Raw genomic sequence first — 57671 nt, 5'->3', positions numbered from 1 at the left:
CGTTCAGACGATTGCCATTCGAATCCATCATCGGCACCATATTACCTTCGAAGATCACTTCCTCGTTTAATTTACCATCTTGTTCAAATATATGGCGGGGTAAGTCTACCAATGCATCATCGTCGTATTCACCGTACGCCTCGTCCGGAGTAAGTACGAAGTCGAACGAATCGCCTTCTGCCAATCCGTCGAGGTTCTTTTCAAAAGCCTCGAGCATCGAGTTTGTTCCGTAGATAAATTCAAGTGGAGTCTCAGCTGTAGCTCTTTCCATTAGTTCACGTTCTTCACCTTCACCTACATTAAGATCATAAGATAAAGAAACAAACTTATTTGTTGAAATTTTCATTTTTAAGTATTTGTTTGTTTAATTAATAACCAAAGTCTGTTGAGACTCTTTTGTTTATTCTTTGATGCAACAATCGTGCCTGATTTTGCTTTAAAACAACTTTCTTAATCAATTTGTTTCGAATCCACTGCCTTTTTAAGATTATCCAACGCTTTCCGGATATTTGACAAAGGCGTACCTACATTAAGGCGCATGTATCCTTCTCCTCCTTGCCCGAACATGGTACCATCGTTAAGTGCCAATTTGGCATCCTTCACGAATAGCGAAACCAATTCTTTTTGCCGGAGGCCGAGTTCTTTACAATCGAGCCAAACGAGGAAAGATGCCTGCGGCAACATAACCTTTATTTGAGGAATGTTCTCTTTCAGGTATTCATCTACAAAAGTAATGTTTTTCCAGATATACTCCTTTGCTTCGGCAAGCCACTCATCCCCGTGTTCATAAACAGCCTGCGCGGCAAGGTAGGCAAAAATATGTCCTTCTTCCAGTTCGCTGCTCGAAAGATAAGCATTAAACCGATCCCTCAGTTCTTTGTTAGGGATAACAGAGTAGGAACTTACTATACCCGCTATATTAAATGTCTTGCTCGGTGCCATAAATGTTATGCTGTTTTGAGCAGCTTTCTCCGACACACAGGCAAAAGGAATATGTTTATGCGGCGTAAATGCAAGGTCGGAATGAATTTCGTCCGAGATAACAAGTATATTATTATCATAACAGATTTCGGCTATATCCGCCAGTTCCTGCCGTGTCCACACCCGTCCCCCCGGATTGTGAGGATTGCAAAGGATAAGTACCTTGCATGACGAATCTATCATCTTTTTCAATCCGGCCAAATCCATCCTGTATTGCCCGGCTTCCAATATCAACGGATTATCTGCCACAGGCCGGTGATGTAATGTAGGTATAATACGAAAAGGATGATAAACCGGCGGCTGGATAATTACTTTATCCTCTTTGGTTGTAAAACAGTCGATAACAAAAGCGATTCCCTTAACGATACCGGGAATAAATGTCAGCCACTCCTGCTCTATTTTCCAGCCGTGTTTCTTGTCCACCCAGTTCATTATGGCATCATAATATGCCTGCGACGGACAGGTATATCCGAATATACCATGTTTTGCCCGTTCTACAATGGCCTCGGTAACGGCCGGAGGTGACAAAAAGTCCATATCGGCCACCCACAACGGAATAAGGTCAGGGTTGCCGTATCGTGGCTCTAAAGCATCTGTTTTAAGGGCATTTGTTCCTCTTCGGTCGATTATCTGGTCGAAATTATATTTCACAATTCGGTTAAATTTGATTAGCAACGGCAAAGGTACGGAATAGTTGGCAGAATAAAGTCTTAATAAAAGATAGAAATTATTTATTTGAGGGAAATTCCGGAATAATGGTGATCTATAATGAAAATCTTTATCTATATATAGCTTTTAGCTGATAGTTCTTTGAAATTTTGATTAGCAGATTAGCGGATTAGCAGATTAGCAGATGACTGAAAAAGCTGTTACTTTTGTTACCTTTTGAAGAAATTTACTCCCGCTGGCGCGGACTTCCAGTCCGTGTCTTGTTGACAGGGTAAAAATGTTTGCTACGCAACACACAGACGGGACGTCTGCGCGAGCGAGGGAAATCTTTTTGCTTTTTAGGTAAGATACGGTTTATAAAACCGTGCCAGTATGAGAAATAGGTTATTACATATATAGGGCTAATTATTCAAGATATGATGCTTCAGATAAATACATTTTTATATATTTGTAATGAAATGACCCTTAAACTCTTATAGCCCTATCAAAAGGTTCTTCTTTCTATCAATTGTCTTAAGTTTTTAATCCTCTAAATCTTACTGAAATGAAAAAGATTTTTTATTATTTTATTCTTATTATGATACCGTTATGTATCATAAATTGCTCTGAAGATAAAGAACAAGAGCAATTTTTGTTTTCTATCGAAAATAAAGAGTTCTTGCTTTTCAAAAATCGTTCCGACGCAATAAATAATAGTGGAAAAATGAATTATTTATATATTGAGAATAATTATTTAATTATCGATTATGCATATTCAGATAGTGATAATGGAGTCCTTGGATATTCAGGAAAAGTTCATGATTTTTCTAAAAAAATATTGGACACTCAAATACCTGAAACCGGGCTGAAAGTTATTATAAGTGGAACCTTTATTAAATCAAACGAATCTTATTCGGCTGTTCCTGAAATCATCTCCGTTGAATTTTATACTTCATCTTCTATATTACCAGAACTATAATATACGGATTTATGAAAAAAATCTCATTTCTTCTTGCTTTTATTATCATTAGTACCCCGCTGGCGCGGACTTCCAGTCCGTGTCTTGTTGACAGGGTAAAAATGTTTGCTACGCAACACACAGACGGGACGTCTGCGCGAGCGAGGGAAGTATTGAAGGAGCCCCCTAAATTGGCTCCGCCGAACGTTGTTTCCCCAGGGGGGACTTACAGAGAGGGAAAAAAGTGACAGATAGAAAATAATGGAAAAAGTGTAACTTTTGTAACTTTTTTGATATAGTTACGAGTTACTGCGCCCTTCGGGCAATTACGGGTTACGAGTAGACAAGATACCAGATACGAGTTGTTTACTGTTTACTGTTTACTGAAATAAGTGTTACCTTTTAACTAAATACAATTAAAAGATGTAAACAAAAGAGGGTGTGTCAAAAGTAATTTTTACTTTCATTTTGTCATGTTGAACGGAGTGAAACATCTCGTGCCTGAAGGTTCGGGATTCTTCATTGCATTCAGAAACAACGTTCGGCAGAGCGAAGCGGAGCCAATGACAAAGAGGGTAATAATTTGATAGTGCAATTTGGCTTTTGACACACCCTCTTCAGAACTAAATTAACCTAAAAATATTCCACTAAGGTCTCAGACCTATTTATTAGTTATGTATCTGCAGCAACAATAGTCAGTTATGCTTGAAATATGTTGCATTAATACATTCTATCGCTTATATAAGATTTATCCTTAATGTTTGTGTGATAAGTAATCCGAAATCCCCTCTTGTGTTGCCTTTAGTGCTTTATCACCTTTCTTCCAGTTGGCAGGGCAAACTTCACCATATTCCTCAGTAAACTGAAGAGCATCGATTACGCGAAGAATTTCATCCACGCTACGGCCCAACGGCATGTCATTTACTACCTGGTGACGAACAACGCCATCTTTATCGATAAGGAAAAGACCACGGTAAGCCTGAGGCGCACCATTAAATACGTCTTCCCCTTCATCGTTATAATCGAAAGCGCCGGCCAACACATCATATGCAGAAGATATCATCAATGTCTGGTCTGCGACCAATGGGTATTTAACACCTTTGATACCTCCATCGTTTTGTTCTGTTTGCAGCCATTTCCAATGCGAAAAAGCCGAATCGGTCGAAGCACCTACAACTGCGACATTACGGGATTCGAATTCTGCTATTTTTTCCTGGAAAGCGATAATTTCGGTTGGGCAGACAAATGTAAAGTCGGCAGGATAGAAAAAGAATACAACATATTTCTTTCCTATGAATTGCTCCAAAGAAAAACCTTCTACTATTTCATTACCGTTCACCACTGCATTAGCCTTGAATACAGGCGCTTTTTTTCCTACTAATACTGACATAATCTATTGTTTTTTTGAGTTAGTTATTTTCAATTCTGAGACAAATATAAGCCCTTATTTCTAATCAGTCAAATAGATAATTATTATGTTAATATTGACACTGTTTATACGGTTTGGTAGACCGGAGAATCCAAAGATATTCACTAATTTTGCAGGTATTAAGTTATAGAGAGAATTTAGTGATTTGCTTGAATGCGATAACGTCTTCTCTTTGTATTATTTACTTGAAAATAAATAGGTCTGCGACCTTAAACTAATTGCGAATGATCCTTTTCTTCAATCCCGGGCATGAAACAGCTGTAAAAAACAGTTCGCCATATTATACAGCACCGGCAAATATCGTATCGATGCAAAAAGAACTGTCCTTTCTTCCGGCATGGTATGGCACAGCCTGTGATTTAGTACTGACTGGCGAAAAAAATGACACTGAATTCCATAGTTTTCTATCAGACAATTTTCCTTCTTTACCAAAAGGCATAGCAGAGGAAAGCCTATATCGCTACCCGGAGATGGAGGTATCATTATGGGGGATATCTCCACAGGCCATATATTATTTTAAGGAACTGAACAAAAAATATGATACAAGCCTTATATTAACGGAATGGAATGATATATACACTTATCTCAACAGCAGACAGGCCGCGGGCGACTGTTTAAGAGACATTGCCGCGAATATACCCGAAGTATCAAAGAGTATAGTCCCCTGTTTTTGCAACAAGCTCGAAGATATTGAGGAGGTGGTAAACAACTCTGCGTCAAAATTATTAGCGAAAGCGCCTTATTCATCGTCAGGCCGGGGTTTGCTATGGCTTCCGGAGACAGGGCTTACGCGTACAGAGCGTCAAATATTACATGGCATACTAAAGAAGCAAGCTAGTGTATCTATCGAGAGGGTTTTGGATAAGCGGGTTGATTTTGCCATGGAATTTATTTGCGATGGACAGGGTGGTGTCGACTTCGCCGGATATTCTCTCTTCTATACGACTGATAAGGGTGCTTATCAGGGAAATTATCTGGGCCCGCAGGAGAATATCGTAAATGAGCTTACAAAGAATATTGCTCTATCCCTTCTGGACAAGGTAAGGTTAGCGTTAATCGCTATTCTTAAAGAGAAATATTCACCTGTTTACAAAGGCTGTATTGGCGTGGATATGCTTATATATAAAGAAGAGGATGAATATAAAATACATCCTTGCCTGGAGATAAATATGCGCTATAATATGGGATACCTGGCAATTCGCTTATACGAGAATTATATATCTCCTTTGTCGGATGGCAGATATTATATGGACTTTTGCTCCAGAGAAGGTGAAATATACAACCGTCACAAACTTATGGAAGAACAGTATCCGGTTGTATTTAAAGATAACAGGCTTGCAGAAGGCTATCTTCCGCTCTGTCCTGTAAATTACAATAGCAGATATTGGGCTTATATAATTGTTAAGTTAGTATAGAATCAGTCGTTGGATTGGCAATATTAATCGGATTTAGGGTATATACTGTTTACCTACAGCCAGTTTGTCCCCGGTTATATCCACTTCGAACAAATGGGGTACACGGTGATAGCGGCCATCCTGCATTTGTTTGTGACTGTGAACAGACATCAGCAGTTTGCCATCGAGTGTACGGAAGAGCATACCATGCCCGAAATTGGGAGGTGTGACCGGTTCCGGCTCATGTATCCACGGGCCATCGAGGGTTCCGCTTTCTGAGTAAACGATCCCCTGCGTATATACATCATATATCCAGCTCGTCCAGATCATGCCCAAACGTCCGGTACCTGTTTCAAACAGGTAAGGGCCATCGGTCACTCTATTGGGCCGGTCGTTCCCATCCTTATCTTTCTCCCTGCTCCAGGGCGAATCGCTGGCGCGGAAAAGCAATTTGCCTTCACCGACAGAGCCGCTTAAATCGGGTTTTAACTCTATTTTCTCTATTGTTCCGTTCAGGTTTTGCAGCCATTCGTAACAATATACCATATATGGCTTACCATCTTTGTCTACCCAGAAGGTACCGTCCAATGTAGGCATGTGTGCCGGCAGGTATGTTTCATCCTGCATCGGGACATAAGGGCCGCCGGGTTTGTCGCTGACTAATATATGCGATGCCCTGCGCTCGATTATATTACCTGCTACAGTGTCTATTTTTACGGCACGGTTGGTAAAGGTGGCAAAATAATAGAACTTATCTTTATAGGCATGGATTTCCGCCGCCCATATCATAGGCCGGGGACCCATCCATGAGTCCGGATCGGTTTGTGCTACCGTGTAAGGACCATCCCAGAGCCTCAGATCTTTGCTTTTCCAAAGCTTTCCTCCGGTTCCGGTCATATAATACATGGCTGTGGCCGGATCGGCTAAAATACACGGATCGCTCAATACAATCGAGTCTAAAGGAATATTTGTCCGGTTCCCCTCCTGACTATAAGAAGTCATCATATACGAAGAGAGAAAGAAGTGTACTAAAAGAATCAGGCCTGTTCTATTCATAATATATTCTTTTGAGGATAAATGTAAGGATTTAAGCAGGAACAAAAGTCGAATAATCATTCAATTTTAGTTGTTTATTATTCAGCAACGAAAAGTTAAACATTAAAATACGACAATAAAACTATTCATGGAATAATCTATTTCAGTTTAAACCGTACTTTCAGCAATACTTCCGCAGGACGTAAATCATAAGAATAATAGTATCTGCTTACGTCATTGTATGATGTGGATATATACTGCCTGGAATTGAAGATATTGGTGTAATCAAGGATTATCTCAGCTTTTTCCCATTTATATTTTGCCCCGATATCACCGAATGACATAGACCTGCTGCCCGAAGTGATTGTATTATTATAGAAGTTTTCATACCTCAGGTTTATAACCAATCCTTTCAACGGGAAAATATTCAGTTGCGCATTTTGCGATGTCGTACGTATGGGGTCGAAGTTCCTGCCACTATCCTTTATTTTACCTTGGCTTTGTGTATACCGTATTGAGTATTCAAAGCTTATACTCGAACCAAACTTCGTCAGAAAGCGTGGTGACACCGAAAAACTTTGATTGGAGTAGTCGATAAGTTCTCCCTGATTTATTTGTGCTGACCGGCTATTGTTGTAGCTGCCGCCTATAAAAACAGTTGTGTTTATAGCTTCAATTTCTTTGCTGCCGTGTACACTTGCATTTATCCCGCTTGCTGTATTCGGCATATCTATGGTCGATTGCAGTTTTAATATGCCGCTATAATAATAATCGTAAAGCAGATTGACCTTATTCCGGTAATACGATATGCTGGCCATCCCAAACAGGGTTGTTATCGGATTCCTGTAATTTAGCACAAGGCTGTAATTCCGGGATTGCTGTCTGAATAATTTCCCGTCGTTACGCAGTAAGTTCCGATACGAGGACATGATATATCCTGTGTACATATTATTAAGGCTTCCGGTCGAGTTGCTATAACCGGCATTCAGATAGCTATCCCAATAAGCCGATAATTTGTAACTGGCAAACAAAAATGGATTGAAGAACAAATATCCCTTATTTTCTTTTTTATCCGATACATTGTTGTCTGTGTCCAATATTGTATAACTGAGCGGCAGTGACAACGATACATTCAGTTTATAACCTTTTGAATATGTGTAATTCGGCAAGAATTTCCACTCGAATTTACCCTGCTTTATATCATTTCTCAGAGAGTCGGACAAACTACCTAATCCACTTTTTGTATCGGCCTGCAATGCCGACTTGAGCTGTTGCAGGTCCGTGTTAAAGCCTAACGTATAATTTTGCTTTACAGCACCCTTGCCTAGTCCCCATGTAATTCTGCTGTATGAAGCGAAGTCGTTCCGTTCGGCGTCTTGCACCATGGCTTCCGGCGAAGGTGCAGGATCGAATAATTGTCCATACAATACGGGTTGTACACGCAGTGTCTGGGATGAAGCGTTGTACCCGTTGAATGAATAGAAAGTCCATGTATGTTTTCCGTTTGTCTTCACCAAGTTGAATGTATTACTAATGCCATAGTCCGGCTTCTTTAAATGCTGGTAAACGCTGTCCTGGGAAATGGCATCGCCCCGCTCCCGGTGCCATACTCCTTCGAGCTTCAGCAGGTTGTTGAAGTAATACTTGTCTTTGTTGGCGTTCAATTGTATATCAGTACCCAGTTTTTCCTTTCTCAATCTGGAATTTAACAATTCTTCTATCTTTATGGTTTCGTCGTTCGGCAGGTAGTTTTCGGTATATGCATAACTGCTTCTTTGCTGATAGTCGTTCAGGTAGTTGATGTTTGCAGTCAGTTGGTAATCCGTTTTAAGACTCCACAGATTATTAAATGAAACCATATTCGCCTGATTATCCAGATACCGCTTTTCACTGATCGACGGGGAAGACGGGGTCTGTACATTCAGCAGACCGTTACTTTTCATTCGTGAAGCATCGCCCGAATAGAATGAATTCAGCTCTCGGCCGGGATCATCACCGGAATTGTTTCCTTTATAGGTGGTTATATTCTGTAGTTTTTTGGCAATATACATTCCTGTCAGTTCATTGTTCCACAGCAGAGGTGCGGCACCCATACCTGCTTGTGCATTTGCGATAAGAGTACCTTTGGCCGAATCTTTCAATTTCAGATTTATAGCGGCGTCTTCCGAAAATTCGCGGTCTTTCAGCGCCTTCACCGGTTGGTGGTTTTCCATTACCTGTACAGTAGATACATCTTTGGCTTCTATATTATTTGTCGCTATGCCATAACGGCCCTGCAATAAATCCACATTTTCTATATAAAATTTATTTATAGGCCTGTCCTGATAAAGTATTGCTCCATCGTCTTTAACCTGTATACCGGGCATTTTTTTCAATACATCACCTATTGTACGGTCATTGCCATCGCTGAAACTTTCCACCATATAGTTCAGTGTATCTCCTGCCTGCCTTATCTTAGGAGGTTTTATCTTCACTTCCTTCAGAACAATGGACTCCTGTACTATGGAGAAGTTTACGTCCTGACTCCGGTTACCGACTGTTTTCGATTGTTTGCCAACATTAAAGCCCGAAACAATGACAACAATGCTGTCACTCTTGCCCTTATACTCTATCTTATATTTTCCGGCATCATCAGTCAATACATAACCGAGCATCAGGGAGCGTCCCTTTTCCTGTAAAGTGACATTGATATCCGGTACAGGCTTATTGTCTCCGGTGAGCACAATCCCTTTAATGATGGTTTGCGCATGTGTAAAGCAGGATATAAGGATAAAGAGGGTCAGAAGATATCTTTTCATTATTTCTATTTATAGACCTGGGCTTTATTCGGTTTCTAAAGACAGATACTCATTATTATTCTTTTTCTGTATCATTATTACATTGCCTCCGTTAACATTTATGGCAGTGCCTCCCGATTGTTTTTTCTTTAATTTATCGAGGTCTTTTATACTGGCCTTCAAATAATCTTCCTGTGCCATTGTTATATCGACCGGATTATCAAGATTCTCCAACCCTATGATCTCAAATGAGAATAGATTTTCTGAATCTGAAACTTTCATTATCAATCCCGGTAATCCGTGGAACTTCCAGGGACCTTCATTTACGGGAATATCGGGACTGAACCATGCTTCGTAATCCCGTCCGCGAAATTCCGTAGTCGCTTTCTGGCATATATAGCCCAGTACGGTCAGTGTATCGGTAGATATATCCCATTGTTGCGCAGGAATTGTTTCCGTGCATTTGTATTTCTGAGGATCACTTTCCGCTCTGTCAATTGTAATTATTTCTCCTGCCGGGCGTTTTTTGAATAACTGAGCCGTCTCCCCTTTTGTCGTAGAATCGAACATTGCCCCGCCTTTGTTATCCAGCACGGACATATCCGCGTCTTTCATTATGGATATGCTCTGTATTGTAGACGGGTTTAGCTTATTGCGCATGAAGTCGGTAAATAGTGAGTCCCGCTTGATACGTGCAGCATCGTAATACCGGGAAACTTTCTGCCCGATATCCAGAGTCATCGTATCTGATTGCCGATGTATTTGCTTATCAACTGTTACCGGCTGGGTGAATTTGTAGTAACACCGGACTGTGGCGACATCGAGCTTTTCTTGTTGAATATCTCCTTTATCTATTTTACGGACAGACACCGCCTGTTGTGAACACACAGTTGCTGAAAGAGCAGATAGTGCCAATAGTAAGATTGTCTTTTTCATATTGCGATATTAATTAGTTACCCCGCAAATTTAGTCTAAAAAACTAGACGACAAAACAAATTGTCTATTTTTTTAGACATAAAAATGAAGATAAAAGCGAAGGAAATGGATTCGATTTCGTTTCCTTCTCTGAATCAGTTGGATATCTCATTCTTTCTCGATCATATTTTGCAGGCATATTCCGGCACAGGTCAATCCTCCACCGAAGCCAATCAACAGCAAGTTGTCACCTGGCTTTACTTTACCCGATTCTATGCCATTATACCAGGCTATAGGAATGGATGCGGCGGAAGTATTACCATAGTTTCTGATGCTCTCCAGACACTTGTCCATCGGGACATTCAGCCCTGAACATACCGATTCGAGGATGCGGATATTTGCACTGTGTGGTATGAACCAGTCTATATCGCCCGGTTTCAGATGATTCTTGGATATCAGTTCCTGTATTTTATCAATCAAGGTGCTTACCGCCCATTTGAAAACAACCTTGCCATTTTGGTGCAAATTGCGGTCAGGGATTACAGGTTCTCCGTTTATCGGGACATTCTGGTGCGCCAGATACAGGTCTTTCCCATGCGAGCCATCCGTCCCGGTCAGCGCATCAAATATATGGTTTTCGTCACAGGCTTCCACTACAACGGCTCCTGCACCATCTCCGAACAATATACAGGAGGTACGGTCGGTAAAATCCGTGATTTTCGAAAGTGTTTCCGCCCCTATCACCAGCACTTTTTTATGCGTGCCGGCAGCTATCAGCCCTTTGGCCAGGATAATACCATACACGAATCCTGCACAGGCAGCATAGACGTCTATACATCCCGCGTTCGGTATGTTCAGCCGCGTTTGCACCTGACTTGCCATGCTGGGCATGACCTGTTCGCCACTGGTGGTGGCTACAATGATAAAATCTACATCCGACAAATCCTTATTGTACCTAACCGAAAGGTTTTGCGCAGCTTTTACACAGAGGTCGCCGGTATATTCGTTCCCGGCTGCATAAAACCGCTGGCTGATACCTGTACGGGTGGTTATCCATTCGTCACTTGTATCTACTATACTTTCAAAATAATGGTTGTCTATCCGTTTTTCAGGGACATAAATCCCTATTGAATTAATTATTGCATTCATTTGTTATACGTTAATTGTAATAGTTAAAAAAAAGTTACACTTCTGACACTTTTTACGTATTTTTTGTCTCTCTTTTTATTTTCTTTGAGATGATCTTCTTTGTGTACTTAGTGTACCGCATGGAAAACAATACTTTATACAAAAGACTCTATATAAAAGGTAACAAAGGTAACACTTATTTCAGTTAACAGTGAACAGTAAACAGTAAACAGTATTTCATGCAGAGATGCTAAGACGCAAAAGGTAACAAAGGTAACAGTCTTTTTAGCCTTTGTGCCCTTTGTGATTTCCTTCGTGTACTTAGTGGTTAAATCTCTTTACCACAAGGGGCACAAAGATTTACACAAAGAGCACTATACAAAAAGTAACAAAGGTAACAGATATATCAGTTAACAGTAAACAGTTAACAGTAAACAGTGAACAACTCGTATCTGGTATCTTGTCTACTCGTAACCCGTAACTGCCCGAAGGGCGCAGTAACTCGTAACTATATCAAAAAAGTTACAAAAGTTACACTTTTTCCATTATTTTCTATCTGTCACTTTTTTCCCTCTCTGTAAGTCCCCCCTGGGGAAACAACGTTCGGCGGAGCCAATTTAGGGGGCTTCTTCAATATTTCAAAGAGCTATCAGCCAAAGGCTATCGATTCCGACTATATAGATAAAGTTTTTTTAGTTATCCGCATATTTCCTTTTAATAAAACGGAAAAGTAATCAGAGTCATGAGCTGGATTTTAATATCCGATTCTTTTCTACTACGCGCAATCGAAGATTGCTTGTATTCCTTTTGGCCAATGCCAAAAGGAACATCCTGACGGAACGAAGTGGAGCTGAAAACAATCCGGCATTAAAACTCAGCTACTGATTCGCATAACTTATAACTTTTCCGTACCTTTGTACGACTAAAAAATAATAGAACTAACCCAGGGCCTGTTTAAATTTGAGCGAAAATTTTTCTTAAGGCTTTTTAAAATAAAGATATCATGTTTTCAGGTATAGTAGAAGAAGCGGCAACAGTAGTTTCGTTGCGTAAAGAAGCAGAAAATCTGCATATAACAATGGAGTGTACCTTCACCCATGAGTTGAAAATAGACCAGAGTGTTTCACACAACGGAGTATGTCTTACAGTAGTGAATATAGATGATAACAAATATACGGTCACTGCTATCAAGGAGACGCTGGAGTGTTCCAACCTCGGTTTATTGCAGGTAGGCGATAAGGTCAACCTCGAACGCAGTATGCTGATGAACGGCCGCCTCGACGGACATATTGTCCAGGGACATGTAGACCAGACAGCCAAGTGTGTCGAAATAAGGGAAGCCGATGGCAGCTGGTATTTCAAATTCGAATATGAGTTTGACCGTGAAATGGCCAAGAAAGGTTATCTGACGGTAGATAAAGGCTCTGTAACCGTAAACGGTGTCAGCCTGACTGTAGTTGACCCTACCAATAATACATTCGAAGTAGCTATAATTCCATACACATACGAACATACCAATTTCCATCAATTTAAAGTAGGTAGTGTGGTAAATCTGGAATTTGATATTATAGGTAAATATATCAGTCGTATTACACAATTGTAATATGGATAAAGATTTTTTTTACAATCTTGTAAAACAACGCCAGAGCACCCGTGCTTATGATACTACACGCACGGTTGACCGTGAGATCATAGCCCGCATACTGGAAGCTGCACGTCTGGCGCCTTCAGCCTGTAACGCGCAGCCGTGGCATTTTATCGTGGTGGATGAACCCGGACTGAAAAACAAGGTGGCAGATGCGGCGTCAGCCCGGTTGCTGGGCATGAACCATTTTACCAAACAAGCACCTGTACATATTATAATAGTAGAGGAAAAGGTGAATATAAGTTCAGGTATTGGCGGTATTGTGAAAGATAAGCATTTCGCCTTTCTTGATATCGGTATTGCAGCCTCTCATATCTGCCTTGCGGCTGAAGCCGAAGGACTGGGTAGTTGCATACTCGGTTGGTTTACCGAATCAAAAATGAAGAAACTGCTGAATATCCCTGATAACAGACGTGTGGTACTCGATATAGTTATCGGTTATCCCGCACAGCCGTTGAGGGAAAAGAGGCGTAAACCAACAGAGGAAGTTATTTCTTATAATACTTACAAATAACAAACTACATACGCTCAATGGAAAAGAAACACTGGATATTTCTTGTCATATTCCTTATAGCAGGCGTCTGGTCGGGCATCAACCCTTACGAAACGGGTTTGTGGTTCATGGAAGCAGGAATGTGCATCGCCGGTGTGGCAATACTTGCCTTCACTTTTAAGCGGTTCCGGTTTATGGATATGGCTTATGTCTTTATCCTTATCCATTTTATTATCCTTTTTGTTGGCGCGCACTATTCCTATGCGAAAGTTCCTTTGTTCGACTGGATAAAAGAAGTATTTGACCAAAGCCGCAACAATTATGATAAAGTAGGGCATTTTGCGCAAGGCTTTATTCCGGCTATGATTGCCCGTGAATTGCTTATCCGCCTCGATGTGCTAAAAAAACGTTCCTGGTTGCCATTTATAGTTGTCAGTATCTGCCTTGCCATCAGTGCCTTTTACGAACTGACAGAATGGTGGGTAGGCGCATTGTCGGCCGATGGTGCCGAGGATTTTCTCGGTACTCAGGGATATGTCTGGGATACACAGTCAGATATGTTTTGCGCCATGCTTGGAGCTATCTGTATGTTGATATTCTTTTCAAAATTGCAGGATAAACAGATAAGTAAATTAGCAGACAGGCAAATTAACAAATGAATTCATCATTATTAATTATTAATTAACTCAATGACTCTTTCACAGAAACAACAGGGACATATTATCATGCTTGTTGTGATGACAGTTTTCGGACTGAACATCCCCATCAATAAGTATCTGTATAGTACCGGGCTTCTTACGCCAATAGCTATGACAATGCTTCGTATGGGCTTTGCTGCCATTGCTTTCTGGATAGTATCGTTATTCACGAAAAAAGAAAAAGTAGACAGGCGGGATTTACTCATACTGTGCATAGGCGGTATTTCGGGTATGCTTATCAATCAGAGCCTTTTTGCATACGGACTGGGGCAAACATCATCTGTAGATGCATCCATAATAACTACCAGCGGCCCTTTGTTTGCGATGATACTGGCGGCAGTGTTACTCAAAGAACCCATTACCTTCAAAAAAGCAGGCGGCGTGTTGCTCGGTGGGCTGGGTGCCATATTCTTGGTCTATACATCCAATCAGGTTGTTACAGCGGGTCAGGGGTCAGCTCTGGCGGGGGATATCGCTGTACTTAGCGCGCAGTTATTTTACGCGTTTTATCTGGTGATTACACGTCCGCTATCGACCAAGTACTCCCCCATTACGATGATGAAATGGATGTTTCTCTTCGCCGCTCTGATTAACCTGCCTGTCAGTTATGATGCAGTATTCGCAGCGCCACTGTTCCATCAGCCGGATGTAATACCGTATCTGATGCTGTCGTTTACATTACTGGGAGCTACATTTTTCACCTATATGATGATTCCTTTGGCTCAGAGGCGTATCAGGCCTACTACGATCTCCATGTACAATAATATGCAGCCGCTCATTGCTTCCGGCGTAGCCATATATATGGGAATGGACCGGTTTACATTCGAAAAATTACTGGCAGCCATATTAATCTTCGGAGGAGTATATCTGGTTACGGCCAGTAAATCGAGAGCTGATGTAGAGAGAGAGTCCAAAACAGAACAATCGTAGGCCTGTACCCTGACTTTCTGAAAAATAAACCGTATTTTTGTACCTTGGTTGAAAATATTTAAGTAAAATATCGTAGTTCAAACTTATAACAGCCAGTTATTGTTATATCTGGACAGCTAATAAATAGGTCTGTAACTATTGTTGATAAAAATGAAAAAGATACAAATTTTATGCTTGTTCCTGCTATTGCCTTTTACCTGTTCAGCACAATTTATAGGTATCGGGGCGCAGTATGCAGATGCCAAGGGGAAAGGAAATGATTTTCAGTTCGCGGCCAACGCGTCTTTTCCTGTATGGCATAAAAAAAATCCGCTCAATTCGTTTGTATCCAGCGGGATAGATTACACAGGGGGAAGTTCTCCTGTTGCCGGGTTGAACCTGAAGCCGATACAATTGACATCTTTCCTGAGCGAATCCTTATTTAATAATAACAAAGCGACAATCCTGGTTGGTTGTGATGCCGGATACCTCTTCAATTTCAGGCATGGAAAGGACGGGGTTGTGATCACGCCGAATATATATGCCGATTACAAATTCTTTTTTGTAAAAGCCGGTTATGACTTTAATGTGACAGGTAACGAACAACAGTTCTTTATCAGGGCGGGATTCTGTTTTGGTATGGGAACATTTAAAAACTTTGTGAAAACAGAAATCTGGTAGGTAGATAATAATGAAAATAGCAGCATTGGTATCGGGCGGGGTAGACAGTTCTGTAGTAGTACATCAGCTAAAGGAACAAGGTTACGACCCTACGATATTTTATATACGCATAGGGATGGAAGACGAGCAGGGCTATATCGATTGCCCCGCCGAAGAAGACATTGAAATTACAACCTATATAGCAAAAAAGTATGGTTGTAAAATGGAAGTTGTGTCCCTGCACGAAGAATACTGGGAAAATGTGGTGAGTTATACAATAGACGCTGTAAAGCGGGGGTTGACCCCTAATCCGGATATGATGTGCAACAAGATGATTAAGTTTGGGTGTTTCGAGCAAAAATGGGGGCATGAATTTGATAAGATTGCGACAGGGCATTATGCAACAACTACCGAACTGAACGGTAAGACATGGCTCTCTACTGCGAAAGATCACGTGAAAGACCAAACCTACTTTCTCGGACAGATAGATTACCTGCAGGTATCCAAGCTGATGTTCCCGATAGGTGATTTGCTGAAAAGCGAGGTGCGGGCCATTGCCGCGCAACAGGGACTGCCGTCGGCACAACGCAAGGATAGCCAGGGGATTTGCTTCTTGGGTAAAATAAATTACAATGATTTTATCCGCCGCTACCTGGGTGAACACAAAGGCAAGATCGTGGAGCTGGAAACAGGCAATGTACTCGGAAAACATGACGGCTACTGGTTTCACACTATCGGCCAGCGTAGAGGTCTGGGACTTAGCGGCGGCCCGTGGTTTGTGATAAAGAAAGATACAAAGCGCAATATCGTTTATGTTTCTAATGGTTACGATCCTGAAACTCAATATGGCAAAGTGGTAAATCTTGCGGGATTCTCATTCATTACAGAAGATATCTGGGGGGATTTTGAAGGACGGAAAGACATCTCCTTCAAGATACGCCATACACCTGAATTTACCCATGGCTATGTAGAAAAGATAGGCGACCTTTATCGCATTCATTCCGATGAAAAGATACAAGGCATTGCAGCCGGACAATTCGGTGTGGTCTATGACGCGGATTCCAAATTGTGTATTGGCAGCGGGATGATTGCCAATGAGGAATAAACTAATGTGCCAATATACTAATTGTGATACTTATTTGCATATCAGCAAATAAACTTATAACTTTTCACTCATAACTTTTCACTTAAAAACCATGTTTCTCTTTGATGACCTTGCGAAAATACAGCTTGTCGATATAATCGAATTTCTGGGAACAATTGCATTTGCTATCAGTGGTATCCGTCTGGCTTCGGCTAAACGGTTCGACTGGTTCGGAGCAATAGTTATCGGTTTCGTCACCGCTACCGGAGGCGGTACTTTGCGTGACTTGTTGCTGGATGTGCCTATATTCTGGACACAGGCCAGCCGCTATATATGGTGTACATTGTTTGCCTTTCTAGTTGTACTGTGTTTTCGTAAATTTCTGGTACATCTTAACAATACGATTTTCTGGTTCGACTGCATCGGGCTGGGACTATTTGTAGTAGTAGGTTACGAAAAGGCTTTCGCTCTCGACTATCCGGTATGGGTATGTGTGTCTATGGCCACTATCACAGGTATTGTAGGAGGTATGATACGCGATATTCTGATAAATGAAGTTCCTATTATTTTCACACAGGAACTTTATGCTGTCGCCTGTATCCTGGGAGGAATTTTGTTTAGCGTCCTTCATTATCTGAATGTGGATCTGGCTGTAATAGAAATCTCTACGGCTGTGTTTGTGGTTGTGATAAGAGTACTGGCTACGAAATACCGTCTGAAACTTCCCATACTAAAGGGGGAGGACTAGTTAATAAACATGATGATTCTCACTGTCATAAGCAATATTAAAAGGATAAATGAGTTATATTTGTATTATATAATTTCAAAATTTCAAGATTTATAAAATCTGTATTTTGAAACATGAAATCTTGAAATCCTTAAAAGCATCTTGAAAAGATATATTTACTATACATTAAGTTCGATAATATTACTCGCATACTTAGCTTCGTGCAAATCGGTGAAACTGGAAGATGCCGATAAAAAATTTGCACAGGGAGAGTACTTTGTTGCTGCCGATATGTACCGTAAAATATACCGTAAAACACCCGCCAAGAAACGTGAACTCCGGGGTGAAGTGGCTCTCCGTATGGCTGAAAGCTATCGTCTTATAAATTACCCGATGAGGGCAAACGCAGCATATGCCAATGCTATACGCTACAAGGTAAATGACAGTACGGTCACTCTTCAGTATGCCCGTTCTCTTCACAAGGCAGGCGACTATAAACAGGCGGCAAAATATTATCAGGAATTTCTTCAACTATATCCGGAAAATCAATTTGCCCTGAATGGACTGGAAGGTACAAGACTGGCCCCGTTATGGAAAGCCAAGCCTACATTACATCCCGTCAAACGTATGGACTTGTTTAACTCCAACAGAGGCGAATTCAGCCCGATGCTACTGCCTCCCGATTACGACCAGGTTTATTTTTCATCCAATCGCAAAGAAGCCACGGGCGATACTATCAGTGGAATAACAGGTGCGAAACTAAATGACATTTTCATGTCCCGTAAAGACGAAAACGGTAACTGGATGAAGGTAGAGCGTGTAGAATCGTCTATTAATACCGAATCGGATGAAGGAACACCATCATTTACCACAGCAGGGACAACAATGTATTATACGCATACTCCGGTTCCCGATTCGGTAGGAATATTCTTCCCGGGTATCTATGTATCACAACGTTCGGGCGGCTCGTGGGGTGCCGGTACCAAACTGGAAATAAACAGGAGGGATACTCTCAGTGTGTATGCCCACCCTACGATAAATTCGACGGGAGATGTACTTTATTTTGTATCCGACAGGACAGGTGGATATGGAGGAAAAGATATATGGAAAGCAACTTTAGTCGGCGACCTGGTAGAATCTGTCCAAAACCTCGGGCCGGATATAAATACGGCAGGAGACGAAATGTTTCCTTATCTGCGCAATGATTCCACTCTCTACTTTTCATCCGACGGACACCCGGGGATGGGAGGTCTGGATATATTCAAGGCATCATATAATTCTGCAACCGGACGATGGAGTCCGGAAAACATGCAGTCTCCGGTCAATTCACAGGCAGACGATTTCGGTATCACCTTCGAGGGAGAAAGGGAAAGCGGGTTCTTTAGTTCCAACCGCGGCGACGGGAAAGGTCTCGATCATATCTATTCATTCGAATATCCTGTAATCAAAACACTTGTAGAGGGCTATATAGTAGATACCGATGACGAGTTTGTCACCAATTCCACTATCCGCGTCGTAGGCCGCGACGGAACGAATAAAAAGTTTCCGGGTAAGAATGACGGGACTTATACTCTCGATGTCGCGCAGGGTGTTGATTATGTATTCCTTGCCAGTGGCACAAATTATCTGAATACCCGCATGTCATTGAAGACTGTGGAGATGGAAAAGGACTCCACTTATCTTGTCGACTTTATTCTGACTCCGATAAACAAGCCTGTAGTGCTGGAGAATATATTCTATGATTTTGATAAAGCTACTTTACGCCCCGAATCGAAAGAGGAACTGGATGGGTTGATAGATTTACTGAATCTGAATCCGAATGTAACTATTGAATTGTCAGCGCATACCGACCGTAAAGGTTCGGATGAATATAATAACAGGTTGTCACAGCGTAGAGCTGAGTCGGTGGTCAATTACCTGATTACAAATGGTATAGCCAAAGACCGCTTGACTGCTGCCGGTAAAGGGAAAACCCAGCCCAAGACCGTAACCAAAGCGGTTGTCAAGAAATATGATTTTCTGAAAGAAGGAGAGGTCTTAACCGAGCAATTTATACAGGAATTGCCGCCTGAACAACAAGATACGGCCGATCAGGTAAACCGCCGTACAGAGTTCAGGGTATTGAGTATAACTTATAATTTGGAATAAATGAAAAGGTTTATCCTGTCTTTTTTACTGGTTGCCGTATATTTTTCCGTTTTGCAGGCGCAAGAGCTGAACGCGAAGCTGACTATAAATACGCAGCAGGTTCCTTCTGTCGATAAACAGCTGTTCTCTTCGCTGGAGTCTGAACTTAATAAGTTATTAAACGAACAGAAGTGGACAGATACCAATTTCAGCAGGAATGAGCGTATAAATTGCAATGTAAGTATAAACGTAACGAGTTTTTCTCCTCCGGAAAATAACTATACCGCGGAAATACAGATTACATCCCAGCGTCCGGTTTACAATTCGTCCTATGTAACTTCGCTGATAAATTACCGGGATACGCAATTTGACTTTAACTATACCTCCGGCCTGTCACTGAATTTTAATAGCACGTCGGTCGATAACAACCTTGTTGCCGTAATCTCGTTTTATGCTTATATTATTATCGGTCTCGATTTCGATTCCTTTTCCCTGAATGGCGGCAAACCTTATTTTAGTAAGGCCATGGAGATAGCTAATATGTCGCAATCTTTAAGTGCGAAAGGATGGGAACCCTTCTCCGGGAAGAATAATAACCGCTATGATTTAGCTTTGGCACTTACAGAAGAAAGCTCGTCTCCTTTCCATAATTTCTGGTATGACTATCATCGCACGGGGCTGGATGAGATGGCGGCAAATGCGTCGCGTGGCAGGATACGCATTATAGAGTCGATCAGTGATGTACGGAAGTTATATGATGCCCGTCCGTCTTCGGTATTACTCAGTGTTATAGCTGAAACGAAGATCGACGAAATTGTCCGCGTATGTTCTCAGGCAACACCGGAGGAAAAACAAAGTATGAAAAAGACATTAAGCCAGATGTTCCCTACAAAGAGCTATAATATAAATATGCTGAAATAAAGGTTCTGCACCTTATTTACTTCTCCTTCTGAACTCCGCGCATACTATTGCTGTGGCTATCGCCACATTCAGCGACTCGGATGTAGTATTTCCTCCGGGGTAATCCGGAATATAAAGTTTCTTGGTAATCCGCTTCTCTATATCGGGACGGATACCATTGCCCTCATTTCCCATTACAATAATGCCATGCGGGGTAATATCCTGTTCATACATATTCCTGCCGTCCAATAATGTCCCGTAAACCGGAATGTGTTTATTACTATCAAGAAAACCGGCTAAATCGACACAATGAATGATAACGCGAGCCAATGCCCCCATTGTTGCCTGCACAACTTTCGGATTGTAGATATCGGCTGTGTCGTGCGAGCAAAATATGTGTTTTATCCCGTACCAATCGGCCAGACGGACTATTGTCCCCAGATTTCCGGGGTCCTGTATCCCATCGAGGGCCAGTACGAGTTGGTTATTAATATCTACAGTTTCCTGATGTTCCGGTTGGTGGAAAACAGCAAGCACCTGTTGCGGATTCCGAAGAAAACTGGCTTGCGCCAGCTGGCTTTCGTTCACTTCCGTTACTTCTTCAATGTCCGTTACATCCAATTCTGATAAAAAGCCGGGCAGCGCCACCAATAGCCGGCACTTCATATAGGGTAGTAAATCATTTACCAGTTTATCTCCCTCGGCGACAAAAGTGCCATATTCGGTCCTGAACTTTTTCTCTTTCAGCGAGCGTATATATTTTAACTTACTCTTACTTAGACTCATTGCTATAAAATTACTTATCAGATTTTCCGGAATTATTTAAACAGGACTTCCAGACGGTTTCCTTCCGGATCTAACGTTTCGAATTCATAATATCCGTCTCCGGTCATCCGTGGCCCCCGCAGTACCGGATAGCCTGCTTCCTGTAATTCTTTTGCCTTGTCATCCACCTCCTGCCCCGAATTTACGGCAAAAGCCAGATGGATATACCCCTTATACTGAGCGATGCTATCATTCAGGTTATCAGGAATATCGGCACGGTGCATCACCTCCAGTTGCGAACCGGAACCGAAAGTAAGGAAATAGCTGCTGTATCCGTTTGTTTTGTTTACATATAACTTATTGGCTGTTGCACCGAAGTGACTGATATAATATGATTTGATTTTTTCAATGTCAGCCACCCAGATAGCTGTATGATGTAGTCTCATATCCGGTTCTTTTTTAAAATTTAAACAGTTTCTTAGGACAAAACTACAAAAAGAAACAATTAAAACCCTAAATTTGTCGTTCATTTGATAAATACTATATCTGTTAGTTTTCCAATGAGGTATAAAATAATAGCTTCTGCGCTTGTTATCAGTTTTTGCGCTATTCTAGTTCAATCTTGCAGTTCCACAAAATTTGTTCCCGACGGAGAATATTTGCTGGAGAGCGCTGTTGTGAAGAGTGATAAGAAAGTTATACCCACCTATGAAATGGAAACTCATATAAAGCAAAAACCAAATTTTAAGACTTTTTCAATCTTTAAGTTGCCACTTTTCATTTACAATCTGGCCGGGACTGATACTACCAAATGGATAAGCCGGACATTGATACATGCGGGAGATCCGCCTGTACTCTACGATAGTTCGATGGTACATCTGACCGTGAATAATCTGGAAAGGATAATGACTAACAAAGGTTATCTGAATGCAGAAGTAACACCTATCATCGATTTAAATAAAAAGACCGCAAAGATAACATACGATATAAAAGCAGGAGAGCCTTTCCGGATCAGCAATTACAGGATAGATGTAAACGACAGTGTCATGTCCAATCCGATACTGATAACGCCTCCCTCACGCAGAAATGAAAACAAGAACGGGATGATACATCCTCCGCTGAGTATAGATACCATACTTAGAAGAAACAGCCTGGTAAAGAAAAATTCCATATTCGACCTCGATATGCTCGATCAGGAAAGGGACCGGATTTCTTCTATTTTCAGAAGAGCGGGTTATTTTGCTTTTAATAAAGAATATATTGGCTTTGAAGCAGATACAACATTGCGCAAAAATAATGTGGAACTGGATCTTACTATATTCCCTTTTATGCAGGGTACTGCCGATGGACAGACCACAACCGTACCACATCGTCAATACAGGGTAAAAGCAGTAGAGTTGTATGTTGATTATAATCCCCTGGAGGACGGCGATTTGAGCCAGTATAAGGAAACAACGGTTTACGAAAGAGGCGGTTATAAAATAAAATACGGACCCAGAGGGGAATATATAAAACCGAATGTAATACTCAACAATTGCTATATTACCCCGGGAAGCCTGTATAACGAAACCCTGACAGCAATGACATACAGCGCCTTATCTCAACTGAAGATTCTCAAAAACGTAAATATTACATGGGAGAATGACTCTACCGACCTGCGCTGCATAATCACCTGTGTACCGGACAAAAAACAGGGAATCTCGGCAGAAGTGGAAGGCACCAATTCGGGAGGCTTCTTTGGCCTGGGCGCGGGAGTGGGCTATCTGCACCGGAATGCATTTAAAGGTTCGGAACAATTCAGTGCCCGTTTGCGCGGCGCTTACGAAGCTATTACACCAAATTTCTCCAGCTTTTATAAGAATTATTTTGAGATCGGAGGAGAAACGACCCTTACGTTTCCCCGTTTTATGTTCCCCTTCCTCAAACGTGATTTTAAAAGAAGCATACATGCCTCTACACAATTCAATACAAGTTATACATTCCAGCGAAGGCCGAAATTCTTCACTCGTACAGTCCTGTCGGGAGGAGTGAAATATATATGGCAGGACCGCAGGTTGTCTTTAAACCGGCATATATTCGATCTGATAGATATCAGTTATGTACATTTGCCTCAAAGTTCATTAGATTCTGCGTTTTACAATAACCTGTCGGCTGCCGCCCAGCAATATAGTTTCAATGACCATTTTATTATGAGTATGGGATATACATTTTCCCGGTCGAATATTGCCAGCCCCACCAGACGGAACCAACCGGTCTATTCTATACGTGCATCTATAGAGACTGCCGGCAATGTGCTGGCTCTTGCAGCGGCTATTGCAAAAGCAAAGCCAAACGAAATGGGTTCTAAGCAGATATTCGGAACTAATTTTGCCCAATACGTCAAGGGCACGGTTGATTATAGCAAGACCTATCAGGTGGATGAGAAAAATTCGTTTGCCTGGCATGTCGGAGGAGGCATTGCCTATCCATATGGCAATAATGAGCAGATACCTATACAAAAACGTTTTTTCTCAGGGGGAGCCAATAGTGTAAGAGGATGGTCTGTCAGGGAGCTGGGACCAGGTTCATATTATTTTAAACCATCTGAAACCGGCGATGACAACGACAAGGACAATTTCTATTACCATTCGGGAGATATCCGTTTCGATGCCAGCATCGAATACCGCAGCAAACTGTTCTGGGTATTGGAATTAGGTGCTTTCATCGATGCCGGGAATATATGGACTGTAAAAGAATATGAAAAACAGGAAGAAGGCAGTTTTAAAGTGGATAAGTTCTATAAGGAAATAGCAGTTGCATGGGGACTTGGGCTCCGTTTCGACTTCGATTATGTGCTTATCCGCCTCGATTGCGGCTGGAAAGCATATAACCCGTCGGGCGATCCTGCGACAAGGAGATGGCCAATTTCGGAACCTTTTAAAATCAAGAAAAATACAGCATGGCATATTGCGGTGGGATATCCGTTCTGATACTGTTTATAATCACTTCATCACCTCTTTTAATTCTTTTTAGACAATATGTTTTGACAAAGTCAGTTTATAAGACGTACATTTGCTGATGAATAATTAAATGAATATCTGTTGATGAAAAAGAAACTCCTGCTTGTATTTATTATAACTCTTTCCCTTAACCTGACGGCCCAGACATATGAAGATATGGTAAGCCGTGCCATGGACTATGTAGAACAAAATGATTATGCCGCTGCAGAGCAGGCAATGAAGGCCGCCTTGCGAAAAGAACCCACTAACCCGAATAACCCTATGCTGATGGTTAATCTGGGAACTATACAACGTAATCTGGGAGAACTTGACGAGGCCTTAATCTCATACAACGTAGCCATTGAGAAATATCCGGATACACCCTTTATCCGTCACAACAGGGCCGCCCTCTATTGTGAGATGAACAGGTTCGACGACGCACTGAAAGACTATAATACGATACTTGCAAGCAACCCGAAAGATTTAGAAGCATTATACCGCAGGGGACTGATTCATATCAGCAATAAAAATCTTTTTGCGGCAGAAGAAGACTTTGAAAAAATTATAGAACTGTACCCCGAAAACCTGAACGGTAAAACGGGTATTGCAGCTATAAAGAAACGCAGGTCGGAATGGAAAGAAGCAGAAGAGATGTATACCGACCTGATATATAAACATAAGTCGAACGCCGACCTGTATTATAACCGGGCCGAATGTTACTTGAGGCTGAATAAGCTGGCCAGCACTGAAAACGACATAAAGAAAGCGCTTGAGCTCGGATATGCCGGTGCGCCTATCTATATCCTGAGAGGACAGCTAAGACTTGCCCAATATGAAAAACGCTTGGCCAGAGAAGATTTCCTAAAGGCTAAAGAATTAGGTGCAGATGAAAGTATTATAGAGGATTTCCTGCGGCTTTGTAAGTAAAAGTGGAACCGCCTAAGACTCCTTTCAGAATATTTCTGTAAAGAAAGGCCTGTCATCACGACAGGCCTTTCTCCTTAAAACAAACTTTAAATGTCATACATTTATTAAAAACTATTTAGGGTAAAAGTAAATACACATTTTGAAGAATTTTTGAAGATGGAAAATAATAATAATGAAAACCTGATCTCGGGCAGACATGGGAATAAAATAAGCCTGTCATCACGACAGGCTTATTGAATGAAGCTATTATGTTATATAAACGGTATTACACTAACATGAAGATAAAGATAAATAGACAAATGTGGATGTAATACCAACCTAATAGAAATCATTAAATAAAAAATCTATAATGTGTAAATAAAATATAGTACAAGTATAGACGGCAATTTTGTGTTTTTTTTGAAGAAATAAAAAATAAAACAGCCTGCCTCACGACAGACTGCTTTATAAAACAAGCCTTAAAACGCTTTATACATATTAAGTCTTACACGCTGGAATAAAATTAAATATCGATTCTGAAGTTTTTTTGAATATGGGGAATCCAGCTAATGACTCTGATTACTTTTCCGTTTTATTAAAAAGAAATATGCGGATAACTGAAAAAACTTTATCTATATAGTCGGAGCCGATAGCCTTTAGCTGATAGCTCTTTGAAATATTGAAGGAGCCCCCTAAATTGGCTCCGCCGAACGTTGTTTCCCCTGGGGGGACTTACAGAGAGAGAAAAAAGGAACAGATAGAAAATAGTGGAAAAAGTGTAACTTTTGTAACTTTTTTGATATAGTTACGAGTTACTTCGCCCTTCGGGCAATTACGGGTTACGAGTAGACAAGATACGAGATACGAGTTGTTTACTGTTCACCGTTTACTGTTTACTGTTAACTGATATATCTGTTACTTTTTAACTACATACCGTTAAAATATATAAATGGCATGTTACTATAAATAATAATATGATTTCGTATTTATGTTAAACAAAAATTCTATTAACTTTATCAGCAACAAATTAACGATTTATCATGAAATACAATTTTTGTGGAAACAGCGGGTTACAATTACCCGAAATTTCATTAGGCTTATGGCATAACTTCGGTGATGTGGATAGCTTCGAAATGGCTACATCCATGATTTTACATGCTTTCGAGAGTGGCATTACACATTTCGACTTGGCCAATAACTACGGACCACCTCCGGGAAGTGCAGAAACTAACTTCGGTAAGATACTGGCTAAAGATTTGAAAGGGCACCGTGATGAACTCATCATTTCATCCAAAGCAGGTCATCTAATGTGGGACGGACCTTATGGGGACGGAGGTTCGCGCAAATATATCATGGCCAGTATAGACCAAAGCCTGAGGCGTACAGGACTGGAATATTTCGATATATTCTATTCGCACCGCTACGACCCGCAAACCCCAGTGGAAGAGACTATGCAGGCATTAGTAGACATTGTGCGCCAGGGAAAGGCCTTATATGTAGGGATATCGAAGTACCCGCCTGAAAAACTGATTCAGGCATACAATATACTGAAGTCGCAGCATGTGCCTTGCCTTATCTATCAGGATAAATACAGCATGCTTGTGCGCGAACCGGAAAACGAGCATATGGACATCAACGAAAAATATGGCGTAGGCTTTATCGCTTTTTCCCCGCTGGCTCAGGGTGTACTTACAAATAAATACCTGAATGGTATCCCTGAAACTTCGCGCGCTCACAAAAGTCACGGCTTCCTGCAAGAAAGCGAAATCACACCTGAGGTGATAAAGAAAGTGAAGGCATTGAACGACCTTGCCGGCCAGCGTGGACAAACACTTGCCGAAATGGCTTTGGCGTGGTTGCTGCACAACAAACATGTTACATCTGTTATTGTAGGCACAAGTTCTTTGAACCAACTGAAAGATAATCTGAAAGCAACGGATAATTCGCATTTCACGGGTGAAGAACTGGCGCTGATAGAGATGATTCTGGCATAAAACAAAAAATAAGCATCCCAAACACAGGGATGCTTATACACTTCCAAACATTATAACTTAAAAACTACAATACCTACATCGTCAGTATGATGTTATTTTCTTCCGCCATGCGGCGTATATTGAGAATAGCATAACGCATGCGCCCGAGGGCGGTATTGATACTCACTCCCGTATGGTCTGCTATTTCTTTAAAGCTTAAATCCTGATAGTAGCGCATTTCCAGTACTTCACGCTGGCTATCGGGCAGATATGAGATCAGTTTGCGAATATCCGATGTTATCTGCACACGAATTATTTCGTCTTCTATCGTACCATCGCACAGCAGCGGATTATTCAACAAATCGACCGGAGCCTCATCATTGGAGATTGTGTTTTCATTCTTTTCCTGACGAAAATGATCTATAATGAGGTTATGCGCAATACGTGAGATCCAGGCACGGAATTTTCCTGTCTCCGTATAGCGGCCTTGTTTGATAGTTACGATAGCCTTGATGAAAGTTTCTTGGAAGATATCTTCTGCCAGTTCCCTGTTTCGCACAGTGAAATAGATATAATTGAAGACACTGATTTTGTGTCGTGACAGTAGGATATCAAATGCCTGATTGTTACCATTAGAATAATCGGTGACCAACTGTTCGTCAGTCATGGTTATTAATGTATCCATTATCTCTTATATTTTAAAGTTAAAAAGAGTAATGTTTATTCTATAGGCTAAAAGTTTTTAGAAGGTTTTTAAATAAACTTGCGTTAACGATGCAAATAAAAGACAAATTTATGGAATTAACAATATCTAAAAGATTATTTAACAGAGTAATGTGTTTTTGCTTAATTTTATATATAGACACATTGGTTTGCTAAAAGATATAAAATGTAAAAGAACAATAAAGCTTCCGGAAATCCGGAAGCTCTATAACTATATATAATGCTTACTCTTGTTCTGTATCAATAACTTTCCATACCACGGCCGAAATGGCAGCGCCTAAGAACGGAGCTACAATGAACAGCCACAATTGGGACAGAGCTTCTGCTCCCTGAAAAATAGCAGGACCGATACTACGTGCCGGGTTTACCGATGTACCAGTAATAGGGATACATACGATATGCACCAGAACCAGGGTAAGGCCGATCGCAACACCGGCAAACTGATTATTGGCACCTTTGGATGTCACACCTAAAACAACAAGAACAAAGATGAATGTAAAGACCGTTTCAGCAACAAATGCCGGTAGCAGATCGGTATAACCGTTAGCTCCTGTAAGGGTTGTTGTTGAACCTGAGTCTTTTGCCAGCACATACAATATCGCAGAACCGACAATAGCCCCTATCACCTGGAAAATCATGTACAGACCTGCATCCTTAGCCGATATCTTTTTAGATAACAACAAGCCCAGAGTGATTGCCGGATTGATATGGCAACCCGAAACTTTACCAATGGTATAAACCATAGCCAATACAGCCAATCCAAAGGCAAATGCTACACCAAGTGTACCTACCGAAGCAAACGGCTGTCCGGTTCCCGCAAATACCGCGGCTCCACACCCCATAAGAACCAGAACCATAGTTCCGATCATTTCTGCTAAATACTTTTTCATTGAATTTCTACTTTAATTAAACATTTGTGCTGCTTGTGTAATTTTGTGTTAACTACATAAGGTTATGGCGAAGTTAAATATAAAATCGGATAAAAGACAGAAAGTCTACACTTTTTTTCGCTCTTCCATTTCCATTATTGCTACCATTCCCTATATTTGTAACACTTAAATTATTAATATCAAATATAAATCTAACACATATGAAGAAGCTATTGTTTTCGGTTTTGGCCTTTTTTATCTGTATATATGCATTCGGACAGGACTATAATGTTCCCAGGAATTATAAGTTCGAAAATAAAGAGTCTTATAAGGCCTACGAGCCACAGATAAAAGAGACGATAGGCTGGCTCCTGCAAACATCCCTGGGCAAGGAGGCAAACAAACGGCAGGAAGCAAACGCGTTTCTTATGGCTTGGTTGACCGGGACACCCGATGTACATTTAAAAATGGATGCCGGTTTTATGATGAACTTCATCAAAATCAATCCTGAACTGATAATGCCTTTCACTGCCGGATGGGCTAAATATTCGCTGGACAACGGATATTCGGAAGATGCATTGCAGGGGACAAAGGCAGGGGTGGAAACAGTTATCGCCTTTTACAGAAAAAACAGGGGATATCTCAAAAAAGACAGTAACATAGAAAAATATGAAAAATTGATGGAGAAAGGAAAACTTGAAACCGAAATAAACAAACAACTAAATAAGAAATAATTATACAAAAAAGGAAATCATGAGAAAAATTGTATTCATCGTATTATTAGGATTACTATGTATCGTTAGTTGTAACCAAAAAGCAGAGACTAACCAGGACGATACGATCGTTATAAAAAGAGACTTAGAGGCTGAAGAAAGAACCGGTGACGAACTAAAAATAGCTGCTATCATAACCGTTAAACCCGAAGCTATAAAAGATATACTTCCTATATTCCAGGCTGTAGTACAAGGCAGTCAGGAAGAAGACGGTTGTATCTCTTACAACGTACACCAGGACACCAGCGATTCTACAAGGTTTATTATTCTGGAAGAATGGGAATCACAGGCAGCAATCGACTTTCATGGCAATACCGACCACTTCAAAACATACCAGAAAGCATCGAAAGATTTGATAGAGAAAAAAGAAGTGATAAAAATGAAGCTGGTATATTAGAATATAGATTCTATAGAAAGAGTAAAAGTTCCTGCATTATTTTCAGGGACTTTTATCTTTAAAGAAAGATGATTTTATATCCGTGTAATCTGTAAAACACAAATAAAATACATACTTTTGTAACCTCAAATAATACATAAAAAAGGTTATGATGGAACTGAAAATTGTTGCCGTTATCGTAGTAAAAGCTGCATATAAGGAAGAGTTGGAGAAGGTATTCCATACCGTAGTAGATGAAACCCGCAAAGAAACAGGAAATGTATCTTACGATTTACATCAGGATTGTAAAGACCCTTTAAAGTACACGATACTCGAAGTATGGAAATCGCAGGCAGCTATTGATGAACATAATGCAAGTGCACATTTCAAAGCATTTGTAACAGCAATAGAAGGCAAAGTAGAAAGCCTGACAGTGGATGTAATAAAGAAAATATATTAAAAATACCAATGAGCTAATAACTCAATATGCCGATATGCCAATGAGTAATACTGTTCGAATTGGCATATTGCCTAATTGGCATTTTAGCACATTAAATTTATAATTATGTACAGAAATCATACTTGCGGAGAACTGACTCTTGCCGATGTAAATAAAGAAGTAACCCTTGCGGGATGGGTACAAAAAGTGCGTAAACTTGGTGGCGGAATGACCTTTGTCGATCTCCGCGACCGCTATGGGATTACCCAGCTGGCATTCAGCAAAGATGTAAATGCAGATTTGTATGAACAATCGAATAAGTTCGGACGCGAATATGTATTGCAGGTAACAGGTACTGTACAGGAACGTTCGAGCAAGAATATGAATATACCTACCGGCGAGATAGAAATTATCGTCAACAAGCTGGTTATTCTGAATACATCGGAAGTTCCGCCTTTCACTATCGAAGATGAAACCGACGGTGGCGACGACCTGCGCATGAAATACCGCTATCTGGACTTACGCCGCAGTCCTGTGCGCAAAAATCTGGAATTGCGTCATAAAATTGCTTTCGAAACACGCCGTTTTCTGGACGAACGCCAGTTCATAGAAGTGGAGACTCCGGTACTGATAGGCTCTACCCCCGAGGGTGCACGCGACTTTGTTGTGCCATCACGTATGAATCCGGGAGAATTCTATGCCCTTCCGCAATCGCCTCAGCTATTCAAGCAATTGCTGATGGTATCGGGATTTGACCGTTATTTCCAGATTGTGAAATGTTTCCGTGACGAAGACCTTCGCGCCGACCGTCAGCCGGAATTCACCCAGATAGACTGTGAAATGTCGTATGTCAATCAGGAGGATGTACTGAATATGTTTGAAGGACTGACCAAGCACCTGTTCAAAAAGGTAAAAGGTATAGACATCCCCGACTTTCCTCGAATAACATATGCCCACGCGATGAAATATTACGGCTCGGATAAACCGGATACTCGTTTCGGGATGGAATTCGTGGAAATCAAAGACCTGACCACAGGTAAAGATTTCATCGTATTCGATTCGTCCGAGTATGTAGGAGCTATCTGTGCCAAAGGTGCGGCATCATATACCCGCAAACAGCTCGATGCACTTACCGATTATGTAAAACGCCCGCAAATCGGGGCTAAAGGGCTTGTATATGTGCGCTACGAAGCCGATGGCTCTCTGAAATCGTCCGTAGATAAATTCTATACAGCCGAAGACCTGAAAAAATGGGCGGAACGCTGTCAAGCAGAACCGGGCGACCTTATCCTTATCATATGCGGTGAAACTGAAAAGGCACAGAAACAGCTATGCGAACTTCGTCTCGAAGTAGGAGACCAACTGGGACTCCGCGATAAGAATAAATTTAATTGCCTTTGGGTCATCGACTTCCCTCTGTTGGAAAAAGACGAAGAACTGGGGCGCTTTTTTGCAAAGCACCATCCGTTTACCAGCCCGAAGGAAGAGGACATTCCTCTGCTGGAATCAGATCCGGGGGCTGTACGTGCCAATGCATACGACATGGTGATCAATGGTGTTGAAGTTGGTGGTGGTTCGGTTCGTATCCACAACAGCCAGTTGCAGAACAAGATGTTCCATGTACTTGGGTTTACTGAAGAAAAGGCTCAGGCTCAATTCGGCTTCCTGATGAATGCATTCAAATACGGAGCGCCTCCGCACGCAGGTCTGGCATTTGGCCTCGACCGCCTGGTATCTCTTTTCGCAGGGTTGGATAGCATCCGTGACTGTATTGCGTTCCCTAAAAATAATTCGGGACGCGATGTAATGATCGACGCGCCAGCTGTCCTTGAACAGGAACAATTGGATGAATTGAACCTGAAAGTGGTAATAAAGGAATAATCATTAAAGGAAACCATTATAAAATGCTCTGGTTTTTCTGACCGGAGCATTTTTCTTTCAGAAAGGTTTTATCTTTAAGCCGGTTAATAAACATCTATGACCAGAGAAAATAAACAAGGCCCGATCACTCTTCAGCCCGTAAGGGATGAAGATGTACCAATGATAAAGCAATGGCTCTATAAGGAATATATATTAGAATGGTATCATGAGCCGGATGAATGGATCAGAGAAATAGAAGAAAGAGAAGGTGAATTCGGCTTCCTGAATCATTACATTGTTTATGACGGAAACACTCCATTTGCTTTCTGCCAGTATTATGATTGTTTCGATGCCCAGGAAGAATGGTACACAGTGAGTTATCCCGCCAGAACCTACAGTATAGATTACCTTATAGGAGAGAGCAGCTATTTGGGCAGGGGATACGGAAAGGCAATTGTAAAGGCTCTGATAAATAAAATCAAAAGCCATGAAGGAGCTATGGAAATTGTAGTGAAGCCCGAAAAAGAAAACATCCCTTCATGTAAAACTTTATTATCTTGCGGTTTTACTTTTAATGATGATAAGCAATACTATACCATTAATTTATAAGGAGAAAATAACTATGAAAAAGATCGTTAAAATCTTACTGGCTCTCATATTCGGAATAATCATCCTCCTGGTTGCTATTTATGCTTATTACGGTGGATTCAGAACAGTTAACTTTGAAGTGAAGGAGGCTGGTGGAGAAGTATTCGTCTATGAAAATGTCACAGGAGATTATAGCCAAAGCCCGGTGGTAATGGACAGCATTTATTATGCGTTGCTCAACGATTACAAAATCGGAACAACAAAGGGGGCAGGCATGTATTATGACAATCCTCAACAAGTAGAAAAAAGTAAACTCCGCTCAGAAATCGGTTGTATACTCGATACGTACCCCGATAGCATGCAGATGGTAGTGCTCTCAAACAGATTCAAAGTTAAAGTGTTGCCTAAAGGCAACTATATTGTGGGAGAATTTCCCAATAAAGGGATGATATCGACAATCGTAGGAATAATGAAAGTATATCCGGCATTGACCAAATATATAGAAACGGCGGGTTATAAAAAAGACGAACCTGTAATGGAAATATACGATGTACCGGCTAAAGTAATCATATACAGGCAATCCGTATCGAAATAGAAGTGAAAAGAGGAGTATTTCCTCGTACTCCTCTTTTCCTATTCAATTATTTCTTACCTAATTTATTTAATACTATTTCTTTAAAATCCTTCCATCCGGTAGAATTACGTGCTACTATCGTTCCATCAGGAGCTATTAATATCAAACGAGGGATGCCTGTTATTCCGTAGATTTTAGTCGGTATTTCCTGCGCATTTATTATTTGAGGCCACTCTATCTTATCTTCTGCAATGGCCCTTTCCGTATCTTCCGGCTTATCCCATACAGCCACTCCTACTATTTCAAAATTATCTCCTCTATATTTTCTATACAGTTCTTTTATTTCCGGAGTCAGCCCACGACAAGGGCCGCACCAGCTAGCCCAAAAGTCTACCAATATATATTTGCCTTTTCCCGCATGATCCGACAGCGACACTTTTGTGCCATCAGGCTGCTCTATTGTAAAGTCGCTAAATTTCTGACCTTCAGCAGTCTTTTTCAGGGCATCGTTTGTTTCCACAATTTTTTTCACCATTTCCAAAGAAGCAATATCTTTACTTAATTTAGCCACGGCAGTATCTATCTGACCTGTACGCATCCACATCGACATCTCGTACAATACAACAGACCCGATAACATTATTTGTGTTAGCATCGAATGTATTCTCCATCAGGTCCATATATTTGGGAGTCCAGACTTTACTAAATATACTATCGAACTCAGCCTTGAATTTATCTTTATCCTTAATTTTATTTTTTAGCTCCGTATAGATATTTTCTCTTTCCTTATACAGTTCACCTGTTTTCTTATTATAATCTGTCAATGCATCATTCAATGGAGTATTTGACGCTATGCCATCTTTTAAATTAACAATTATTCGTCCTTTATCCAATATTAACGGTACATATGCAGCATCTTCAATGAATACTCCGGCATACCGGATAGTATCTGCGATTCCTTTAAATACAAATCTGTTACTATCTATCAAAACGCTGTCTATCTTATTATTTCCCACCCTGTTATGGTCGACAAGATAGATTTTTTGCCCATTATAGGTCGAATCGGCGATACCCTCGACTATATATTCAGGTACTACAGACTGTTTTTTTTCACAGGAAACAATAATGGTCAGACTTGTTACCGTTATTAACAAAGTGCGGATCGTTCTTATTTTCATATTATTAGGTATTAGAACTGATAAATTTAAATTTTTTAAAACATCTCCCTTCAATAATACTGTTAAATAAACTAAAGAGGCTGTTCATCCGAACTGGCAGGTGACACAGGTTTTATCAAATGTGACATATACCTGAAATAAAAGATTCGGGTTGTAATGGATAAAGATTTTGAAAGAAAATTATCTATATAGGGCAAAGAGGCTTATATCCCACCTCCTTTCATCAAAATGTCAGGTTACAAAAAAAAATTGACCTGCGTCATTTACAGGCACCTTACAGAGTTACAAATGAGATTATTCACGAAAAAAATCATATATTTGCGTCTTGAAATTTTTCAATTCTTATACCTAAAATGAAAAAAATACTTTTTACGCTGTTACTTTTTACGCTATTCACTTATAGTACAAAATCGCAAGTGTATGACAAAAACTGCTATTTTGGATTTACTTTCGATGTAAGTGAAAATAAAAACTGGGGATACGGCGAGCTGATTATCACAGAGGTAGAACCAAACTCTCCGGCCGAGAGAGCAGGTATCAAAGTAGACGACATCATAATGGAAATAAACGGGAAAGCCACTTACCTGCGTGATAACCAGACAATAGCCAACTGGTTGTTCGAAGACATGTACGCCCCAACAGTCGTCTTCACCATCCGGAATATGAACGCGTATTTCAAAGAATACACCCTCTCCCGCAAATGTATAGCGACCAACTCGGTAAGTGAAATGGAACTATCAAAAATATTTTCATTTTACAGCCTCGAAAATACAAGCGAACGGAAATTCTCGCTGCCATTACATGTGCAGCCGGATAAAGATGTAGACTTTTACGATTACCACACCTACGATTTCTATAAAGACGGAAAACCGGTACCTGCCATCGATAGCCAGATAACTGCCCTGCTGGCAAAAGACCTGGAAGCAAAAGGCCTTGTACGGGACACATCCGACCCCGATATCGTAGTGCAGGCATATTATAGCTATGAGCCGAATACGAAATTCACCGGACTGAACAATCCGAATTATGCACCTGGAACATGGCGGTTCGATGTAGACAAACAGCAAATGGTATTACTGCCTGTCTTCGATCCTGATGAACCGAACGCAGACAACGCAGCCCAATATATAGTGGAATACGGATTCAGCTTCTACGACCGGAAATATATCAATCCATCGAAGCTGACACAGATATGGGACTGCAACATAAAGGATTATCTTTCTTCGAAATATACATTGGAAGAATATGTAAGGTTACATACTCCGCTTATGCTGAAACAGTTCCCTTACTCGGCATCAAAAACAAAAGCGGAATATAAAGTAGATTTCAACCGGTATAACTATACAGGTATGTACTTCGATGCTGACGATCTGGTTACTGTTAAGGATGTGGACATGAACTCTCCTGCTTATCAGGCTGGTATCCGCCCCGGATATATTATAAAGAAAATCAACAACAGAAAGTTTGAACACACCAAAGAAAGCCTGTCGGAAGCCTATAAACACTTCATAGCCGAAACAATGGTATTCCGCGATCAGGCTACACGGTTTACAAACGCAGGAGGATATACCGAATGCATGTTCTGGAATGTGGGATATTATCCCGAAGTGGCCAAGGAGCTGAATAAATCGCAATACCTTACACAGTTTTCTTACCTGTACGACTTTGAAAAGTATGTGAGCAGTAAAGTGGACAACAGGATTACGGTAGAGGCTTGGGACGGTATGCAAAACAGGATATTCAGTGTTACGCCTGAAATCAGGAAATCGGTTGTTATAAAAGCATTGTAGGCTGGTTAGTGATAAATTAAGTTCTTGTGTTCACGCGATTTGCAGGCTACGAGCCGCTTATCGAGCAACCCTTTTACATCTGGCTACACCGGTTTAGACCTGCCTTTGCTTCGTCTATTCTTGATTGGTAAACGCCTGATTGTATCTTCTTGCCCATTCAGGCAAGGCACGGTTTATAAAAACAGGCCGGCGAATTTAGCATAAAATGCAATTTAACCCACTATTAACACCTGCCGATTATAAAGTCAGGCTAAAAATTCGTACCTTTGCGCCCGATTTATGGTTATGATTTCATAACAGGTTTATCTATAAGCTAAGGTCACAGACCTGTTTATTACTTTCATGTGTATAGCAACAATTAGTTAATAATTTATTATCGTTGCATTAAATACTTTTATTATTTATATATAAATAAAGATGATAACAGTTTCAAATTTAGGTATTCAATTCGGTAAACGCGTATTATTTCAAGATGTGAATCTGAAGTTTACAAGTGGAAATTGCTATGGTATAATCGGAGCCAATGGTGCGGGAAAATCCACTTTTCTGAAAATACTGAGTGGTGAAAAGGATGCAACCAGCGGAACATTTTCCCTGGGCCCCGGAGAGCGGCTTTCGGTATTAGCGCAGGATCACTTTGCTTTCGATAGTCAGTCTGTAATGGACACAGTATTACAGGGACACACAGTACTTTGGGACATAATGAAGGAAAAAGACGCATTGTATGCTAAAGAAGACTTTACGGATGCCGATGGGATTAAAGCTTCGGAGCTGGAAGAAAAATTTGCAGAACTGGAAGGTTGGAATGCAGAGAGCGACGCAGCCATGCTACTTAGCGGACTGGGTATCCCGGAAGAACTACATTACCAGATAATGGGTGATATAAGCGCTAAGCAAAAAGTGAGGATACTTCTTGCCCGCGCACTTTTCGGTAACCCTGACAACCTGTTGCTCGACGAGCCTACCAACGACCTCGATATAGAAACTGTGATGTGGCTGGAAAATTATCTTGCAAATGCAGAAAATACGATTCTCATCGTATCGCACGACCGTCACTTCCTCGACTCGGTATGTACCCATACAGTGGATATTGACTTCGGTAAAGTAACCATGTTTGCCGGCAATTATAGTTTCTGGTACGAATCGAGCCAGCTGGCACTGCGCCAGCAACAACAGCAGAACAAAAAGGCTGAAGAAAAGAAAAAAGAACTGGAAGAGTTCATCCGTCGTTTCAGTGCCAATGTAGCAAAATCGAAACAGACTACAAGCCGCAAAAAAATGATTGAAAAACTGAACATCGAGGAAATAAAACCATCGTCCCGTAAATATCCGGGTATCATCTTTAGCCCCGACCGAGAGCCGGGAAATAAGATACTTGAAGTAAACGGGCTTAGTAAATCTATCGAGGGTAAAAAACTATTCGACAATGTAAGCTTCAATATAGAGAAAGAGGATAAGGTCATTTTCCTGTCGAAAGATCCGCGTGCAATGACTGCCTTTTTCGAAATCATAAACGATTATGTACAACCCGATACCGGAACTTTCAGCTGGGGACAGACTATTACACCTGCTTACCTGCCTTTGGACAACAGCGATTATTTCAAAAATGACCTGAACCTGATCGACTGGCTTGCCCAATTTTCGGACGACACCAGTGAAATCTACATAAAAGGATTCTTAGGCAGGATGTTATTCTCCGGAGAAGAGGTACTCAAAAATACAAAAGTGCTGTCGGGAGGAGAGAAAATGCGGTGTATGATTGCCCGCATGATGATGAAGAGTGCAAACTGCCTTGTGCTGGATTCTCCGACGAACCATCTGGATCTGGAATCGATACAAGCATTTAATAATACACTTATACAATTCAAAGGTAATGTACTGATGTCTTCGCATGACCATGAATTCATACAAACGGTTTGTAACAGGGTGATAGAACTTACTCCGAACGGCACTATCGACAAGATTATGGATTATGACGATTATATTACCTCTGATGACATAAAAGCTCTGAGAGAGAAGATGTATAAATAAATCCAATTATAAAAGGATGAGAACGGGTATACCTAAAAAGCCCGTTCTTTTAAAGTACAAATACATGTATCATTTAACCGGATATTATTAAATATTTAAAGAATCTGTTTATATATTTTCTATAACAAAACAAATTGCGTTACATTTACACAATAAAACATGTGATTATCTAGAATTTTAGTTCTTTTTTTACAAGGCACACAAAACTCATATCACAGAATAAAATACAATTAAGACAAATATCAAGGAGGAGTTATTTATAGGGTGTTCTGGGCATTTATAACCGCCAATAACCACGTAAGGCTCCTTACTTTTACCGACCTTACAGCTCAAACATTTGCTTGTGAAAGTTGATATTGAACCAAATGGTTATTGGAAGATAGCTCCTCTGAGATATTAAATATTAACATCGAATACACAATAATAGGATTCCCCGGCATTTATACAGATATAAATGAATAACCGTCTATTACATTATATAATAGACGGTTACATATAGAATTCCTTATTATAAATTACTCTTCACCCACAAGCATAGAATCTCTGTATCCCAGGAAGTAAAGGATACCATCCAATCCCACCGTAGACAACGATTGTTTCGCATTTGCCTTCACTTTGGGCTTCGCATGAAAAGCAATGCCCAGTCCGGCAATACCCAGCATAGGCAAGTCATTGGCTCCGTCTCCGATTGCTACAGTCTGACGCATATCTACTTTCTCAACCTGAGCCAGTAAACGTAACAACTCAGCCTTGCGCTTACCATCAACAATATCGCCCACATAGTTTCCGGTAAGTTTACCATCTTCTATTTCAAGCTCATTGGCATATACATAATCGAAACCATACTTCTCTTTCAGATAATTACCAAAATAGGTAAATCCTCCTGAAAGGATAGCCAGTTTACAGCCACTCTTTTTCAATATACGGATAAGGCGGGTCATCCCTTCTGTTATAGGAAGATTCTCGGCAATATCTTTCATCACGGATTCATCCAGCCCTTTCAGAAGGCTCACTCTTTTCCTGAAACTTTCGGAAAAGTCGATCTCACCGCGCATAGCCGATTCTGTAATAGCTTTCACCTCCTCGCCTACACCTGCACGCTCTGCCAGCTCATCTATAACTTCTGTCTGAATAAGGGTGGAATCCATATCGAAACAAACCAGACGGCGCATGCGGCGATACATACTTTCTACCTGGAATGCTATATCAATGCCTTGCTCATCGGCCAGTTTCATAAAGTCGTGCTTCAATTGCTGCACATCGTCTACCGAACCCCGTATTGCCAGTTCTATACATGAACGGCTGGGACGTTCTTCCGTTTCCAGCGGAACACGGCCTGTTAACCTTATTATCTTTTCAATATTGAGCTTATATTTCTGGCTTATCTGTGCTACAGCAGAAATCTGGCTGGGATTTAATGTACGCCCTAACATGGTTACAATATAGCGGTTCTTTGTGCCTTGGAGGCATACCCAACGCATATATTCTTCTTTGCTGATTGGAGAAAAGCGGATGATAACACCCACTTCTGTCGCTTTAAAAAGGAGATCTTTGATTACCTCACCTGCATTCCTGGCTTCAAACATGATTGCCAATGACAGCGAATGGTGTATGTTGGCCTGGCCTATATCAAGAATATTAGCGTTATGTTTTGCCAATACGGCAGTTAGAGCCGCTGTTACACCGGGTTTATCCTCTCCGGACAGACTAGCTAGTATTATTTCTGAATCTTCCATATCAAGAGAACTTCTTTCTTATAATATTGGGGTTTAATTGATGAAATCCAGCAATGCCTGTTCTGCCGACATTACTTTACTAAAATCGAACTGATTGATAATCTGTTGTTTCAACAAATCTATATGATCGTTGTATAAATTACCTATGCTACCTTCATGTGTATGGTTCACTTTCTTATCATGAGCGAAGTTTCCCTCCTCAATATCTAAGCCGACCTGTTTATAAGCATCGCGGAAAGGCACACCTTTCAGCACAAGCCTGTTCACCTCTTCTACACTGAATATGAGCAGATATTTGGGATCATTGAGGATATCCTCATTTATCTTTACTTCATTCATCATACGCGCTACCATGTGCAAACAATCATTCATCTCCCCGAACGAAGGGATAAACAATTCTTTGATGATCTGCAAATCACGGAAATATCCTGAAGGAAGATTGTTTATAATCAGTGTTATATCATTAGGTAATGCCTGCAACTTATTGCATTTAGCACGTGTAAGTTCAAATACATCAGGATTCTTCTTATGAGGCATAATACTCGATCCTGTAGTATATTCATCTGCCAGCTTGATAAATCCGAAATTCTGGCTGTTATACAAACAGGCATCATATGAAAGTTTTGATAATGTGCCTGCTATACTTGCTATGGCAAATGACACTATACGTTCCATCTTTCCTCGTCCCATTTGAGCGTATATCACATTATAGTCCATAGAATCAAAACCCAGCAGGTCTGTCGTCATTTGCCTGTTCAGAGGGAATGACGAACCATATCCGGCGGCTGAACCCAAAGGATTCCGGTTACATATTTTATATGCCGCCAGAAGCAATTGCAGATCATCTACCAGACTTTCGGCATAGGCACCGAACCATAATCCGAATGACGACGGCATCGCAATTTGCAAATGAGTATATCCCGGCATCAGGACATCTTTATATTTTTCACTTTGGGTAAGGAGAACATCTATTAAAGCGGTTACCGAATCAACAAGCATATGGATCTGATCCCTTGTGAAGAGTTTCAAATCAACCAGCACCTGATCGTTGCGGGAACGCCCGCTATGTATCTTTTTTCCGATATCCCCTAATTTACGGGTAAGCATCAGTTCTACTTGCGAGTGTACGTCTTCAATACCGTCCTCTATCTCAAAGTTGCCGGCAATTGCAATTTCATAAATCTCTCTTAATTCTTTAAGAAGAACCGATAATTCATCTTTGGTAAGCAATCCGATAGACTCAAGCATTGTAATATGAGCCATAGAACCGAGTACATCATATGGAGCCAGATATATATCTAATTCACGATCATGCCCTACCGTATAAGACTCTACATCTTTATTTACCTGAACACTTTTTTCCCAAAGTTTCATCCGTTATACTATTGTTCCTTTATTCAAAATATCATTATAAGGCAATCCGGCCAAACCTTCCGCCACTTTATCCAATCCGGCTTGTAACGGTTTACTAACCATTGGTTTCAGAAATGGATTCAGGTCCGCTTTTATGGTTAGTTTCATTTTAGTTTCAGCACCATTGATTGGAACTAATTGTATCCACATGGTCACTCCGAAAGGTAATTGCTCTGCCTGAAACTTAATTGTCTTATTAGGTTCGCGTTCTACCACTACAAATCTGATCTTACCTACAGGATCGACAGATACAGTACATGAATCGGTATCGAAAGTAAAATCTTTGACTTTATCCTGAGGTATTATATTTTTGGCTAATTCCAGATTGTTCAGATCGGAAAGCACAGTATAGACATCCGCATCAGAATGTGGGATCGTCTTTATCTCACTAACAAATTCTGTCATGCAATTTTCATCAGTTTATTTCCAATCGGCAGGAGCTTTTCTCCATTCCTGCAGAGTTTCAAGATCGGATTCGGCAATATAGTCTATCCTCAGAGCTTCGGTTAAAACTGCATCATAGTTGGTCAATGTCAATAACTGAACTCCTGCAGCATTAAACTTCTCCGCAGCAATAGGGAAACCATAAGTGAAATTGGCGACCATGCCGATAACATCGGAACTATCACGACGAATAGCTTCTACAGCTTTCAAGCTACTGGAACCGGTAGATACAAGATCTTCGACTACAACTACTTTACTTCCGGGTTTCAATTCGCCTTCAATCAGATTTTCCAATCCATGATCTTTCGGTGTTGAACGAATATATACAAATGGCAAGCCTAAAGCATCGGCTACCAATGCTCCCGGAGCAATAGCACCTGTAGCAACTCCCGCGATTGCATCTACTTCCGGAAAGTTCTCTATAATCAAACGGCTAAGTTCGATTTTTATAAATGTGCGTATCCTGGGATACGATATCAGCTTTCGATTATCACAATAGATAGGTGATTTCCAGCCCGAAGCCCATGTAAATGGATTGGAAGGCTGTAGTTTGATGGCTCTGATGCTGAGAAGCTTCTCAGCGGTCAGTTTTTCTAAAGTGTTCATATTTATCTTTTCTAAATAACAACAATCAACATTATTCGGCTACAAATATACAATTAATAGGTAGAATAAAAGAAAATATAACATAAAGAAAATGTGAATAAAGCCCCAGGCTATTTCGTTGCTTTGGCTAAATATAACTACCAATGCCTGTTACAATTCGAAATATAGATGAATACTTTCTGTCATAAAAAAAGGGAAGTCAATGAAAAATCAAAGGGAATCACCCTTACCGGATAATTCCCTTTGTATATAAAAGTCGTATTGGTGGATATAGCCGAAACTCCGTAAAACAGGATTTGAGCGCTTCGATCCCTTTGTAATCCACCGTGCTAAGCAACCCGGAGGTGTGGCCCGCCATTAGAATCAAAAGCTTGTCTCGGGTATTTTATTAATTGATGAGCTTCCCAATCGACCAACACGACTTAGACTAAGCTTCGTTTCATTTTCTATATCAAATATAGGTAGAATAATCTAAATATGCAAATAATAAATCAATATTTCACTGACTTCTGTTTTGTGCTGCATCCACAATTTGAACATCCGCAACTTCCTTTTTGTTCATTCTTTGAAAAGAAAAAGCCATATACTTTATAGGTAACCATTACGGCTACACAAAGTCCGATTATACCAACTATTATTTCTTGAAACATATCTTATTTTCCTCCGTTTCTGAATACAAAGTTATATAAGAAAAGCGGAATAAGAGGTAAATTGTGGGTTAAAAGAAATAAAAACATCTAAATACAAAACAGCAGCAAGGCCAACCTTGCTGCTGTTTAGATATTTATGATTCTGTAATAAATTACAATAATTCCTTAAGACCAACGAAATTAATGGGTAGCATCTTCCGGATATCCTGTGTAACGATAACCGGATAGTGTCCACGTTTCATCCCAACCATCAATATCGGCTGGTGTATTGCTTCCCTCTTTCTTTTGCCAGCCATATTCAGGCACATCAGGATCTTCCCATTCTTCATCAGGCAGCAGATAACTGATGAATTGAATATAATCATGATGCATTACCATTTTTATATAAACGCTGTCCGATACATTTCCGCCAATAGTAGTAGCACCTTTTGGTATAACTTTTCCCTCAACCAATGTTACACGAGTATATAATTGAACACCGTCATTCAATTGTCCTGCTGCTGTAGGTACCCTGAATTCGTCTGCATAAGCATCGGTAAATGGAAATAAACCCTTATCCGTATCAATCAAAAGCGATCCGGTATTTACATTCACAACTTCTGCAGCCACTCCTTTAAAATCGGATGCATCGCCTGTTATTTTAAATTTACCTTTCACTGCTTCACCTGCAACATGCGATTCAATCCAGATTTCATCTTTCACATTAGCTGCGGAATTATAAATCATAGCTTCAATTCCATCTTCGATAGGAGTATCATCAGAAGAATATTCTGCACATTTTGTTGCTACAACATAGCGGCCATCCAACGCTGCAGTTTCTGTATACCAGTTATCTTTTTCTTCCAAGCACGATGTTAAAGCCATGCAAATGAAAGCACTTATTATATATCCTAAATTTCTCATATTTTATACGTTGTTATTGATTTTCGACAATGTTCAGGTGAAACGTAAAGGATGAATAGTCAACCTGAAGTACTAATGTTTTTGTTTCTTCATTGTAAGTTCCTCTTACGGCTGTATGCTTATCCTTCCAAGGTGTCACATTACTGCTTACTAAAGAAAAATCGGTGCCATCAAATGCAACAATACCAGATATATCATATGCCGCACCATAACCGCGTCCAATACTATAGTACCCGCCAAACAAATCGGATATATAAAATTTCCCGGGCGCTGTCTGATAAATTGTTATAGGCGGCTCTGTTTTAAATTCCGTAGCAGGTGATCCTGCCGCGCCACCCAATGCACTACGACTACTTGAAGCATCTACATGATAGAGACCTGTTGCTATAACCGAAGGTGTTGTATCATAAACAATTACCTTACGCACAGCCGACGTTGGATATCCATCCGAGTTATTTACCGAATAAACTAAATTATAAACACCGGGTGTTTGCGGATTTACAGCACCTGAGACAGCTACTTTATCTGTAATATCCTCTCCATTTTCCGTTGCAACCCATCCCGATTCGGTATAAGCTCCCCCTAACGATACAAATTCAACAGCATCGCCTTTGAGATCCAACTCACAGTAATAGGTGATTTTTGAAATATCTTCTGTCTCTTTATCGCAGGAGAAAAGGAGAAATGCAGAAGCGATTATCAGACTATATTTATATAATAATTTCATACTCTTCATTTTTTACAATTACTTACCTTGTTTTTGATTCCACCACACTTTTACTCCTACATTTGGTTTCTGTGAAGGGGCATTATTATTCCTGTCTCTATAAGATGAAGGATACAAAGGAGAGGCAGGTAAATTACCACCCAATAAAGCTCTTCCTCTGACTGAGATTGTCAGATTACCCACAGGAAAATTAATCCATGCGCCAGCACGGTCAGCAACGATATCAATTTCGCTTACTGAAGGATATTTAGTCCGGTTACGTTCCAAAAACGATTCCAGATGCTGATAATTACAATTGGCGACCCATTTCTGCATGGCAATTTGTTTTATCTGGGCTTCTGTATTACCTCCGGTCCATTTGGCATAGCCTGTTTCCAGTATTTTGAAATCGGTAATACCATGTTGAGTCAGCGAAGCCTTTACTCCGGCTTCATAAAAATCCTTAGCTTGAGCAGATCCGGCACGTGCATACACTTCTGCCATGTAAAAATACACTTCCCAATCCGACATCAACATCAAATCCATATTTGCTCCAAAAACAACGGTCGCATATGTTTCCTTATCATCTGTAGTACCGTTTCCGTCAGAATCTTGCTTCGAGTCGAAATCGCCGAAGAATGCAGCTTTCGACCCTGAAAACAATTTACTCAAACGAGGATCTTCATTTGTACTCAAATAATCAAAAAATGTTTTACATGCAATTACATTTGTCGAAAAATAGCTGGCGCCACCTTGCTGAAATTCGCGCATCGGATGACGTTTGCCTTCCTTATCGTCTTCCCAGATGGTTCCGGGTATTTTAGCACTCGATGTCAGTAAACTTGCATTTTGAATAAAGCTCAAAGTCTTTGTATTATCATACAGTGAGGTTTCAGACAGGCGTATCATTAACTTCAACTTCAACGCACTGGCAAATTGATACCATTTATCCAAATCTCCTTTATATATATAATCATAAGTTCCGTCAATAGAAGATTCGCTTAAATCAACCGCCAGCAGATTATCTATCCTCTTTAATAAGTCAGCATATATATCCTCTTGCTTGTCCTGCTTTGGATGTAAAACGCCCTCAGCCCCTTTTAAAGTTTCGGAATATGGCATATCACCCCATACATCGGTAATGACTTGCCAGGTAAAGATCGATAAAACTTCTGCAACGAAATAATATCCTTTGTTGCTACCCACTCTTGTATCTGCCTTAATATACTCCAGATCGGGCAACGGCTGGCTAGCCAAGGACTGATAAGATGTATTGAATTCCTGAGGCAGATATTCGCACAATGATTTAAATTGGGAAGCCGTGTAGGCCTGTGTCCAGTATTCTACCCAGAAACCTCCTCCAAAACCGAAATCCCATCCCATCAGATTATTGGCGATACCCATTTGTGTAGCGGGGAGCAATGCTTTTGCCGACGGCACTTCCGCTAACGCGTTCGGGTCGTGATTGATATCCAGATAATCGCTACATCCGTTTGTGAATAACAAGAAGATAGCTGATAATATAATTAATAATTTTCTTTTCATATTCTTTACTGTTTAATCGCTTTTAAAATGAAAGTTGTAGTCCGAATACATACGATTGATACGGAGGCGTAGATGCGAATTCTCCGACTTTAGAACTGATATCGCTACCCCAGGTAGTTATTTCCGGATCAATATACATATTTTCTTTCGGAGTCCATAACAGGATATTAGATGCTGTCGCTGAAAGCCGCAGAGAAGAAACCCTAAGCATTTCACAGACTTTTTTCGGCAATTGATAAGCCAGGCTTACATTACGAAGTTTCAGGTATGAGCGGTCGATAACTGCAAAATCGGTATATTGGAATCCACCGTTACTATAGAATGTATGCAGGCCTGTCGGATCGACTGGTGTCGTATTTTCACTATAAGTCCCGTCACCATTAGATACCACCGAGTTAGGTATAATAAAAGGATTACGATCGTTGTAAGCCGTTTCAGGGCCACTACCTATCCAATGCATATAATCCTTGGTATAAGAATAAATATACCCTCCGTAACGGAAATCCAATGTCGCCGACAGGGAAAAGTCTTTCCATGTAAAGGTATTTGTCAATCCCATACGGAATTTTTCATTAATATCCTTATTCAAATAAACATCATCAGGAGTTGGCTGAGGATTTCCGACTCCATCTACTACAATGCTTTCCACTCCATTATAGTCTACAGTCATCGCCTTTTGGCTTTTGAACTGTCCAAGCGGCTTGCCTTCGATAGCGTAGATACCCATTCCGCCCAATCCCGACAAAGAAACCTCCGGCACAATCAGTTTTTCTACTTTATTATTGTTTTTAGTAAAGTTATACATGATATTCCATTGGAAATCTTTGGTTTTTACAGGAACCAATGAGAGGGAAAGTTCGATCCCGCTGTTACGGACATCACCTATATTAGCATATTGTTCAGTATAACCGGTCAACGGATCAATAAGCATTCTTGCAATCAGACCTTTTGTTAATTTATTATAATACGAAAAGTCGACACCTACCCGTTGGTTGAAGAAAGAACTTTCAAAACCAATCTCAAACTCGTCCGTCAACTCAGGTTTTAAATTCGGATTCCCGGCTCTATTGGAAATCGTATAAGCATTGACACCCCCCAATGGAAATTTCAAATCGTCAATTTCCGGAAAACCCGGGTTAGTCGCTGTTGCTGCCAAAAACCTATTAAATACCCTATAAGGCCTTGTATCTTTACCTGTCCGTCCGTAAGACAACCTGGTCTTCACAAAGTCAAGCGGACCTGTATTAATATTTTTCTGTTTCATGAAATCGGTAACGATAAAACTCAACATAGCTGCCGGGTAAAAGAAGGAATTATTCTCTTTAGGCAAAGCCGATGACCAGTCGTTACGGGCTGTAAGCGTCAGGTAAAGGTAATCCTGATATCCGAAGTCCGCATTAACGTAAGCGCCTAAAATACGGTAACGCTCACTGTTTTGCTCTGCAACGGCCGGAGTAAGCGTGTTCGATAAATGATAAAAACCAGGGACGTCAATTGAAGAAATTGACCCATAAAGGCGAGTCTCCTTTTGTTCGTTCGCATTTCCTCCGGCAATTACATTCATTGAAAAATCGTCGAACCGGTCATTAAATGTAGCAAAATAGTCATGATTCACCTGAAGGTAATCCCTTTTGTCCTGTGAATAGCTACCCGGACTTGCAGGTCCTTTCCTTGCGGCATTAATAGAACCGTCACTAAAAGAAACTGCATCAAAATGCATATCGGCAGTAGCTGTTTCATAGTCGCCACCAAATCTGTAGGTCAGTTTGAGGTTACTTAGCAAATCGTAATCAAGTTGTACTTTTCCGAAAAACTTATATTTTCGCTGAATCGCTTCTTTAGCATCTAAAATAAAATACGGATTTAGACCGTATGGAGTAAAATAATTATCCAGATTATTGAATTTATCGTTGTAATCTTTCAAATCGACAATAGAAATATCAGTAGCGATTTCACTCAATGAACGATATATCGAATTGTCCTGTCCTGTAGGCGACACCCGGTTTTTTTCTACGCTGGCATTAAACGATGAACTAATCAGCAATTTGCCTGCTTTGTGCGATGCATTCGATGCTACAGTAAAGCGATTGTAGGAATCTGTATTAGTTGGTATAGGACCGTCCAGGTAATTCTGGGATACCGAAAGATGATATAGGGTCTGTGCTGTACCACCACTCAATGAAAGTGAATTTTCATAACCGAAGCCCATATCGTAGAAATCACGGATACGATCTTTCAGATACACATAAGGTTTTAGTTTCTGGCTATTATCCACTACATTACCCCAAACTCTGTCTTTACCATCGAAGCGAGCGCCCCAGTTCCCGTTTTCGTCCAACGCACGGTCTGCGCTCCAACCTTGTCCAAACATTGTTTGTTCGTCCGGCAGACGTCCGATTTGCTGAAGAGTTATACCACCGTTATATTCTATTCTCAGTTTCCCGTTGGTATCTTTACCCGACTTAGTCGTAATCATGATAACTCCCTGGGCTGCACGCGAACCATACAAAGCTGACGCAGCAGAACCTTTCAACACGGTTATACTCTCAATATCATTTGGATTCAATGCATTAATACCCGAACCGAAATCGGCCTGGCTATTCAGCGTATTCACTCCTCCGGAAATACTTCCCGACTGATTCTGTTTATTGGTAAGGGGAATACCGTCTACCACATACAAAGGCTGGTTATTCTCAAAAGAGTTGAATCCACGGATAGTTACATTCTGTGTTCCGCCCGGAGTTCCGGATGAAGAAACCTCTACCCCGGAGACCTTACCCTGAAGCGCAGACATCGGATTAAGAACTTTCGAATTGGCGATATCATCACCCTTAATAGAGGAGACTGAGTATCCAAGTGTTTTTTTATCTCTAGCAACACCTAGAGCAGTAATAACAACATCCTGCAACACATGCTCGTCATTCTCCATTACAACTCTCATATCCTGAGACATTTTCAGCTCCAGGGTCTTCATCCCCACTAATGTAAACACCAGGGTATTTCTTCCTTCAGGCACATTAATAGAGAATTTACCATCCAGGTCAGTTACTGTACCGACGGTAGTCCCTTTCACTACTACAGAAGCGCTAATAACAGGTTCACCGTTACTGTCAACCACAGTACCGGCTATCCTAGTTGTTTGCGCAACGATAAATCCTAAACTTAGAAATAAGCAGGATAGAATTAACATCACTCTTTTCTTCATACAAACACTACTTTATTAAAAATTAAAACAACATACAAACCCAACTTTCTACAAACACTTTTTAATTAAAATAATAAAAGCAATTATTCTTGTCTTACATCAAATTAACAATTTAATACCATATTGGGCTTTTTAGCATCAGTTTGCTTTTTGATATGCAAATTTAGACAATTTTCACGAAAAAAAAAATTTTGAAATAATTTATATAAAATATAACAATATGAAAGCATTCAAAGTCAAACAAATAAAAAAGCAGATAACAATTATTACATTTTAGTTAAATATATGTTATTTTGAAAGGATGCGACAGGAGTAATGGCAAGTATGCCCTAAAAATATGTTTATAAAAAGTTGATTAAAAGTTCATTTTAACACTTTTCCTGCTCATTTTTCCATAAATACTAAAGAGAAACCAACATTCATTCTTTTTGACACTATAATTACAAAATATACAGATTTACTGTCAAATCAAAATAAAAAGAGCACAATCTACAACATACTTCCAATCTGATAAACTAAAAATGAGATTATCCACGCCAGTAAAGTGGTATAAATGATACTGAAAATGCCCCATTTCCATGATCCGGATTCTTCCTTTATTGCAGCAATAGTTGCGACACATGGAAAGTAAATCAACACAAAAAGTAACAAACTGACAATTACCAATGGCGTAAAAGTGGGTGCACCATCGGCCTGGGTATCATTGACAAGACGAGCCTCCAGGGATTCCTGGTTCTCAGAGTCCCCTGTATATAAAACCCCCAGAGTACTCACAACCACCTCTTTGGCCGCCATACCGGAAAGCAGGCTCACACTTATTTTCCAATCGAAACCTAAAGGCCGCATCACCGGCTCTATCGTTTTTCCTACACGCCCTATATACGATTCTTCCTGATGTGCAATATTACGCTGGTCTTCCACTTCTTCTATCAATCCGGCCTTCTGTTCTTCATTTATCTCATTTTCACCGAATCGAGCCTCCACTTTGGATATCTGATTATCAAACAACATTTCACGTTCTTTATCCCGGGGGAAATATCCTAAAAACCAGATAATAATAGATGCTATCAGGATAACTCCTCCCATCTTCCTCAGATATTGCCGCGATTTATCCCACATATGAATAGATACGGCTCGCAACGTAGGCATACGATACGGGGGCAACTCCATCACAAATGGAGTATCTTCTTTCGGAAACAGGAATTTCTTAAACAACCGGGCCGATACCACAGCAAGCAATATACCGGTAAAATAAAGTCCGAAAAGGACAAAACTCGCATATGGCTTGAAAAATACGCCCACGAAAAGCAAGTAAACCGGTAAGCGTGCACTACATGACATGAACGGATTGATAAGCATCGTTATCATACGGCTGTTGCGACTCTCGATAGTACGTGTAGCCAGAATAGCAGGCACATTACACCCGAAACCCATGACCAGAGGGATAAACGATTTCCCGTGCAATCCCATTTTATGCATCACCTTGTCCATAATAAAGGCTGCCCGGGCCATATAGCCCGAATCCTCCATGAATGAGATGAAAGCATACAATATTAAAATATTAGGCAGGAAGACAATTACCCCTCCTACTCCTCCGATAATGCCATCTACAACCAAATCTTTGAGCATACCCTCAGGCATGGTTCCGCGTATAAAATCGCCCAATATGGCAACTCCGTTCTCGATCCACTCCATCGGGTATCCGCCTAACCGGAATGTACACTCGAACATAACCCACATGAAAAAGAAAAATATAGGGAATCCCAGATATTTATGTGTAACTACAGAATCGATAATACGTGTACGGTCCGACTCGTTCGTTTTTTCCTTCAGGGTTTCCTTCAATCCTCCGGCAATAAACCCATAACGGGCATTCGTCAGTGCCGACTCCGCATCTTCCTTCAGGGTTTCTTCAATATACTTCACTTCCGCGTTTCTGGATGCGAACAAATCCCCGTTGTCCGAAACAGCAGATACATAAGACTCAATATCTTTATCCTTTTCCAATAACTTTATTGAAATATAACGGCGTGGAAAAATAAGCCGGGAAGATTTATCTTTTTCAAGCTTTATATTAAGCCTGCTTATTGAATTCTCGATTACATTGCCATATGATATATGTACGCGGCGGACTGTCGGCTCCTTATCTTCATGCATCCGTATAACCGTATCGAACAGTTCGCCTATACCTGCTCCGGTCTTGGCCACAGTAGGCACCATAGGAATACCGATCATCTTCGACAGCTTCTGATAGTTGAATTCACTTCCGCTTTCTTTCAACTCATCATACATATTCAAGGCGACAACCACCGGGGCTTCCATATCTATCAGCTCGGTTGTCAGATACAAATTCCTTTCCAGATTGGAAGCTGCCACAATATTGACTATAACATCAGGCTTATCTTCCACTATATGACGCCTTACATAAAGTTCTTCCGGCGTGTAAGCCGACAGAGAATATGTACCGGGCAAATCGACTATCTTAAATGTATAGCCGCCATGTTTAAAGCGGCCCTCCTTCGAATCTACCGTCACACCCCCATAATTACCGACATGCTCATGTGCCCCTGACGCAATATTAAACAAGGATGTTTTCCCCGCATTCGGGTTACCGACCAAAGCTACGGTTATAACCTTCTTATTAACCTGATTATTTTTATTTTTGGAAGAATGTTCTTCTACCGGCGTATTTTCGTCAGACAAACCTGCATTGCAAGAAGATTCGGGAGTCAGAATCCCCTGTTTTTTATTTATTTCAGGATAAACTACTTCAATAAGCCCCGCTTCGCTCCGGCGAAGGGAAACTTCATAATCCATAATTTTATATTTGATCGGATCTTTTAAGGGAGCATTCAATATGACTTTAATGGTTTTCCCTTTAATAAAGCCCATCTCCATGATGCGCTTACGAAAGGCCCCGCTACCGTTAACGCGTATAATAACACCTTTCTCCCCTGTCCTCAGGTCTGATAAAAGCATACCAACAATCTTTCATTTAATAATAGAGCTACAAAGATGGGTATTTTTTGTCAGATACAAAGAACTTTTTTAAGGTATTATTTAGAATGAATATAAAAAAGAGCTCTTTATTTATCCGGGAATATATCCAGAAGAAGAGGCTTCATCCGAAATATTTAAAATGCATAAAAAAACCAATGCTTTAGAGGTTATACTTCAATGGTCGAATCCCATAAATCCACTTTCACAAGCAGAAAATGAAACCATATCTTTTAGAATAAAAACCATCGTCGGAGTAATAAATGCCCAATATATCCGATTGTGTCTCTGTCGCATTGGTTTTATATATACATATATGAATTATATCAATAATCATTTTAATGATACAAACAACTTAATTCAAATTTAATAATCATAATCACCGCTTACTTACGTAGATAAATACTGTAGTAATCTTCTGTAATTTTGCAAAAAAATATTTCTATTTTATCAGGGCAAATTCAATAGCTAAGGCTGTCTGTAAATTCAATAAACAAATCTCATAAAAATAAAGCCGTAAGGATGAGATATATAACAATTCAATATCTCATTCACCCTTCTTACAACGGTAAAATTACAATTTTGTTTTAATTCCGCAAATTTTGCAAGACATAATTTAGGGTAAACACACGGAATTTAATCTTTTTGAAAAAGTTTATCTATAGAGAGGAGCTGTTAGTTCTTTGAAAGAATGAAGTGGCCCCCTAGATCCCCCAAGGGGGACTTACAGAGAGGGAAAAAAGTAACAGATAAAAAATAGTGGAAAAAGTGTAACTTTTGTAACTTTTTTGATATAGTTACGAGTTACTTCGCCCTTCGGGCAGTTACGGGTTGCAAGTAGACAAGATACGAGATACAAGATACGGGTTGTTAACTGCTGACTGTTTACTGTTTACTGTTTACTGAAATAAGTGTTACCTTTTAACTGTATTTAGTTAATATATACAAATTAGATACCATATAAATAGTGAAAAAAGTGTCAGATATGTCAGATTTTAACATTATATGGTTAATTAATGTAAATATTCAATCAACAATGATAACTGCCGATTTTCGCACCTTTGTCCCATGCCTAAACTTATAACTTATAACTAAAATTCCTATCTTTGCAACCTAAAATGAACACAACGTGATATATCCAGAAAATTTCGAATCGAAAATAGGATTTGACAAAATACGCCAATTACTCACGGCTAGATGCCTGAGTCCACTGGGAGAGGAAAAAGTAGGAAACATGGCTTTTTCTTCCGGCTATACATTTATTACTGAAGGCCTTTCCCAGACAGAAGAATTTATCCGAATCACACAGGAAGAAGATGATTTTCCAACTAATTATTTCCTTGACGTGCGCCCATCGCTGCGAAACGTCAAAGTAGAAGGTACGTGGATAGACGAAAATGCATTATTCGATTTAAGGCGTTCCTTGCAGACAATCAGGGACATTGTAAGCTTTCTGAAAAAAGAAGATGAAGAAAATACACCCTACCCTTATCTACATACATTAGCTGGAGAGGTAGTCGTATTTCCACAACTGATAAGCAAGATAGACAACATCCTGGATAAGTTCGGACGCATAAAAGATAACGCGTCACCCGAACTGAGCCGCATACGGAAAGACATAGCCCATATATCGGGTGGCATATCCAAAAGTCTCAACGCGATATTACGCCTGGCACAAAGCGAAGGCCTGGTAGAAAAGGATGTAACACCTACCATGCGCGACGGACGGCTGGTTATCCCTGTCGCCCCAGCCTTTAAACGCAAAATCAAAGGCATAGTGCATGACGAATCCGCTTCGGGCAAAACGGTCTTTATAGAACCGGCAGAGGTAGTGGAAGCAAACAACCGGATACGTGAGTTGGAAAGCGAAGAAAGGCGCGAGATAATTAAAATACTCATTGCTTTTACTGATGTTTTACGCCCATTGGTTCCTGAAATACTGCAATCGTATGAATTTCTGGCTATGATAGATTTCATCCGGGCTAAAGCTACATTCTCCATCGAGTTGAATGCCATCAAGCCTCCTATCGAAGATAAACAATTGATACGCTGGTACAGGGCAAAACATCCGCTATTGTTTCTCTCGCACCGTAAGCAGAATAAACAAATAGTACCGCTCGATATAGAACTGGAAGAAGACAACCGCCTGCTGATAATTTCAGGGCCGAATGCCGGAGGAAAGTCCGTTTGCCTGAAAACAGTCGGATTGCTCCAGTATATGGTACAATGCGGTTTACCGATTCCTCTGGATGAAAACTCCAAAGTCGGGATATTCGACCGTATATTCATAGACATAGGAGACGAACAATCGATCGAAAACGATCTGAGTACATACAGTTCGCATCTGACCAATATGAAATTCTTTGTCAGGAACTGTGATAAAAAGACCATCCTGCTCATTGACGAATTTGGCGGAGGTACCGAACCCCAGATAGGCGGGGCGATTGCCGAGTCCCTCCTGAAACGTTTCAATGAGAGGGGAGCTTTCGGGGTAATCACCACCCATTATCAGAATCTGAAACACTTTGCCAATGAGAACAAAGGGGTCATAAACGGGGCTATGTTATACGACCGTCATCTGATGCAGCCTCTGTTTACCCTGTCTATCGGGAATCCGGGCAGTTCGTTTGCCATAGAGATAGCACGCAAGATAGGATTGCCGGAAGATGTAATTGCCGATGCCTCGGAAATCGTAGGCAGTGATTATATCAACATGGATAAATACCTGCAAGACATCGTTCGTGACAAGCGTTATTGGGAAACCAAACGGCAAAGCATCCGTCAAAAAGAGAAACGGCTCGAAGAAGTTACCGAGACCTACGAAACCGACCTGCTGGCAGTAGAAAAACAGCGGAAAGAAATCATCCGCCAGGCAAAAACCGACGTTGAACGTATAATGTCGGAGGCAAATGCCAGAATTGAGAATACTATACGCACCATCCGCGAATCACAGGCCGATAAGGAGAAAACGAAACAGGCGCGGCAGGCTTTGAGTGAATTCAAATCGACGCTGGACGATGAAGACAACTTCTCCGACGACAAGATTATCCGTAAAATACAGAAACTAAAAGACAAGGAGAAAAACAAGAAGCAGAAAGAGAAAGTCACGGAAAAACCTAAGCTACAAACAATTGCGATTGGCGACAATGTCCGTATAAAAGGGCAAACATCCATAGGACAGGTACTCGATATACAAAGAGGAAATGCAACGGTAGCTTTCGGGATGATAAAATCGACAGCCAAACTGGATACATTGGAATATATAAGTAAGAATCAGGTCAAACGCGATTCGAAGAGTACACTTGTCAGCGCTGCCGTAAGCGATGATATGCGCGAGAAGAAACTCAACTTCAAACAGGATATAGACGTGCGTGGCATGCGTGGCGATGAAGCCTTGCAGGCCGTTATGTATTTCATTGATGACGCCATACTTGTAGGCGTATCCCGCGTACGTATTCTGCACGGTACGGGCACGGGAGCACTGCGTCAAATCATACGGGACTACCTGCGTACAGTACCGGGAGTTCACAACTATCAGGATGAGCATGTACAATTCGGAGGTACAGGTATTACTGTTGTAGACCTGAACTAAAACAAACATCTGAACTATGGATATAAATATCGACCCTTACGGCGGATTTTCTTTAGGCTTTGGCTCTGGCGCCATAATAGCCTTACTTGTGATTGCCATGCCCGTATGGTGTATCTGCTGGCGCATATTTAAAGGAAGAGCAAGACCTGAGAAGCCTAAAAAGCTTCATATAGCGATAGCCACGGTTATTACCACGCCGATAATATACGCCATGCTAATTGTCCTTTGCTATCTTGCAATAAAGCTATTGTATCTGGAATAATCATCTATCGGAAAAATACCTAACTATAACATTATGCAGCCACAACAAACCGAACCGTCCAAAGTAACCAGTATCCTTGAGATATATGACATCACTACAGGGGAACGAACCATCGTGAAAGAGTTTCCTTACCTCATAGAAGCTCCCGACTGGACTCCTGATGGCAAATACCTGATATATAACAGTGAAGGCCTGATATATAAACTACCGGCAGATTCTTCCGGAGAGCCGGAATTAATTGATACAGGCTTCGCCACAAAATGCAACAACGACCATCTGATATCACCGGATGGGAAATTAATGGCAATTAGCCACCGCTCATTACCGGACGGACGCCCCACAATATTCGTATTACCGGGCGACGGTGGAGAGCCGAAACAGGTCACACCTTCCCTGCCAAGCTATATGCACGGATGGAGTCCGGATGGAAAGATGCTTACCTATTGTGCCAACCGCAACGGAGAAATGGATGTATATACAATTTCCATTGACGGAACCAATGAAACCCGCCTTACAGCTTCGGAAGGACTAAATGACGGACCCGAATATTCTCCCGATGGCGAATATATCTGGTTCAACTCCATGCGTACCGGGTTGATGCAGATATGGCGGATGAAAACCAATGGTAACGAGCAAACGCAGACAACGTTCGATGAAGATCGCAACTCCTGGTTCCCACACTTGTCTCCGGATGGTAAGAATATCGTGTACATCGCATACCGGAAAGGGGATCTCGAACCACACGAACATCTCCGCTACAAACATGTAGAAATACGGATGGTCCCTGCAACGGGGGGTGAACCGCAGACCTTAATCAAATTATTCGGCGGACAGGGTACTTTTAATGTAAACTCATGGGCGCCGGACAGCAAACGCTTTGCCTTTGTCAGTTTCAGTATAGAAGAATAAGATTTATAGAGAACAGGAAGCATGCAAATAGAATACATACTTCCTGTCTATCTTATTTTCAGATCAAATGCACTTCCCTTTCTCTGAGTACATTTATCATATCAGCGGTCATCTTCTCCAGATCATATTCAGGTCTCCAATCCCACTCCTGGCGGGCGCAGGTATCATCCAGGGAGTTGGGCCATGAATCGGCAATCGCCTGCTTCAAAGGGTCGACATCGTATTCCATCTCAAAATCCGGATAATGCTTCCTTATGGCCGAATATAACATTTCCGGATCGAAGCTCATTGCCGCGATATTGAACGAATTGCGATGGATCAGCCTGTCTGGATTAGCTTCCATTATGTTGATGGCGGCATTCAGGGCATCCGG

Annotated in this window: 46 protein-coding genes and 1 pseudogene (1 of these 47 running past the window's edge); 25 read left to right on the top strand and 22 right to left on the bottom strand. The window is 40.8% G+C overall.

The window, feature by feature from the left end; translation table 11 throughout:
- Together ACFO6W_RS12975 and ACFO6W_RS12970 are read right to left on the bottom strand one after the other, a co-directional pair.
- A protein-coding gene (locus ACFO6W_RS12975; protein WP_379997078.1) for an FKBP-type peptidyl-prolyl cis-trans isomerase crosses the window boundary here: on the bottom strand, positions 1–346 show its 5' portion. It extends 278 nt beyond the left edge of the window; 346 of the gene's 624 nt are visible here — the first part of the coding sequence; its start codon is at positions 344–346; the stop codon falls past the left edge of the window.
- 104 nt (positions 347–450) lie between these two features.
- A complete protein-coding gene (locus tag ACFO6W_RS12970; RefSeq protein ID WP_379997076.1) occupies positions 451–1632 on the bottom strand; it encodes a MalY/PatB family protein in 1182 nt (393 codons plus the stop codon).
- A 562-nt stretch (positions 1633–2194) separates the two neighbouring features.
- Between ACFO6W_RS12970 and ACFO6W_RS12965 the strand changes: the two genes are divergently transcribed.
- Complete coding sequence (locus ACFO6W_RS12965; RefSeq protein WP_379997074.1) at positions 2195–2608, top strand: hypothetical protein; 414 nt, start codon at positions 2195–2197, stop codon at positions 2606–2608.
- A 733-nt stretch (positions 2609–3341) separates the two neighbouring features.
- Here ACFO6W_RS12965 and ACFO6W_RS12960 read toward each other — a convergent pair.
- Positions 3342–3977 carry a peroxiredoxin gene (locus tag ACFO6W_RS12960; protein ID WP_379997072.1) on the bottom strand — a complete coding sequence of 212 codons (636 nt, stop codon included), beginning with the start codon at positions 3975–3977 and terminating at the stop codon, positions 3342–3344.
- Positions 3978–4240: 263 nt separating this feature from the next.
- On the opposite strand from ACFO6W_RS12960, the gene ACFO6W_RS12955 reads away from it, so the two are divergent.
- The gene (locus ACFO6W_RS12955) at positions 4241–5431 is read left to right on the top strand and encodes a hypothetical protein (RefSeq protein ID WP_379997070.1); all 1191 of its coding nucleotides are present in this window, start codon (positions 4241–4243) and stop codon (positions 5429–5431) included.
- A gap of 33 nt (positions 5432–5464) precedes the next feature.
- Here ACFO6W_RS12955 and ACFO6W_RS12950 read toward each other — a convergent pair whose 3' ends face one another.
- The 4 genes from ACFO6W_RS12950 to ACFO6W_RS12935 form a co-directional block, all read right to left on the bottom strand.
- A complete protein-coding gene (locus tag ACFO6W_RS12950; RefSeq protein WP_379997068.1) occupies positions 5465–6466 on the bottom strand; it encodes a glycoside hydrolase family 43 protein in 1002 nt (333 codons plus the stop codon).
- Between the two features lie 137 nt (positions 6467–6603).
- A complete protein-coding gene (locus ACFO6W_RS12945) occupies positions 6604–9243 on the bottom strand; it encodes a TonB-dependent receptor (protein WP_379997066.1) in 2640 nt (879 codons plus the stop codon).
- 24 nt (positions 9244–9267) lie between these two features.
- Complete coding sequence (locus ACFO6W_RS12940; RefSeq protein ID WP_379997064.1) at positions 9268–10158, bottom strand: GLPGLI family protein; 891 nt, start codon at positions 10156–10158, stop codon at positions 9268–9270.
- A 147-nt stretch (positions 10159–10305) separates the two neighbouring features.
- Entirely contained in the window at positions 10306–11286 is a 981-nt protein-coding gene (locus ACFO6W_RS12935) for a ketoacyl-ACP synthase III (protein ID WP_379997062.1), read from the bottom strand.
- A gap of 982 nt (positions 11287–12268) precedes the next feature.
- On the opposite strand from ACFO6W_RS12935, the gene ACFO6W_RS12930 reads away from it, so the two are divergent.
- From ACFO6W_RS12930 to porD, 9 genes are all read left to right on the top strand, one after another.
- On the top strand, positions 12269–12868 hold the full coding sequence (locus tag ACFO6W_RS12930; RefSeq protein WP_379997060.1) for a riboflavin synthase: 600 nt from the start codon (positions 12269–12271) through the stop codon (positions 12866–12868).
- Between the two features lies 1 nt (position 12869).
- Positions 12870–13424 carry a nitroreductase family protein gene (locus ACFO6W_RS12925; protein WP_379997058.1) on the top strand — a complete coding sequence of 185 codons (555 nt, stop codon included), beginning with the start codon at positions 12870–12872 and terminating at the stop codon, positions 13422–13424.
- A gap of 17 nt (positions 13425–13441) precedes the next feature.
- Positions 13442–14062, top strand: a complete 621-nt coding sequence (locus ACFO6W_RS12920; RefSeq protein ID WP_379997056.1) for a DUF2238 domain-containing protein — start codon at positions 13442–13444, stop codon at positions 14060–14062.
- A 30-nt stretch (positions 14063–14092) separates the two neighbouring features.
- The gene (locus tag ACFO6W_RS12915) at positions 14093–15031 is read left to right on the top strand and encodes a DMT family transporter (protein WP_379997054.1); all 939 of its coding nucleotides are present in this window, start codon (positions 14093–14095) and stop codon (positions 15029–15031) included.
- Between the two features lie 150 nt (positions 15032–15181).
- Positions 15182–15691, top strand: a complete 510-nt coding sequence (locus ACFO6W_RS12910) for a hypothetical protein (protein ID WP_379997052.1) — start codon at positions 15182–15184, stop codon at positions 15689–15691.
- 10 nt (positions 15692–15701) lie between these two features.
- The gene (gene mnmA / locus ACFO6W_RS12905; protein ID WP_379997050.1) at positions 15702–16775 is read left to right on the top strand and encodes a tRNA 2-thiouridine(34) synthase MnmA; all 1074 of its coding nucleotides are present in this window, start codon (positions 15702–15704) and stop codon (positions 16773–16775) included.
- Between the two features lie 91 nt (positions 16776–16866).
- Positions 16867–17502 carry a trimeric intracellular cation channel family protein gene (locus tag ACFO6W_RS12900; protein ID WP_379997048.1) on the top strand — a complete coding sequence of 212 codons (636 nt, stop codon included), beginning with the start codon at positions 16867–16869 and terminating at the stop codon, positions 17500–17502.
- A 141-nt stretch (positions 17503–17643) separates the two neighbouring features.
- The gene (gene porE / locus ACFO6W_RS12895) at positions 17644–19629 is read left to right on the top strand and encodes a PorE family type IX secretion system protein (RefSeq protein WP_379997046.1); all 1986 of its coding nucleotides are present in this window, start codon (positions 17644–17646) and stop codon (positions 19627–19629) included.
- Positions 19630–20529 (top strand): type IX secretion system protein PorD, encoded by a 900-nt coding sequence (porD, locus tag ACFO6W_RS12890; protein WP_379997044.1) that lies wholly within the window; start codon positions 19630–19632, stop codon positions 20527–20529.
- Positions 20530–20541: 12 nt separating this feature from the next.
- Here porD and ACFO6W_RS12885 read toward each other — a convergent pair whose 3' ends face one another.
- Both ACFO6W_RS12885 and ACFO6W_RS12880 read right to left on the bottom strand, forming a co-directional pair.
- Positions 20542–21294, bottom strand: a complete 753-nt coding sequence (locus ACFO6W_RS12885) for a TrmH family RNA methyltransferase (protein ID WP_379997042.1) — start codon at positions 21292–21294, stop codon at positions 20542–20544.
- 32 nt (positions 21295–21326) lie between these two features.
- Positions 21327–21719, bottom strand: coding sequence for a VOC family protein (locus ACFO6W_RS12880; protein ID WP_379997040.1), 393 nt, complete (start codon positions 21717–21719; stop codon positions 21327–21329).
- A 114-nt stretch (positions 21720–21833) separates the two neighbouring features.
- Here ACFO6W_RS12880 and tamL point away from each other — a divergent pair, with 114 nt between their 5' ends.
- From tamL to ACFO6W_RS12865, 3 genes are all read left to right on the top strand, one after another.
- Entirely contained in the window at positions 21834–24242 is a 2409-nt protein-coding gene (gene tamL, locus ACFO6W_RS12875) for a translocation and assembly module lipoprotein TamL (protein WP_379997038.1), read from the top strand.
- 114 nt (positions 24243–24356) lie between these two features.
- Positions 24357–25178 carry a tetratricopeptide repeat protein gene (locus ACFO6W_RS12870; RefSeq protein ID WP_379997036.1) on the top strand — a complete coding sequence of 274 codons (822 nt, stop codon included), beginning with the start codon at positions 24357–24359 and terminating at the stop codon, positions 25176–25178.
- Positions 25179–26197: 1019 nt separating this feature from the next.
- Entirely contained in the window at positions 26198–27151 is a 954-nt protein-coding gene (locus tag ACFO6W_RS12865; RefSeq protein WP_379997034.1) for an aldo/keto reductase, read from the top strand.
- A gap of 73 nt (positions 27152–27224) precedes the next feature.
- Here the strand turns inward: ACFO6W_RS12865 and ACFO6W_RS12860 are convergent, their stop codons facing one another.
- Both ACFO6W_RS12860 and ACFO6W_RS12855 read right to left on the bottom strand, forming a co-directional pair.
- Positions 27225–27815, bottom strand: coding sequence for a sigma-70 family RNA polymerase sigma factor (locus ACFO6W_RS12860; protein ID WP_379997032.1), 591 nt, complete (start codon positions 27813–27815; stop codon positions 27225–27227).
- A 262-nt stretch (positions 27816–28077) separates the two neighbouring features.
- A complete protein-coding gene (locus ACFO6W_RS12855) occupies positions 28078–28743 on the bottom strand; it encodes an MIP family channel protein (RefSeq protein ID WP_379997030.1) in 666 nt (221 codons plus the stop codon).
- Between the two features lie 200 nt (positions 28744–28943).
- Here ACFO6W_RS12855 and ACFO6W_RS12850 point away from each other — a divergent pair, with 200 nt between their 5' ends.
- The 6 genes from ACFO6W_RS12850 to ACFO6W_RS12825 all read left to right on the top strand — a co-directional run bounded on the left by ACFO6W_RS12850 (position 28944) and on the right by ACFO6W_RS12825 (position 33353).
- On the top strand, positions 28944–29456 hold the full coding sequence (locus tag ACFO6W_RS12850; RefSeq protein WP_379997028.1) for a hypothetical protein: 513 nt from the start codon (positions 28944–28946) through the stop codon (positions 29454–29456).
- Between the two features lie 19 nt (positions 29457–29475).
- Positions 29476–29892, top strand: coding sequence for a putative quinol monooxygenase (locus ACFO6W_RS12845; protein WP_379997026.1), 417 nt, complete (start codon positions 29476–29478; stop codon positions 29890–29892).
- 148 nt (positions 29893–30040) lie between these two features.
- The gene (locus ACFO6W_RS12840; protein WP_379997024.1) at positions 30041–30331 is read left to right on the top strand and encodes a putative quinol monooxygenase; all 291 of its coding nucleotides are present in this window, start codon (positions 30041–30043) and stop codon (positions 30329–30331) included.
- A gap of 105 nt (positions 30332–30436) precedes the next feature.
- A complete protein-coding gene (gene aspS / locus ACFO6W_RS12835) occupies positions 30437–32191 on the top strand; it encodes an aspartate--tRNA ligase (protein WP_379997022.1) in 1755 nt (584 codons plus the stop codon).
- A gap of 96 nt (positions 32192–32287) precedes the next feature.
- On the top strand, positions 32288–32779 hold the full coding sequence (locus ACFO6W_RS12830; RefSeq protein WP_379997020.1) for a GNAT family N-acetyltransferase: 492 nt from the start codon (positions 32288–32290) through the stop codon (positions 32777–32779).
- A 13-nt stretch (positions 32780–32792) separates the two neighbouring features.
- Entirely contained in the window at positions 32793–33353 is a 561-nt protein-coding gene (locus tag ACFO6W_RS12825; RefSeq protein WP_379997018.1) for a GyrI-like domain-containing protein, read from the top strand.
- A gap of 46 nt (positions 33354–33399) precedes the next feature.
- Here ACFO6W_RS12825 and ACFO6W_RS12820 read toward each other — a convergent pair whose 3' ends face one another.
- A complete protein-coding gene (locus tag ACFO6W_RS12820; RefSeq protein WP_379997016.1) occupies positions 33400–34509 on the bottom strand; it encodes a redoxin domain-containing protein in 1110 nt (369 codons plus the stop codon).
- Positions 34510–34862: 353 nt separating this feature from the next.
- On the opposite strand from ACFO6W_RS12820, the gene ACFO6W_RS12815 reads away from it, so the two are divergent.
- Both ACFO6W_RS12815 and ACFO6W_RS12810 read left to right on the top strand, forming a co-directional pair.
- Entirely contained in the window at positions 34863–36299 is a 1437-nt protein-coding gene (locus ACFO6W_RS12815; protein WP_379997014.1) for a PDZ domain-containing protein, read from the top strand.
- A gap of 417 nt (positions 36300–36716) precedes the next feature.
- Positions 36717–38330: an ABC-F family ATP-binding cassette domain-containing protein gene (locus ACFO6W_RS12810; protein ID WP_379997012.1), complete on the top strand. Its 1614-nt coding sequence runs from the start codon at positions 36717–36719 to the stop codon at positions 38328–38330.
- 515 nt (positions 38331–38845) lie between these two features.
- Here the strand turns inward: ACFO6W_RS12810 and serB are convergent.
- The 9 genes from serB to feoB form a co-directional block, all read right to left on the bottom strand.
- The gene (gene serB, locus ACFO6W_RS12805; protein ID WP_379997010.1) at positions 38846–40066 is read right to left on the bottom strand and encodes a phosphoserine phosphatase SerB; all 1221 of its coding nucleotides are present in this window, start codon (positions 40064–40066) and stop codon (positions 38846–38848) included.
- A 33-nt stretch (positions 40067–40099) separates the two neighbouring features.
- Positions 40100–41440 carry an argininosuccinate lyase gene (gene argH / locus ACFO6W_RS12800; protein WP_379997008.1) on the bottom strand — a complete coding sequence of 447 codons (1341 nt, stop codon included), beginning with the start codon at positions 41438–41440 and terminating at the stop codon, positions 40100–40102.
- A 3-nt stretch (positions 41441–41443) separates the two neighbouring features.
- Positions 41444–41884: an SRPBCC family protein gene (locus tag ACFO6W_RS12795; protein ID WP_379997006.1), complete on the bottom strand. Its 441-nt coding sequence runs from the start codon at positions 41882–41884 to the stop codon at positions 41444–41446.
- Positions 41885–41899: 15 nt separating this feature from the next.
- Positions 41900–42529: an orotate phosphoribosyltransferase gene (pyrE, locus tag ACFO6W_RS12790; RefSeq protein ID WP_379997004.1), complete on the bottom strand. Its 630-nt coding sequence runs from the start codon at positions 42527–42529 to the stop codon at positions 41900–41902.
- An 830-nt stretch (positions 42530–43359) separates the two neighbouring features.
- Positions 43360–44082, bottom strand: a complete 723-nt coding sequence (locus tag ACFO6W_RS12785; protein WP_379997002.1) for a lipid-binding protein — start codon at positions 44080–44082, stop codon at positions 43360–43362.
- Positions 44083–44095: 13 nt separating this feature from the next.
- Complete coding sequence (locus tag ACFO6W_RS12780; protein WP_379997000.1) at positions 44096–44809, bottom strand: BT_2262 family domain-containing protein; 714 nt, start codon at positions 44807–44809, stop codon at positions 44096–44098.
- Between the two features lie 18 nt (positions 44810–44827).
- Positions 44828–46333 (bottom strand): SusD/RagB family nutrient-binding outer membrane lipoprotein, encoded by a 1506-nt coding sequence (locus ACFO6W_RS12775; RefSeq protein WP_379996998.1) that lies wholly within the window; start codon positions 46331–46333, stop codon positions 44828–44830.
- 22 nt (positions 46334–46355) lie between these two features.
- A complete protein-coding gene (locus tag ACFO6W_RS12770; protein WP_379996996.1) occupies positions 46356–49538 on the bottom strand; it encodes a SusC/RagA family TonB-linked outer membrane protein in 3183 nt (1060 codons plus the stop codon).
- 489 nt (positions 49539–50027) lie between these two features.
- Positions 50028–52517 carry a ferrous iron transport protein B gene (gene feoB, locus ACFO6W_RS12765; RefSeq protein WP_379996994.1) on the bottom strand — a complete coding sequence of 830 codons (2490 nt, stop codon included), beginning with the start codon at positions 52515–52517 and terminating at the stop codon, positions 50028–50030.
- Between the two features lie 1147 nt (positions 52518–53664).
- Here feoB and ACFO6W_RS12760 point away from each other — a divergent pair.
- The 3 genes from ACFO6W_RS12760 to ACFO6W_RS12750 are packed head-to-tail and all read left to right on the top strand — an operon-like array spanning position 53665 to position 57298.
- Positions 53665–56127 carry an endonuclease MutS2 gene (locus ACFO6W_RS12760; RefSeq protein ID WP_379996992.1) on the top strand — a complete coding sequence of 821 codons (2463 nt, stop codon included), beginning with the start codon at positions 53665–53667 and terminating at the stop codon, positions 56125–56127.
- Between the two features lie 16 nt (positions 56128–56143).
- Entirely contained in the window at positions 56144–56389 is a 246-nt protein-coding gene (locus ACFO6W_RS12755) for a hypothetical protein (protein WP_379996990.1), read from the top strand.
- Between the two features lie 33 nt (positions 56390–56422).
- A complete protein-coding gene (locus ACFO6W_RS12750) occupies positions 56423–57298 on the top strand; it encodes a TolB family protein (RefSeq protein WP_379996988.1) in 876 nt (291 codons plus the stop codon).
- 58 nt (positions 57299–57356) lie between these two features.
- Here the strand turns inward: ACFO6W_RS12750 and ACFO6W_RS12745 are convergent.
- Positions 57357–57671, bottom strand: a pseudogene (locus tag ACFO6W_RS12745) (L-threonine 3-dehydrogenase); the annotation flags it as partial.

The sequence above is a fragment of the Dysgonomonas termitidis genome, assembly GCF_042654545.1.
GTDB lineage: Bacteria > Bacteroidota > Bacteroidia > Bacteroidales > Dysgonomonadaceae > Dysgonomonas > Dysgonomonas termitidis.
This window is presented reverse-complemented; position numbering and strand designations above follow the sequence as displayed.

What these genes read in the sequence shown, in the direction of transcription:
- ACFO6W_RS12820 (WP_379997016.1), bottom strand. Translation starts at nt 34,509, where the DNA reads ATGAAAATAAGAACGATCCGCACTTTGTTAATAACGGTAACAAGTCTG.
- ACFO6W_RS12865 (WP_379997034.1), top strand. Translation starts at nt 26,198, where the DNA reads ATGAAATACAATTTTTGTGGAAACAGCGGGTTACAATTACCCGAAATT.
- pyrE (WP_379997004.1), bottom strand. Translation starts at nt 42,529, where the DNA reads ATGAACACTTTAGAAAAACTGACCGCTGAGAAGCTTCTCAGCATCAGA.
- ACFO6W_RS12945 (WP_379997066.1), bottom strand. Translation starts at nt 9,243, where the DNA reads ATGAAAAGATATCTTCTGACCCTCTTTATCCTTATATCCTGCTTTACA.
- ACFO6W_RS12775 (WP_379996998.1), bottom strand. Translation starts at nt 46,333, where the DNA reads ATGAAAAGAAAATTATTAATTATATTATCAGCTATCTTCTTGTTATTC.
- ACFO6W_RS12870 (WP_379997036.1), top strand. Translation starts at nt 24,357, where the DNA reads ATGAAAAAGAAACTCCTGCTTGTATTTATTATAACTCTTTCCCTTAAC.
- argH (WP_379997008.1), bottom strand. Translation starts at nt 41,440, where the DNA reads ATGAAACTTTGGGAAAAAAGTGTTCAGGTAAATAAAGATGTAGAGTCT.
- ACFO6W_RS12830 (WP_379997020.1), top strand. Translation starts at nt 32,288, where the DNA reads ATGACCAGAGAAAATAAACAAGGCCCGATCACTCTTCAGCCCGTAAGG.
- porD (WP_379997044.1), top strand. Translation starts at nt 19,630, where the DNA reads ATGAAAAGGTTTATCCTGTCTTTTTTACTGGTTGCCGTATATTTTTCC.
- ACFO6W_RS12750 (WP_379996988.1), top strand. Translation starts at nt 56,423, where the DNA reads ATGCAGCCACAACAAACCGAACCGTCCAAAGTAACCAGTATCCTTGAG.
- ACFO6W_RS12810 (WP_379997012.1), top strand. Translation starts at nt 36,717, where the DNA reads ATGATAACAGTTTCAAATTTAGGTATTCAATTCGGTAAACGCGTATTA.
- ACFO6W_RS12950 (WP_379997068.1), bottom strand. Translation starts at nt 6,466, where the DNA reads ATGAATAGAACAGGCCTGATTCTTTTAGTACACTTCTTTCTCTCTTCG.
- ACFO6W_RS12860 (WP_379997032.1), bottom strand. Translation starts at nt 27,815, where the DNA reads ATGGATACATTAATAACCATGACTGACGAACAGTTGGTCACCGATTAT.
- ACFO6W_RS12955 (WP_379997070.1), top strand. Translation starts at nt 4,241, where the DNA reads ATGATCCTTTTCTTCAATCCCGGGCATGAAACAGCTGTAAAAAACAGT.
- ACFO6W_RS12880 (WP_379997040.1), bottom strand. Translation starts at nt 21,719, where the DNA reads ATGAGACTACATCATACAGCTATCTGGGTGGCTGACATTGAAAAAATC.
- ACFO6W_RS12855 (WP_379997030.1), bottom strand. Translation starts at nt 28,743, where the DNA reads ATGAAAAAGTATTTAGCAGAAATGATCGGAACTATGGTTCTGGTTCTT.
- ACFO6W_RS12900 (WP_379997048.1), top strand. Translation starts at nt 16,867, where the DNA reads ATGTTTCTCTTTGATGACCTTGCGAAAATACAGCTTGTCGATATAATC.
- serB (WP_379997010.1), bottom strand. Translation starts at nt 40,066, where the DNA reads ATGGAAGATTCAGAAATAATACTAGCTAGTCTGTCCGGAGAGGATAAA.
- ACFO6W_RS12940 (WP_379997064.1), bottom strand. Translation starts at nt 10,158, where the DNA reads ATGAAAAAGACAATCTTACTATTGGCACTATCTGCTCTTTCAGCAACT.
- ACFO6W_RS12910 (WP_379997052.1), top strand. Translation starts at nt 15,182, where the DNA reads ATGAAAAAGATACAAATTTTATGCTTGTTCCTGCTATTGCCTTTTACC.
- ACFO6W_RS12960 (WP_379997072.1), bottom strand. Translation starts at nt 3,977, where the DNA reads ATGTCAGTATTAGTAGGAAAAAAAGCGCCTGTATTCAAGGCTAATGCA.
- ACFO6W_RS12925 (WP_379997058.1), top strand. Translation starts at nt 12,870, where the DNA reads ATGGATAAAGATTTTTTTTACAATCTTGTAAAACAACGCCAGAGCACC.
- ACFO6W_RS12965 (WP_379997074.1), top strand. Translation starts at nt 2,195, where the DNA reads ATGAAAAAGATTTTTTATTATTTTATTCTTATTATGATACCGTTATGT.
- tamL (WP_379997038.1), top strand. Translation starts at nt 21,834, where the DNA reads ATGAGGTATAAAATAATAGCTTCTGCGCTTGTTATCAGTTTTTGCGCT.
- ACFO6W_RS12795 (WP_379997006.1), bottom strand. Translation starts at nt 41,884, where the DNA reads ATGACAGAATTTGTTAGTGAGATAAAGACGATCCCACATTCTGATGCG.
- ACFO6W_RS12825 (WP_379997018.1), top strand. Translation starts at nt 32,793, where the DNA reads ATGAAAAAGATCGTTAAAATCTTACTGGCTCTCATATTCGGAATAATC.
- ACFO6W_RS12785 (WP_379997002.1), bottom strand. Translation starts at nt 44,082, where the DNA reads ATGAGAAATTTAGGATATATAATAAGTGCTTTCATTTGCATGGCTTTA.
- ACFO6W_RS12840 (WP_379997024.1), top strand. Translation starts at nt 30,041, where the DNA reads ATGATGGAACTGAAAATTGTTGCCGTTATCGTAGTAAAAGCTGCATAT.
- ACFO6W_RS12920 (WP_379997056.1), top strand. Translation starts at nt 13,442, where the DNA reads ATGGAAAAGAAACACTGGATATTTCTTGTCATATTCCTTATAGCAGGC.
- ACFO6W_RS12815 (WP_379997014.1), top strand. Translation starts at nt 34,863, where the DNA reads ATGAAAAAAATACTTTTTACGCTGTTACTTTTTACGCTATTCACTTAT.
- ACFO6W_RS12850 (WP_379997028.1), top strand. Translation starts at nt 28,944, where the DNA reads ATGAAGAAGCTATTGTTTTCGGTTTTGGCCTTTTTTATCTGTATATAT.
- ACFO6W_RS12770 (WP_379996996.1), bottom strand. Translation starts at nt 49,538, where the DNA reads ATGAAGAAAAGAGTGATGTTAATTCTATCCTGCTTATTTCTAAGTTTA.
- ACFO6W_RS12845 (WP_379997026.1), top strand. Translation starts at nt 29,476, where the DNA reads ATGAGAAAAATTGTATTCATCGTATTATTAGGATTACTATGTATCGTT.
- feoB (WP_379996994.1), bottom strand. Translation starts at nt 52,517, where the DNA reads ATGCTTTTATCAGACCTGAGGACAGGGGAGAAAGGTGTTATTATACGC.
- aspS (WP_379997022.1), top strand. Translation starts at nt 30,437, where the DNA reads ATGTACAGAAATCATACTTGCGGAGAACTGACTCTTGCCGATGTAAAT.
- ACFO6W_RS12885 (WP_379997042.1), bottom strand. Translation starts at nt 21,294, where the DNA reads ATGAGTCTAAGTAAGAGTAAGTTAAAATATATACGCTCGCTGAAAGAG.
- ACFO6W_RS12930 (WP_379997060.1), top strand. Translation starts at nt 12,269, where the DNA reads ATGTTTTCAGGTATAGTAGAAGAAGCGGCAACAGTAGTTTCGTTGCGT.
- ACFO6W_RS12755 (WP_379996990.1), top strand. Translation starts at nt 56,144, where the DNA reads ATGGATATAAATATCGACCCTTACGGCGGATTTTCTTTAGGCTTTGGC.
- mnmA (WP_379997050.1), top strand. Translation starts at nt 15,702, where the DNA reads ATGAAAATAGCAGCATTGGTATCGGGCGGGGTAGACAGTTCTGTAGTA.
- ACFO6W_RS12915 (WP_379997054.1), top strand. Translation starts at nt 14,093, where the DNA reads ATGACTCTTTCACAGAAACAACAGGGACATATTATCATGCTTGTTGTG.
- ACFO6W_RS12780 (WP_379997000.1), bottom strand. Translation starts at nt 44,809, where the DNA reads ATGAAATTATTATATAAATATAGTCTGATAATCGCTTCTGCATTTCTC.
- ACFO6W_RS12935 (WP_379997062.1), bottom strand. Translation starts at nt 11,286, where the DNA reads ATGAATGCAATAATTAATTCAATAGGGATTTATGTCCCTGAAAAACGG.